38 protein-coding genes and 2 pseudogenes (1 of these 40 running past the window's edge) are annotated in these 57671 nt (G+C 63.9%); 18 read left to right on the top strand and 22 right to left on the bottom strand.

From position 1 onward, the window contains the following. Positions 1-10389 carry the 5' portion of an amino acid adenylation domain-containing protein gene (locus ACFWPK_RS28665; RefSeq protein WP_378920973.1) on the bottom strand. Its footprint begins 2817 nt before the window's first position, so 10389 of the gene's 13206 nt are visible here — the first part of the coding sequence; it begins with the start codon at positions 10387-10389; its stop codon lies off the left edge, out of view. Between the two features lie 1013 nt (positions 10390-11402). Here ACFWPK_RS28665 and ACFWPK_RS28660 point away from each other — a divergent pair. After that, complete coding sequence (locus ACFWPK_RS28660) at positions 11403-11726, top strand: hypothetical protein (RefSeq protein ID WP_378920971.1); 324 nt, start codon at positions 11403-11405, stop codon at positions 11724-11726. A gap of 47 nt (positions 11727-11773) precedes the next feature. Here ACFWPK_RS28660 and ACFWPK_RS28655 read toward each other — a convergent pair whose 3' ends face one another. Then, a complete protein-coding gene (locus ACFWPK_RS28655) occupies positions 11774-11890 on the bottom strand; it encodes a site-specific integrase (protein ID WP_378920969.1) in 117 nt (38 codons plus the stop codon). Positions 11891-12286: 396 nt separating this feature from the next. Here ACFWPK_RS28655 and ACFWPK_RS28650 point away from each other — a divergent pair, with 396 nt between their 5' ends. Further along, complete coding sequence (locus ACFWPK_RS28650; protein ID WP_378920967.1) at positions 12287-12550, top strand: hypothetical protein; 264 nt, start codon at positions 12287-12289, stop codon at positions 12548-12550. Here ACFWPK_RS28650 and ACFWPK_RS28645 read toward each other — a convergent pair. From ACFWPK_RS28645 to ACFWPK_RS28635, 3 genes and pseudogenes are all read right to left on the bottom strand, one after another. Then, entirely contained in the window at positions 12496-12780 is a 285-nt protein-coding gene (locus ACFWPK_RS28645; protein WP_378920995.1) for a DUF4190 domain-containing protein, read from the bottom strand. The two genes, ACFWPK_RS28650 and ACFWPK_RS28645, sit on opposite strands and share 55 nt — an antisense overlap. 110 nt (positions 12781-12890) lie before the next feature. Then, a pseudogene (locus tag ACFWPK_RS28640) lies at positions 12891-13199 on the bottom strand (dihydrolipoyl dehydrogenase); the annotation flags it as partial. A 20-nt stretch (positions 13200-13219) separates the two neighbouring features. Beyond that, positions 13220-13564: a hypothetical protein gene (locus tag ACFWPK_RS28635; RefSeq protein ID WP_378920965.1), complete on the bottom strand. Its 345-nt coding sequence runs from the start codon at positions 13562-13564 to the stop codon at positions 13220-13222. 633 nt (positions 13565-14197) lie between these two features. Between ACFWPK_RS28635 and ACFWPK_RS28630 the strand changes: the two genes are divergently transcribed. After that, on the top strand, positions 14198-14512 hold the full coding sequence (locus ACFWPK_RS28630; protein WP_378920964.1) for a hypothetical protein: 315 nt from the start codon (positions 14198-14200) through the stop codon (positions 14510-14512). 106 nt (positions 14513-14618) lie between these two features. On the opposite strand, the gene ACFWPK_RS28625 is transcribed toward ACFWPK_RS28630, so the two are convergent. Continuing rightward, entirely contained in the window at positions 14619-18425 is a 3807-nt protein-coding gene (locus tag ACFWPK_RS28625) for a PQQ-binding-like beta-propeller repeat protein (protein ID WP_378920962.1), read from the bottom strand. 161 nt (positions 18426-18586) lie between these two features. Between ACFWPK_RS28625 and ACFWPK_RS28620 the strand changes: the two genes are divergently transcribed. The 3 genes from ACFWPK_RS28620 to ACFWPK_RS28610 all read left to right on the top strand — a co-directional run bounded on the left by ACFWPK_RS28620 (position 18587) and on the right by ACFWPK_RS28610 (position 22507). After that, a complete protein-coding gene (locus ACFWPK_RS28620; RefSeq protein WP_378920960.1) occupies positions 18587-19591 on the top strand; it encodes a PASTA domain-containing protein in 1005 nt (334 codons plus the stop codon). Between the two features lie 2 nt (positions 19592-19593). Continuing rightward, complete coding sequence (locus ACFWPK_RS28615) at positions 19594-22062, top strand: VWA domain-containing protein (RefSeq protein ID WP_378920958.1); 2469 nt, start codon at positions 19594-19596, stop codon at positions 22060-22062. A gap of 154 nt (positions 22063-22216) precedes the next feature. After that, entirely contained in the window at positions 22217-22507 is a 291-nt protein-coding gene (locus tag ACFWPK_RS28610; protein ID WP_378920957.1) for a helix-turn-helix transcriptional regulator, read from the top strand. Positions 22508-22522: 15 nt separating this feature from the next. Here ACFWPK_RS28610 and ACFWPK_RS28605 read toward each other — a convergent pair whose 3' ends face one another. The 4 genes from ACFWPK_RS28605 to ACFWPK_RS28590 all read right to left on the bottom strand — a co-directional run bounded on the left by ACFWPK_RS28605 (position 22523) and on the right by ACFWPK_RS28590 (position 25660). After that, a complete protein-coding gene (locus ACFWPK_RS28605; protein WP_378920955.1) occupies positions 22523-22720 on the bottom strand; it encodes a hypothetical protein in 198 nt (65 codons plus the stop codon). 83 nt (positions 22721-22803) lie between these two features. Then, on the bottom strand, positions 22804-23841 hold the full coding sequence (locus ACFWPK_RS28600) for a hypothetical protein (RefSeq protein WP_378920953.1): 1038 nt from the start codon (positions 23839-23841) through the stop codon (positions 22804-22806). After that, on the bottom strand, positions 23838-24989 hold the full coding sequence (locus tag ACFWPK_RS28595; RefSeq protein WP_378920952.1) for a sensor histidine kinase: 1152 nt from the start codon (positions 24987-24989) through the stop codon (positions 23838-23840). Before ACFWPK_RS28595 ends, ACFWPK_RS28600 begins: the two co-directional genes overlap by 4 nt. Positions 24990-24994: 5 nt before the next feature. Then, complete coding sequence (locus tag ACFWPK_RS28590) at positions 24995-25660, bottom strand: DNA-binding response regulator (RefSeq protein WP_378920950.1); 666 nt, start codon at positions 25658-25660, stop codon at positions 24995-24997. Between the two features lie 266 nt (positions 25661-25926). On the opposite strand from ACFWPK_RS28590, the gene ACFWPK_RS28585 reads away from it, so the two are divergent. The 3 genes from ACFWPK_RS28585 (at position 25927) to ACFWPK_RS28575 (ending at position 27487) form a co-directional block, all read left to right on the top strand. Next, complete coding sequence (locus ACFWPK_RS28585) at positions 25927-26214, top strand: hypothetical protein (protein ID WP_378920948.1); 288 nt, start codon at positions 25927-25929, stop codon at positions 26212-26214. Further along, the gene (locus ACFWPK_RS28580; protein WP_378920947.1) at positions 26211-26903 is read left to right on the top strand and encodes a hypothetical protein; all 693 of its coding nucleotides are present in this window, start codon (positions 26211-26213) and stop codon (positions 26901-26903) included. The genes ACFWPK_RS28585 and ACFWPK_RS28580 overlap by 4 nt, the downstream gene beginning before the upstream one ends. 101 nt (positions 26904-27004) lie before the next feature. Next, positions 27005-27487, top strand: a complete 483-nt coding sequence (locus ACFWPK_RS28575; RefSeq protein WP_378920945.1) for a hypothetical protein — start codon at positions 27005-27007, stop codon at positions 27485-27487. Between the two features lie 825 nt (positions 27488-28312). Here the strand turns inward: ACFWPK_RS28575 and ACFWPK_RS28570 are convergent. Beyond that, complete coding sequence (locus ACFWPK_RS28570) at positions 28313-29416, bottom strand: hypothetical protein (protein ID WP_378920943.1); 1104 nt, start codon at positions 29414-29416, stop codon at positions 28313-28315. 323 nt (positions 29417-29739) lie between these two features. Further along, entirely contained in the window at positions 29740-30855 is a 1116-nt protein-coding gene (locus ACFWPK_RS28565) for a hypothetical protein (protein ID WP_378920941.1), read from the bottom strand. A 258-nt stretch (positions 30856-31113) separates the two neighbouring features. Between ACFWPK_RS28565 and ACFWPK_RS28560 the strand changes: the two genes are divergently transcribed. The 6 genes from ACFWPK_RS28560 to ACFWPK_RS28535 all read left to right on the top strand — a co-directional run bounded on the left by ACFWPK_RS28560 (position 31114) and on the right by ACFWPK_RS28535 (position 36787). After that, positions 31114-31905, top strand: coding sequence for a hypothetical protein (locus ACFWPK_RS28560; RefSeq protein ID WP_378920939.1), 792 nt, complete (start codon positions 31114-31116; stop codon positions 31903-31905). Positions 31906-31959: 54 nt separating this feature from the next. Then, complete coding sequence (locus tag ACFWPK_RS28555) at positions 31960-32637, top strand: DUF6308 family protein (protein ID WP_378920937.1); 678 nt, start codon at positions 31960-31962, stop codon at positions 32635-32637. Between the two features lie 84 nt (positions 32638-32721). Continuing rightward, the gene (locus ACFWPK_RS28550; protein WP_378920935.1) at positions 32722-33138 is read left to right on the top strand and encodes a hypothetical protein; all 417 of its coding nucleotides are present in this window, start codon (positions 32722-32724) and stop codon (positions 33136-33138) included. 160 nt (positions 33139-33298) lie between these two features. Then, positions 33299-35488 carry a sensor histidine kinase gene (locus tag ACFWPK_RS28545; protein ID WP_378920994.1) on the top strand — a complete coding sequence of 730 codons (2190 nt, stop codon included), beginning with the start codon at positions 33299-33301 and terminating at the stop codon, positions 35486-35488. Positions 35489-35554: 66 nt separating this feature from the next. Next, on the top strand, positions 35555-36217 hold the full coding sequence (locus ACFWPK_RS28540) for a LuxR C-terminal-related transcriptional regulator (protein ID WP_378920992.1): 663 nt from the start codon (positions 35555-35557) through the stop codon (positions 36215-36217). 192 nt (positions 36218-36409) lie between these two features. Continuing rightward, positions 36410-36787, top strand: a complete 378-nt coding sequence (locus ACFWPK_RS28535; protein WP_378920933.1) for a hypothetical protein — start codon at positions 36410-36412, stop codon at positions 36785-36787. 89 nt (positions 36788-36876) lie between these two features. On the opposite strand, the gene ACFWPK_RS28530 is transcribed toward ACFWPK_RS28535, so the two are convergent. Then, complete coding sequence (locus ACFWPK_RS28530) at positions 36877-37551, bottom strand: hypothetical protein (RefSeq protein WP_378920931.1); 675 nt, start codon at positions 37549-37551, stop codon at positions 36877-36879. A gap of 6 nt (positions 37552-37557) precedes the next feature. Next, entirely contained in the window at positions 37558-37713 is a 156-nt protein-coding gene (locus tag ACFWPK_RS28525; RefSeq protein WP_378920929.1) for a hypothetical protein, read from the bottom strand. A 154-nt stretch (positions 37714-37867) separates the two neighbouring features. Between ACFWPK_RS28525 and ACFWPK_RS28520 the strand changes: the two genes are divergently transcribed. Next, on the top strand, positions 37868-38521 hold the full coding sequence (locus tag ACFWPK_RS28520; RefSeq protein WP_378920927.1) for a sigma factor-like helix-turn-helix DNA-binding protein: 654 nt from the start codon (positions 37868-37870) through the stop codon (positions 38519-38521). Then, a complete protein-coding gene (locus tag ACFWPK_RS28515) occupies positions 38521-40680 on the top strand; it encodes an ATP-binding protein (protein ID WP_378920925.1) in 2160 nt (719 codons plus the stop codon). The genes ACFWPK_RS28520 and ACFWPK_RS28515 overlap by 1 nt, the downstream gene beginning before the upstream one ends. Positions 40681-41791: 1111 nt before the next feature. Here the strand turns inward: ACFWPK_RS28515 and ACFWPK_RS28510 are convergent. From ACFWPK_RS28510 to ACFWPK_RS28495, 4 genes and pseudogenes are all read right to left on the bottom strand, one after another. Beyond that, positions 41792-43119, bottom strand: a pseudogene (locus ACFWPK_RS28510) (IS630 family transposase). Positions 43120-43164: 45 nt separating this feature from the next. Next, positions 43165-43998, bottom strand: coding sequence for a class I SAM-dependent methyltransferase (locus ACFWPK_RS28505; protein WP_378920923.1), 834 nt, complete (start codon positions 43996-43998; stop codon positions 43165-43167). A 437-nt stretch (positions 43999-44435) separates the two neighbouring features. After that, the gene (locus tag ACFWPK_RS28500; protein ID WP_378920921.1) at positions 44436-45563 is read right to left on the bottom strand and encodes a hypothetical protein; all 1128 of its coding nucleotides are present in this window, start codon (positions 45561-45563) and stop codon (positions 44436-44438) included. A gap of 148 nt (positions 45564-45711) precedes the next feature. Then, positions 45712-46569, bottom strand: coding sequence for an alpha/beta fold hydrolase (locus tag ACFWPK_RS28495; protein WP_378920919.1), 858 nt, complete (start codon positions 46567-46569; stop codon positions 45712-45714). Between the two features lie 966 nt (positions 46570-47535). Between ACFWPK_RS28495 and ACFWPK_RS28490 the strand changes: the two genes are divergently transcribed. Beyond that, on the top strand, positions 47536-48492 hold the full coding sequence (locus tag ACFWPK_RS28490; protein ID WP_378920917.1) for a hypothetical protein: 957 nt from the start codon (positions 47536-47538) through the stop codon (positions 48490-48492). A 152-nt stretch (positions 48493-48644) separates the two neighbouring features. Here the strand turns inward: ACFWPK_RS28490 and ACFWPK_RS28485 are convergent, their stop codons facing one another. From ACFWPK_RS28485 to ACFWPK_RS28470, 4 genes are all read right to left on the bottom strand, one after another. Then, the gene (locus ACFWPK_RS28485) at positions 48645-52331 is read right to left on the bottom strand and encodes an AAA family ATPase (RefSeq protein ID WP_378920915.1); all 3687 of its coding nucleotides are present in this window, start codon (positions 52329-52331) and stop codon (positions 48645-48647) included. A gap of 1475 nt (positions 52332-53806) precedes the next feature. Next, positions 53807-55144, bottom strand: a complete 1338-nt coding sequence (locus tag ACFWPK_RS28480; RefSeq protein ID WP_378920913.1) for a WD40 repeat domain-containing protein — start codon at positions 55142-55144, stop codon at positions 53807-53809. A 13-nt stretch (positions 55145-55157) separates the two neighbouring features. After that, complete coding sequence (locus ACFWPK_RS28475) at positions 55158-55454, bottom strand: DDE-type integrase/transposase/recombinase (protein ID WP_378920911.1); 297 nt, start codon at positions 55452-55454, stop codon at positions 55158-55160. Between the two features lie 436 nt (positions 55455-55890). Next, entirely contained in the window at positions 55891-56454 is a 564-nt protein-coding gene (locus ACFWPK_RS28470) for a hypothetical protein (RefSeq protein WP_378920909.1), read from the bottom strand. Positions 56455-57671 lie beyond the last annotated feature (1217 nt).

Here is a 57671-nt window from a genome sequence, read left to right as displayed (position 1 = left end):
GCCGAGCTCGATACGTTGTCCGCGCACCTTGACCTGGAAGTCGGTGCGGCCGATGTACTCCAGCTCCACGTTCGCCGCGCGACGCGTCCAGCGCACCAGATCGCCGGTGCGCAACATCCGTTCTCCCGCTGCGCCGAAGGGATTCGCGAGGAAGCGGGCGGCGGTCAGGCTCGGCCGGGCGTGGTAACCGCGGGCCAGGGCGGGTCCGGCGAGGTACAGCTCACCCGCGACGCCGACCGGAACCGGGCGCAGCCGATTGTCGAGGACAAGCACGGCCGCGCCCTGTATCGGCGTACCGAGGCAGACCGGCGCGCCGACGGCTAGGGGAGCGGAAGCCGTTGTCCAGATGGTGGATTCGCTCAGTCCGTACAGGTCGACCATCGTGCGGTCCGCCGCCCAGCGATCGACGAGTTCGGCTCCGACAGCCTCACCGGCGACCGCGAGCACCCGCACGCTCGGCACCTCGGCGGGATCGAGGGTGGCCAGCGCCGACGGCGTGATCACCATGTGGGTCACCCGTTCGGCCTCGATCAGCTCGGCGAGTGCGCTGCCGCCGAACACATCCGGCGGCGACACCACCGCTGTGCCGCCGGTACCGAACGCCATGACGGCCTCGAATACCGATGCGTCGAAACTCGGTGAGGCGACCTGCAGGACCCGCGAGTGTTCGTCGAGGCCGAGCACTTCGCGCTGCGCCGCGACCATGTCGGCGATGCCTTGATGGGGGACCGAGACGCCCTTGGGTGTTCCGGTCGAGCCGGAGGTGTAGATCAGCCACGCCGGATTGTCCGGCCGGATCGGTGTGGGCAGTTCGCTGTCGCGCACGGCGGTGCCGCGCGCACGGGACCAGCGCTCCACCACCTCGAGGTCGTCGAGCACGAGCCAGTTCGTGCTGTCCGGCAGCATCGACCGGCAGGCGGCGACGGTGAGACCGACTCGGGCGCCGGAATCTGTCAGCATGTGATCGATCCGTTCCGCCGGGTACTTCGGGTCGACCGGCAGGAAGGCCGCCCCGATCTTCGCGGCCGCCCACACACCGGTGAGTAGTTCGGCCGAACGGGGGAGACCGAGCGCCACCACGGTTTCCGGGCCTGCGTCCGCTTCCAGCAACAGCCGCGCCAGCCGGTTGGTGTGCGCGTCCACCTCCCGGTACGTCGTTGTATGTCCGGCGACGACCAGGGCAGGACGCTCCGGGAACTGCGCGACGGAGGCGGCGAGCAGCTGCGGAAGTGTTGCCGTCCCGGAACTTTCGGGTCCGCGCACCGGCACCAGAGTGCTGCGCTCGGTGTCGTCGAGGATGTCGACATCGGCGATGCGCACCCCCGGCTGCGCGAGGACGGTGGCGAGCACGCGGCGCCACCGGGTGACGAGCGCCGCCACCGTCGCCGGATCGAACAGGTCAGTCGCGTAGGTCAGGACGCAGTCAAGGCCGACCGGTCCCGTCTCCCCGAAGGGCACGCGCAGGACGAGCGTCAGGTCGAACTGCGAGGAAGTTCGGTCGAAATCCTCCACCTCGAACCGCAGGCCGGGTAGTTCGAGTGCGGGCTCGACGAAGTTCTGCAGGTTCAGCAACACCTGGAACAGCGGATGGTGCGCGGTCGACCGGCTCGGGTTCAGCACCTGGACCAGCCGCTCGAACGGCACGTCGGCATGGGCGAACGCGTCCAGATCGACCGCCCGGACCGCGGTGAGGAACTCGGTGAACCGGGCGCTCGGGTCGACCGGAGTGCGCAGTGCCAGCGTGTTGACGAACATGCCGACGAGCTCGTCCAGCGCCCGTTCGCCGCGGCCGGCGATCGCGGTGCCGATCACCACGTCGTCGGTGCCGCCGAGCCGGGCCAACAGGACCGCCAGCGTGGCGTGGGCGACCATGAACAGGGTGACGTTGTGCGCGGCCGCGAATTCCACCAGGGCGGCGTGCAGTTCGGCGTCGATGGTGAAGGGGTAGTCGGCGCTGCGCATCGACTGCACTGCGGGTCGTGGGCGGTCGGCGGGCAGCTCGAGCTGGTCCGGCGCGCCGGTGAGGATGTCGGTCCAGTATCGGATCTGCTGCGCGGCAGTCGATTCCGGATCGGACTCGCTGCCGAGCAACTCGCGATGCCAGAGTGTGAAGTCGGCGTACTGGACGGCAAGCGGCACCCGAGTGTGGTCGGCTCCCGCCGTCCGCGCCGCGTAGGCGGCGACCACGTCGGTGGCGAGAGGCGCCATCGACGCGCCGTCGGCGCTGATGTGATGCACCACCAGGACGACCACGTGGACCGGCGCGGAACTCGCGGTGTCCTCAGCGCCGCTCATGGAGGGACCAGGTGCGGTGACGCGGAAGATGCTTACGCGCAGCGGTGGTTCCTCGGCGAGATCGAATCCCTTGTCCGCCACTGTGTTGATCCGATCGCGTAGCGGTGCGCCATCTTCGGTGTCGAGCACCGTGATGTCCGGCGCGGCGACCTCGGCGGTGATCACCACCTGGTGTGGTCCGTCCTCGTCGGCGGGGTAGATGGTGCGCAGAGTCTCGTGCCTGCCGATGACATCGGCGAGCGAGCGCCGCATGGCATCCACGTCCAGTTCGCCGGTGAGCCGGAGCGCGACCGCGATGTTGTACGCGGGCGACGTCGGATCCATGCGGTTGAGCACCCACATGCGCTGTTGCGCCGGCGACAGCGGGATCCGGGCAGGATGGATCCGCGGGGTGAGGGCGATGGGTTCGGGCTTGCCGTCGGTGGCCGGGACGACCCGGGCCGACAGTTGCCCTACGGTGGGCGCGTCGAACAGATCACGCAGGGTGACGGCGGACCCGAGCGCCGAATTCAGCCGGGCGACAACCTGGGTCGCGCTCAGCGAGTCGCCGCCGAGCTCGAAGAACGACCGGTCGACGCTCACCTGTTCGGTGCCGAGCACATCGGCGAACACTCCGGCGACGGTTTCTTCCAGCGGGGTGCGCGGCGCCAGATACGGATGTTGTGTGTCCGAGAAGTCGGGTACCGGAAGGGCTTCGCGGTCCAGCTTGCCGACCGGGGTGAGCGGAATCGAATCCAGCACAACGACGTAGCCGGGCACCATATATCCGGGCAGTTCCGTGGCCAGCTGCGCACGCAGCCGCGCGGTATCCAACTCCACCCCCTGCGCGGGCAGCACATATGACACCAGTGCGGTCGCCCCCGCCGGGCCCGCGCGTCCGATCGTCACCGCGTACCCGACCTGTTCGTCGCGCGACAGCGCCGCGTCGATCTCGCCCAGCTCGATCCGAATGCCGCGGATCTTGACCTGGAAGTCGCTGCGGCCCAGATACTCCAGCTCGAGGGCGCCGTTGCCGGTGATCCAGCGCACCATGTCGCCGGTCCGATACATCCGCTCGCCCGGCTCTCCGCACGGGTTGGCGACGAAGCGTTCCGCGGTCATCGCGAACCGGTTGAAGTACCCGCGGGCGAGCGCCGGACCGGCCAGGTACAGCTCACCGGCGATGCCAACCGGAACCGGGCGAAGGCAGGCGTCGAGCACCATGGTGGCGGCACCGCGGATCGGCCCGCCGATCGTGATCGGCTCGCCCGCGACGAGTTCGGCGGACCAGGTCGCCGAGATACTGAATTCGGTGGGGCCGTACAGGTTCGCCATTCGCCTGCCCACCGACCATCGCTCGATCAGTTCCGGTGTCGCGGCCTCACCGGCGACCGAGACCACGCGCAGGTGGTCCATACCGCTGGGGTCCATCGTGGCCAGCACTGATGGCGTGACGACCGCGTGTGTCACCCGTTCGGCGCGCAGCAGCCGGTCCAGCTCGGCGCCACCGTAGACATCCGGCGGCGAGACCACGAGCCTGCCGCCCGCCGCGTGCGCGGTCAGCAGCTCGGAAATAGATCCGTCGAAGCTCGGTGAGGACAGCAGTAGCGGGCTTGCCGTCGAACCCAGCTCGAACGACTCCTGTTGGGCCGCGACCAGATTCGCGACGCCGCGATGGCTGAGCAGCACAGCTTTCGGCTTGCCGGTGGATCCCGAGGTGTAGATCAGGTAGGCCGTCTGATCGATATCGATGGGGCCGCCGCGCTCCTCGTCGGTGATGGGAGCGTCGGAGACCGTCATCGCCGAGCGTGGGTCGTCGAGCAGCAGCCAGTCGACGGTGCCCGGCAGCGTTTCGTGGATCGCGGTCACCGTCACACCGATCGACGCCTTCGAGTCGGTGATCATGCGCTCGATCCGATCCACCGGATAGCCGGGATCCACCGGTGCGAAGGCCGCGCCCGTCTTGGCCAGCGCCCATATCGCGATCACCGATTCCAGCGATCGGGTGAGGGCGAGCACGACGAACACCTCAGGGCCGATGCCCTGGCGGAGCAGTATCCGGGCGAGGCGATTGGAGCGTGCGTCGAGTTCGCCGTAGGACATGGTGCGCGCGCCCGCGCTGACCGCGATGGCGTCGCTGTCGACGCGCGCGCCGTCGGCGAGGATATCGGGCAGGGTCCGCACCGGTACCGACTCCGGTCCGCGGACCGGCAACAGCGCGGCGCGTTCCGCGTCGTCGCAGTACTGCAGCTGTGCGACCAGGGTGCGTGGGTTCTCGGCGAGCTGGGTCAGCAGCCGGACGAAGCGATTCAGCAGTGGCCGTGCCGCCAGGGGACCGGGTTGTTCGGCCATGCACTGCACAGTGATTCGCAGGGTGTCGTGTCCCTCGCTGCCGCGCAGCGGAATGACCATGAGGCTCAACGGGTAAGGCGCCACGTCGGTGCCTTCGACGTCGAGCACCCGCATCCCCGCGATGTCGAGCGTCTGCGACAGCAGCGTTTCCCGGTCGATCGGAAAGGATTCGAAAACGACCAACGTGTCGAACAATTCGGTAAGGCCGGTCGCCTGGTGGATGGCCGCGAGCCCGACCTGCTGGTGGTCCATCAACCGGGCCTGTTCGGCCTGCAGCCGGGCCAGCAGCTCGGCCACGCGCTCCGCGGGATCGAGTCGCACGCGTACCGGCAGCGTATTGATGAAGAGGCCGACCATTTCCTCGACGCCCGCCAGCTCCGGTGGCCTGCCGGAAACCGTCGCGCCGAACACGACATCGGCCCGGCCGGTCAGCATGGCCAGCACCATCGCCCAGCCGGCCTGCACCAGGGTGTTCACCGTTGCGCCGGATTCGCTTGCGGCCGTCGCCAACCGAGTGACCGTGCCGTGGGACAGATCGATGGTGGCCGTCCCGGTCTCGGTGGACTCGACCCCGACCAGGGCCGGGACCGCGCGGGTCGGCGTATCCACCCCCGCCAGCGATTGCGCCCATGCGGCGACGGATGCCGCGCTGTCCTGTGTGCGCAGCCAGGTCAGGAACTCCCGGTAGGAGTGTGCGGGCGGCAGTGCGGCGGCCTCGCCCGAGGTGAGGTAGAGCGTCAGCAACTCGCGGACGAGCAGCGGCCCCGACCAACCGTCCAGCACGAGGTGATGATTGGTCACCACGAGGCGGTAGATGTCGCCGGCGGTCCGGATGAGCAGGAAGCGCAACAGCGGTGGCCGGGTGAGATCGAATCGGGTGCGCGCATCCACGGCGATCACTCGATCCAGCTCCTGTTGCCGCAGATCGTCGTCCGCGATGTCGGTGAGATCCAGATCCTGCCAGCGGAGTTCGGCATCGGCGAGAACGAGCTGGCGCGGGCCCTCGCCGGTTTCCACGAACGCGACCCGCAGGATGTCGTGCCGCGCCACCAATGCCTGCGCGGCGGTACGCAAGCGGGACGCATCCACCGCGCCCGCCAGGGTGAGGATCGACTGCACCGTGTAGCTGTCGGCGGTGTTCGGGTCGTACAGCGAGTGGAACAGCATGCCCTCCTGCAGTGGCGAGAGCGGCCACACGTCGGCGATATTCGGATAGCTGTGTTCCCACCCGTCGATCTGCTGCTGGGTCACCGGCACGAGGTCGAAATCGGACGGTGTGTGACCACCAGGACTCGCGGACCCGGCATGGTCGGCGAGTGCCCGCACTGCGTCGGTCCACAGTCCGGCGAGCTCGTCCACGTCGGCGGCGTCGAGCAATCGAGAGGCGTAGATCCAGGTCATTTCCAGGCCGGTGTCGGTCAGGACGGCGCTGACATCGACAACGACGGCCGACGGCATCCGGTCGTCTCGAGTTTCCGCGAAGCGTTGCGGGAGAAAGGCTCCCGGCCCGCCGTCGGTCATCGCCCGGCCCAGGTAGTCGAAGCTGATCTGCGGGGTGGGTGCGCCCGCGAGCGTGTCGGCGTTCAGATAGCGCAACATGCCGAAGCCGATACCCTTGCCGGGCAACGCGCGCAACTGCTCCTTGGTGGCCTTGATCGCGGCGCCTGCCGCGGCGCCGCCCGCGAACGCGTCGGTCAGGTCGATACCGGTCAGGTCGACGGCCACCGGGTACTCGCTGGTGAAACAGCCCACCGTGCGCGCGACTCGGTCGCCGGGCTCGATATCCTCTACACGGCCGTCGCTCTTCAGCGTGAACAGTGCGGAGGTCCGGTCGCGCCACCGACCCAGTGCCATCATGAGTGCGGTGAGCAGCACATCGTCAGCGCTGCAATGGAATCGGTCGGCCGCGGTGGTGAGCACGGTATGCGCGATATCCGGTGCGATGGCGCTTTGGCGATGCGCCAGGGTGGCGACCACATCGACCGCGGGATCCAGGGTGCCGGAGCCGAGTGCCGGATCGGGTGTCGCCAGAACGCGCTGCCAGATCGGAAGTTCGTCGACGCGCCCGCCCGCGTGCTCGACCAGACCGTGCGCCCAGCGCCGGAACGAGGTGCCGACCGGGGCCAGGTCGCCGCCCAGCGCCGCTGTGGCCAGATCCGGCAGCAGAATTCGCCAGGAGACCTCGTCGATGACGAGACGGTGCACGACCAGCCAACACAGGGGATCGGCGTCCGCCCGCTCGATCAGGACACACCGCGTGACGACGCCGGACGCGGGGTCGAGCAGGTCGGCAGCGCGCTGCAATGCGCGTTCGCAGGTCTCCTCGATGTCCGGACCCGCCGCCACGACCTCCAGTAGCGCCTCGGCATCGACCGAACCGCGGTCGGCGACAACCCATTCCCAGCCTTCATCGGTGCGACGCAAGGAGGAACGCAGTACGTCGTGGTGGTCGATGAGCGCCTGCAGGGCCACGCCGAGTCGCGCCCGCTCGATACCCGTCGGCAGGCCGATCAATACCGCCTGGCCGGCCCGGCGCCACGTATCCCCGTGGTCCAGCATCGCGTGCACGATCGGTGTGAGCTCGACAGGGCCGGCGCCGCCACCCGGCAGTTCGTACACCTGCGCCTGTACGTCGGTGGCGACAGCGGCCAGCGCGGCAACAGTCTTGCGCTCGAAGACATCCCGGGCACCGAACCCGAGCCCGGCTGCCTTCGCCCGGGACACCAGCTGGATCGATCCGATGCTGTCCCCGCCGAGCGCGAAGAAGCTGTCGTCGACACCCACCGCCTCCCGCCCGAGCACCTCGGCGAACAGCGCGGCGAGTGTCTCCTCGCGCGGAGTCGACGGCGCGCGGCCGACGGTCGCATGCACGCTGGTCTCCGGTGCGGGCAAAGCCTTGCGATCTATCGTGCCGAGCGGAGTGAGCGGAATGCTGTCCAGCACCACGACGTACGCGGGCACCATATAGTGCGGAAGTGATTCACCGGCAGCCGCTTTCAGTGCCTCCGGATCCACCTCGGCTCCCGGTCTGGGGAGCACATAGGACACCAGCGCGGTAGTGCCGGAACCGGTTTCGGTTCCGAGGGTGATCGTGAAGTCGATGTCCGGATGCCGTTGCAGCACCGCGTCGATCTCGCCCAGCTCGATACGGAAGCCACGCACCTTCACCTGGAAGTCGCTGCGGCCATGGTATTCCAGCTCCAGCCTGCCCTCCCGCGTGCTCCAGCGCACCAGATCGCCGGTCCGGTACATCCGCGCGCCCGGCGCGTACGGGTTCGCGACGAATCGGCCGGCCGTCAGTCCGGTGCGCTGGTGGTAGCCGCGCGCCACTGCCGGTCCTGCGATGTACAGCTCACCGGTCGTCTTCGGGGGAACAGGTCGCAGCCATGGGTCGAGCACAACGGCGGAGACCCCGCACCGGAGGCTGCCGATGGTGATCGGTGCGGCGGGTGTGAGAGCCTCGCTCACGCTCACGGTCACGGTGGTTTCGGTCGGGCCGTACCCGTTCAGCAGGGTCCGCCCGGACCACTTCGCCGGTAGCTCGGGCGGGCAGACCTCACCACCGACAACCACCGTGTGCAGGTCGGGCAGCGTCGCCGGATCCAGTGACGCCGCAACCGCGGGCGTGACATCGAGATGGGTGACGCGGTGTGCGCGCAGGATGTCAGCCAGCTCCTCGCCCGCAGCGGCCGACGGCGGCACGACGACCAAGGTGGCGCCTGCGGCGAGGGTCACCAGGATCTCCTCGATCGAGATATCGAAACTCGGCGAGATAGCATGGGCCACAACGGAATTGGAATCAACTCCGAAACAACTGCCGGAACTCGCGACCAGATCGGCCAAGCCCCGGTGCGTGACCAGCACACCCTTGGGCAACCCGGTCGATCCGGAGGTGTAGATGATGTACGCGGCCTGGTCCAGGTGCACGGGGGCGCGGCGCTCGGCGTCGGTGATCGCCGCCGCGTCCTGCTCGGCCACGCCGAGCCGAGTTGTCTCGTCGTCGAGTATCAGCCAGTTCACCCGGTCCGGCAGCGACTGCCGGGCAGCCGCGACGGTCACGCCCGACACGACACCGCTGTCGCCGACCATGTGCTCGATCCGGTCGGTGGGATAGGTCGGATCGATCGGCACGAAGGCCGCGCCGGTCTTGGCCACCGCGATCATCGCCGACACCGACTCCGCCGAACGCGGAATCGAGATCGCCACGGGGCGTTCCGGTCCGGCGCCTGCGGCGATCAGCAGCCGGGCCAGCCGATTCGTGTACTCGTCGACCTGGCGGTAGGACAGCGTGGTCTCGCCGCTGCGGATCGCCACCGCATCCGGATCGAGTGCCGCACCGGCAGCGAGGATTTCGGGCAGCGAACGGGGTGCCACACCTTCCGGCCCGTGGACGGGGACGAGTTCGGCACGCTCGTCGTCGGACACCATCTGCACCGTCGAGAGCGCCGCGTCCGGCCCTGCGGCGAGGAACCGGTGCAGGAACAGCAGGAACCGGTGGTGCTGCGTCGCCAATTCGGCGTCGCTGTAGAGGTTTCTGTTCGCCTGGAAGTCGATGTGGGTGCTCTCACCGCCCACCCCGGGATACAGGTTGACGAACAGATCGTCGATCAGCCCGGAGGTCAGCACGTGCAACCGTCCGGTGACCTCGCCGAGCTGAATCCGGGAGTCCACCACCATCAGGTTCACCGACGGCCCGAACGACGCGGGTTCGTCCAACGGCCAGCCGAGATCGCGAAAGATGTCCTCCTGGCGGTACCGCTGCCGCCGCAACGCGCCGGTGAGCTCGGCCTGCGCGGCGCGGATCACGTCGCCGACAGTGGTGGTCGGCGACAGGCTGAGCCGCAGCGGGACGACATTGGCGACCATGCCACCGGAATGTCGCAGGCTCGCCGTGGTGCGCGCCGAGACGGGAAGGCTCAACACAACCTCTCCGGCTCCGGTCATGGCGGCGAGATACGCGCCGAACGCGGCGACGACGGTCGGCGCGACGCCCGAGGAGGCAGCCTTCGCGACCGAGTCCAGCGCCGCCGCCATGTCGCTGGACAGCGCGCCCGCGACGCGGCTCGGCTGCGCGTCGACATCGGCGATGCGCCCGGCAAGGCTCACGGGGTCGGCCATCCCGTCGAGATGCTCGAGCCAATACTCCCGGTCGGCCACGAACCGATCCGAGCGGCGGTAGGCCACATCGGCGTCGACGATCTTGCGGAGATCCTCGGCCTTGGCCGCAGGTGGTTCCTTGCCATCGACCGCCGCGTTGTAGAGCTCGCCGGTGCGTTGCACCATGGCCACCGCACCCATGCCGTCCAGCACGATGTGGTGGATCCGCGTGTAGCAGAACCAGCGGTCGTCGGCGATCCGCAGCATGGCGCCACAGACCAGGCGATCGACGGTCAGGTTCAGCGGCGCCGCGTACTCTGAGCGCATCCACGCCTGGGCGGCGGCCACCGGATCGGGATCGCCACGGAAATCCAGGACGACCGGGTCATCGTCGAGCGTGGTGTCGACCAACTGGAAGGGAAACCCGTCGACCTCGATCAGCCGCAGATACCCGGTGCCGAACTCGCGACCGGCCTGGCGCGACGCCTGCGTCAGCAGCTCAGGGTCTACCGGACCGCCGAGGTCGATGTACTGCGCCATGGAGATGGGGATGTCGCCCGCGATGTGCTGGGCGAACCAGATGCCGCGTTGAGCCGCCGACAGCGGGAATGCACCCTCGGGTAAATCGGGGCCGGTCTCGGTGGGCGATGGGAAAATTTGTTGCATGAAGGCTCCTACGTAGGAACCACCGGGTAGTGACCGCCCGTAGCTACCGCGGTAGTAGCGGTACTTGCGCCGCACAGCAAGCGGCTAGTTAATTCTGGACCTTCCCGGTGCGCAGCGAAAGGGTATTGCAGACGCTGCGCGACCAGGACTGTTGAGTTCGGGTCACGAGGCCGGCCCGGGCGTGGTCAGGCCGACTAACCCAGATGGAGACGCCGTAGGCGTGGATGCGGGGCGCGACGAGGGGTGCGAAGCTGCTGGGGGCCAGGTTGGCGTTTGCGCGGTTGCGGTCGTCCTGCCACTGAATCGTCTAGGGTCGACCTTGCGCCGGCGACGTGGCGGCGGCGCAAGGTTCACGGGGAAGGACTCGCCTCGACCGGCCGGCCCGATTGAGGCGAGCTGGATCGGGTGTTCGGCGACATCGATTGTCGGTGAATCTGCGATGGTGATGTGAGTCGGTCGGATTCCCTATTCGGCTAATCTTGCCCGGGACTTGCTTGAGGTCCGCGCGCACGTCCTTGTTGTCGAACGGGGCTCTCGGCATACCGGGTCAGCAGCACGCCCGCCATGGACGGCATCCGCTGTTGGTGTGCCGCGCGGGCGAGAGAACCACTCGGAAACCTTGCCCGTGAGGCACAGCTTTTTTGCGCCGCCAGATCGATATCGGCCCAGAGCCTTCCCAACATCTGGGATCGACGTAGTCCGGTGGCGGCGTAGATGCAGATGGTGACGATGTCGGCGAGGTCAGCGCCTTCGCAGTATTCGGCGACGGTGGGTGGGGTGTAGGCCTTGACCGGTGTGCCACGCTGACGTTCGGCTTTCGAGAGTTGCGTGGGCACGGGAGCTGCGAGGTCCGCATGGCGCCGAGGATGAAGCGGAGTTGGTCGATGGTCAGGCTACCCGCGCCGGCGGTGTGGCCTTTGGGCGCGATGGTTCGGGCCGGCTTCGTCTCGCGGACCGGGTTGGTCTGCATCGGTGTCCGGCGGACGGCGAACCCGAGCATTCCGGAGAGCACGATGCGTTCCATCCTCATGGTCGAGGGCCCTTTGGCGTGGCCGACATTGGTGAGGAAGGCCTCCACGACCGAAGTGGAGACTTCGAACAGTCGCCGCCGACAATGCGGTGTCGAACATCTCGGCGACCTCGGCGACCTCGGCGACCTCGGCGTAGCGGATAAGCGTGCCGTCGGTTCTGCCCAGCGAGATGAGGTGGTCGGGATAGTGCCCAACGCGAACAGTCCCGATACCGCCACCAGCCGCCGGTTCACCGTCGCTGCCCGCGTATCCGTCCAACCGGTGACCCGTCAGATCCACCACGTTCGGGCCCGGCCGTCCTGGTAGCCGCGCCGTCCGGCACGCAGTCAGAAATCGCAGCAGTACCGGCGTGGTCACATCCTCGATGCCGAGCCCTTCGCCCACCGGACGAACATCACAAGGTCGAAACCGTAGGCCCGCACCGTCTTCGGTGAGTAGTTTCGATCAGCCAGATAACCCCAGATAATCATCGATCAGTCGCAGTCCGTCGGCACCCGGACCCGCCAGACTCCACCGCTCACCCATTAGCCACAGCCGAACGCTATCGTCCCTGCTCAGGACCCATAGATTCCTCCACGTGGGCCTGCTCGCTACCGGTGAACCTCCGGACATCCCCATGCCCTCTTGATCAGGGCTATCGATGAACATTAGCCGGATAAGAGGCACGCGCCGACGCGGCCCATCGATCCGACGATCGAGTGTTTGTTCAAGGTCTGCACGAACTTTCGAGATCGAAATTGCGACCCATGATCGCTGTGGACAACACAGCCTGCGACGTGGCCACCGACCGCGCCGCGTCGAGCACACCACGCTATTAGACGCAACCGACTTTTTCAGCGCGAGCATCCCGACCCGCATGAGAACATATGGCCGAACTCGAAGCGGTCCGGTTGGGTGCTGCTCGGATTACGGTCCCGCTCCAGCGCACCTACTCCCTGGCCCGCGACCTGCCGCTGGCTTTCGGACAGCTCAAGAAGGTCGGCAAGTGCACGTTCGCGCTGAACGATGACGGCTTGACCACCAGCCATCCAGCCACATTCGCAAACCGCATTCGGGCGGTCGACTCGCAAAGCTATCAGGCGGATGCGATCAGGATCACCGCAGCCGTGATGGTGGTCAGACTGAGGTAGCCCAGCACAAGCCCTGCAAGCGCAATGCCTCTGCCCTGCTCACCCGTACGCCTGATCTGCGCGCGGGCCAGATGACCAAACGGGATGGCCAACGGCCCTGCCACGAGTCCCAGCACCAACGCGGTGATGGATAAGGGATTCGTGCGAGGGTTGGCCGGACCGGCGTTGATCGTTCGATCCGCACGCAGCGATCGCCGCACTAGCCACCAAGACAGCGCTACAACGAGCATGACGACCAGTACCGCAAGAAATATGATGTCCATGCTGCCCCATCGGTTCTTGGCCGCGTATGCGGTTGTGCGCCAACGATCTCACAGCTTGTGCGTCGGTTGCCCCGAATTCACAGATTGATCATGTGGCCGGCGAGGCCGTGTATTGCGTCTTGGACGGCCTCGCCGTAGGTCGGGTGGGGCGTGGATGTTTCGGAGGATGTCGATGACCGTGAGGTCCCATTGTTGGGCGAGTGTCAACTCGGGGAGGAGTTCGGCAACGTCGGGTCCGATGAGGTGTGCGCCGAGAAGTTTGCCGCGGTCGGCGATGAGCTTGAAGAATCCGGCTGTTCACCGGTGCCCGGCGCTTTGCCATTGGCGCTGAAGGGGAATCTCGCGATGGTGCGGTGGTCGCGGTGCTTGAGGCGGGCTTGTTCTTCGGCCTCCAGTCGACCACGACTCACCAGCGTCGACCGTCGACCGAACGGGCTACTTCGACGGTGACCTTCGTGCCGTGATCAGTGATGCTATGCACCGTGACGCCGGCGGAAATGGGTGATGCCGGGTCGTCGAAAGTGGCCTCTCGCTTGGGCCCTCGGCCCGATGCTCGGTGCCCGACGCCGCCGATATTCGGGTCCTGGTCTGACTCACCACACGCGCTGCGTGGCTGATTACGCTGCTGCCGAGCAGCAACGCCGCGATTGTTTCGAATCCCGTCGCCAGAATCGACGACAATAAGGTGGCGTTTCAACACTCGGATCGCGGCGCCAAGGCAATATATCGTCAATTCGAACGGTGAAACCATGCCGGTAGGGTTTGATATTAAGGGTGTTGACCTCAGTGTGATCTCACTGGTTGGGTGGGTATGACGCAAGGCTTAGAGTTTCGAGTGTCGGTCGTTCGGATGATTGAGGACTCCTAAGTAGTTGCATAGCGTCAGTTCTTGTTTCGCGATCTGAAAGAAGAACTATGACGAAAATTTCCGGATTGCGCCGCGCCGCTGCGCTCGGAGTGGGACTGCTCGCAATCGGGTCGGAACGGTCGTTGTGTCACCTTCCGCGGCGGCTGACAGTATCAGCCCATATCAGGGTCTGGGGACCACGTTGGCGCGGATTTCGACCTCCCCCGGCGGATTCATCGACTTCACAATCCTGATGCCGGGGGCAGGCAATGGGACCTGCACGCTCCTCGCGATCCCGATAGACGTCACTGGTGCTACAGCGCCGAACTCGGTGGAAAACTATCGGACCGAGACTCCGATGATCGTCGGGTTCGCGTCCGGTCGGATCGGCCCGCTTGCGAACGGGTCCTACGACATCGGCGCCGGTACTGGTTGCCAAACCAATAACGGTGGGGTCGGGTCGTAGGCAGTACTCAGGCGCGGGAAAGTTCGGAGCGATGGGTTCAGGTCATCGCAACGCTCGACGGTGGTTCGCAGGTGCAAGCCGATCCTCTGCCGCCGTCGACCAAACAGCAGACCGAGCCATCGAAATCGCCGAAGACACTGTCGGAGAGTTGCAGTGCCGTCGTCGAAGGCATCACTGGCGCCTACGTCGTCATCCCCGGCGTAGACCAGATTCCCGACGCTGCGGGAATAACCATTCGATACTTCTGCGGTCTCGCCGGCGATCAGGCAACACGGTCCGAGCAGTGGTGCCGTGCGGTCGAAGATTTCTTGTGGGGTTTCGTCCCGTCGATCAACCTCCAACGGCTGGACCATGACTTCGGAAACCCTGAGACGTACTGTCGGTAAAGCCGTTTCGCTCTGATCCGGCCCAAATCTTGGATCCTTTCTCAGTACCGACCCGACGCTGATCCGGTCGGTACTGAGTGAAGGTTGGTCCCGTGCGACTGAGGGGCTATCGCGTTCGATACTGGGTTGTCCCCTTCGGTTCCCGGTTGCTGCTGACCAATTTCGCGAAGCACTCATCGATCGTGATGTTGCGCGCATCGCACCAGTTGTTGGCGAGACCGGGCTCGGTGAAGGTGGCGCCCGCGATGGTTACCCACCAGCCGCGTAGGTCGAACGTACGCCACTCGTCGCTCCAGAGCAGCCGAACCTCGGGGTATTTGACTCGCAGCCGGAGGTGTTGGTTGAGGATCTCGGTTGCCGACCATGTCACGATCCGTCCGTCAGTGTCCGGTGCGACCAGGCCGATTTGCTTGGACGAGAGCTGGGGGAGCCATCGGTCGGCCAGGCTGTGTTGGATCGACGGTCGGTCGGCATCGGCTTGGGCGCGCAACGCGTCGAGCGCGAAACGCTCCTGATCAGCAGCCGGTACGGAACCCGTGGCCACCGAAGTCGCCGCAGTTCCGGTGCGGGACTGTCCCTCTCGAGGTCCGGTGCTCGTTCCGATGTCTACGCATTCGACCGTCTGGTTGTGCACGCTGTCGATCCGTTGCACCCCCGGATCGCCGCCCGAGGCAAGGGAATTGGGCAGGCGCCAGAATGCTCCGAACGGGAACTTGAACTCGTGCGGCACGGTGGTTGCGCTGTTTCCGGAGGGTGGGAGGTAGAGCGGGTTGCGTGAGAAGTCGAAGGTGCCGGTCGCCACTGACTGGCCGGCCTGTGTGATCGAGACCCGCAGTCCGTCGGTGGAGATGATGTCGCCGCCCGCACATGCGGCCCGCAGTTCCATGCGGACGACCAGGCCGTCGGTGTCGGTGCGGTATTGCACGGGAATGAGTTGAGGCGGTTTTCCGCATCGGGTGACGAGTTGTGTCGGTGCGGCGTCCGGGGTGGGAGCGGTCGCGCCCGTAGCGGGTCCGCCGGTGGGCCCGTAGAAGGTGAGGAGGTTGCGGTCGGCGATCGCGAAGCCGTTCCCGGCGCGTTGCGGGTTGCCTTCGAAGTGGGGAAGCGACCAGGCAGTCGTGCCGGTGCGAAGGTCGATCGCTTGTAGCGCATCATCTTTGGCGAAGAGGATGTGCTCACGATCGGTGAGCCACAGGAACGGGACGGTGTAGGACTCGACCACGTTGAAGGGCTGGGTCCAGCGGGTCGCACCGGTTCGGAAGTCGATGGCCGACAACGTGTCTTCGCCGACAAGGACGACCGTGTCGTCGATGATGTCGGTAACACCGCGCCCAGCCGACCAACGCTGGTTGCCGTCGGCGAAGTTGTAGGCGGTTCCATCGATCAGATAGCTGCCGGGCGAGTCCGCCACGATGAGCGGGGCGGCGTATCCGCCCTGCCCGTCATGGGTGCGGAGCATGTTTCCGTCGCTGTCGAGGACAACGGTGCTGCGCTGGGTCTTCGAGCCGCCAGGGCAGGTCACTGCGACGAGTCCCTGTCCGCGATAGGTGGCGATCGAGATCGCGTTGGCGGCGATCACCTGTTTGCCGTCGCTCGCGCGCAAGACGGTGCTGCCGGTGTCGTTGCCGAAGTAGACGAATTCATCTGTCGCGCCGAAGTATTGCTGATCCCCGGAGCCCGGACAGGCCTGTGTCGGCTTGCGATCGACGTTCCAGTCGGCCGTCAGGTCATCGATACTGCCGCGCGAGATTCGGTCGTAGCCCGCGGTGATGATGTCGTCGCCGACTACCGCGATTCGGGAGATCTTGGTCGCGGCGAGACGATGATCGAGCGAACCGTCCGACATGCGGTAGAACGCGACGCCTTCGAAATAGTCCGGCCCCATACCGGTTCGGCCGAAGCAGGGCAGCAGGCCGTCGATCGTCCGGTTCGCGCACGAGGCGCTGAAACCGACGGTGGTGGTCCACCGGATTTCGCCGGTGGCGGCGTCGATGGCGACGAGGTCGGGTTGGTAATCAGAGTTCGGGAGGTAGGCGGTGGTGATGACGGTGTCGCCGAGGTCGAGGAACCCGGGCTTGGGCATGCCGGTCGGAGTCGGTATCGGTGCCGCGAACTGTGCGCGGGCGAACACGCGCGAAGCAGCGAGAGTCCAAGTGGCGCTGGGAGCCTCCGGGAATGTATGGCGAAGTTGTCCCTCGGACTGGACCGCGATGGGCTCGGAGGTGGGCGAGCGGTGCGTGAACCACCAGGTGATACCGCCTGCGGCGACGAGTAGTGCGACAACGCCCAGGGCGGCCGGCGCCAGCGGGTTCCGGCGGCGGGCAGGTGCGGTGCCGGTTGCGGCTGAGGGCGCGAATGGATCGGCTGGTTGCGTACCGATGGGCACCAGGGGTTCGCGTGGGGGAGTCGTCGCGCTGGTCGACGTGTTCTTGACGAGGCTGACGGTGGGCCGATCGGACTGCGGCACTGCCGGATACGGGGTGGCTTGTTGCCTTTGCGACGGTTTGGTCAGGTCGATGACGGTCTCGTCAGATCGCTGAACCTGAACAGGGTTGTTCGTCGAACGCGCGTCGGCGGGCTGGACGGGCAGGGAGGGCACCGGAGGCGGTGCGACAACCGGTCGCTTTGTCAGGGAGACGGCCGGGGAGGACGGCGAGGGCAACGGTATATCAGCAGAATGCGGCGACGAATCACTGTTCGGGTCCGCCAGCTGCAGCGAGACGAGGACGTCGTGGACCTGTGGCGGCCACGGAACCGACTTGGTCCGGGTGTGCCACTCCCCGAACGCGCACCCCGCCGCGATGATGAACCACGCGATCCCTGGCAGATCGGAAATCGCCAGCACCAAGGCCACCGCACCCGCGACACGTGCCACATGAAAGGGCCTCACATCGAAAATCGCTGCACCGACGGTAGTGGCGCGGCCCACCGGACGAACGGGGCGGGTGCTGGTCGCCGCGGCGGCGTTGGCGGTCAGATCACGCAGCAAGTCCTGCCCATAGGTGCCCTCGCGGATCAGCAGATCGGTGTAGATCAGCGTCTGCGCCGTACGGAACAGGGGCAGGGCCACCGACACGTAGGCGATCAGATACAGCGGAAACGCGACGGTACTCTGCCCGAACACCGCGAGGACGAGGCCGAACGGGCAATAGGTCATCATCAAGACAACGACCACCATCACCAGCCACGCGAGGTGCAGTCCGAGCAGCCGCCAGAATGACGGCTTCGCCATGGCCGCAGAGCGTTTCAGCGACGCGACGACGCCCTTGTTCTCGAGAACGAGAACGATCGGTGCCAAGCTGAACAAGATGCCGAGCGCGAATTCGGCTACTAGCAGAACCGGCATCGTGACGATCAGCGCGGGCAGTCCGCCCACCACCAGCGACAGCGACGGCAGCAACCAACCGGGCAGAACCAACAGGAGGTAGAACACCATCATCAGCCGGCACAGCGGCCAAAAGCATTGCCGCGTGCGAGCGAACACGTCGGTAAACTCCACCGGCGCGCCGCGGATGGCTCGGTCTGCCGCGAGAGTGACGACCCCGTTGATCGCGGCATCACACGGGATACCGATGGCGAAAAGCAACCCGAGGACCACAACCAGCGTTCCGGCCACGCCCACCATCAGCGACGTGAGCGGGTCGTCAGATTCGCCCAGTACCGACATAGCGACCTGGACCAGCACATAGCTCGACAACGCGAAGACCGCTACCGCGGTGACGACTGCGGCACACGTGAACCCGATCGAAACCTTCCAATGCCGCGCCACGGCCCGCGCCGACCCAACGATGATGTCGTTGAGCGTCAGAGGCCGTACCGGGATCACCGGTATCGCCGGATCGAGCAGTTGGCGCGTGATCTCGCGAGCTTGGCTGGGCCGGTCTGGGCGGCTCGGTCCGTTGTTGAATGCCATTGGCGCAGAATGCGCTCCAGAGCGGCGATCCGGTATCAGCTATCCGACCGACACCTACCGAGACAGTAGGGCGCGATGTCGTTCGTTCGGCTGACTGCGGTGTCGGGAGGACGGCGCTAGGTTCGGCATCACGGACACGAGTGATGAGGTACAGACCGCTGATGCAGAATGCAGGAATTCCTCGGCCACAACGGATTCGGCGCGCCGCCCTCGGTGCGGTCCTCACCGCCTCGATCGGACTCTTCGGCGCCGGTGTCGCAACTGGATTCTGGGTCAACAACAATCGGATCGCGAACACGCAGACCGATTCCGGTGCAGAGTCGGCCGCGCGGCCGGGCGGGACGGTCGCGGGCAGCAATTCGGTGGTGCCCGATGTGCGTGGACTTACCGAGTCCGTCGCGGTGCAGGTGCTGGCCGACTCCGTCGGTGCAGGAAGCCGTGTCGAGATTCGCACGCGCCCCTATGCCGGGACGGTGGGCGTCGTCGTCGAGCAGGAGCCCGCGTTCGGCGTGGCCGCACCGCCGGTGGTCACGTTGACTGTGTCAACTCCGGCGGCGGTGCCGGTGGCGACCGGGACATCGGAATCGGACCTGCGGGCCCAATTATTGGAATTGGGAACACAAGTGGCGGTCGTACGTCGCTACGTGCCCGCGATCGCACCGGGCACGGTTCTCGATATTCAACCGCCGGCGGGCTCGGAGTTGCCGGAGAAGGTCACCGTCACCATCGCCGACGCACCTTCCACAGCGTATTTGTCCGGGGTCGAAGCGTCGAAGAACGGATGCAGCACCGGCTCCTACACACAAGCCGGCACCAAGCACGACAATGCGATGTCGTGTTCGGTGTCGAAACCGTCGAGCACTGATCCGAGCGGTCCGATGTGGGAATTCGCCGGCGCGGTCGAAGACATCGACCTCGCCTTCGGCCTACCGACCGACGCGAAGCCGGGTGGCTCGGTCCACCTCGAATTGTTCGCCGACGGACGCCGCATCGCGGAGACCGACGTCGCGTTCGGCGCGACTGCGAAACTGGCCGTGCCCATGCCGGGAGCGCTGCAGTTCATGATTGTCGCCACTGTCGTCGCTGGCGAGCCCGACCGGGTCACCGTGACCGGCACGGTCCGGGGCAGTCGCGACGCGATCGTCGCACTCACCGAGAAGAAGTAAGGGTGCGCGCCTTCGCGGCCGCGGCCGCACTGCTGATCGTGACCACCTGCGCGCTGTTTGGCGCGCCGTTGCCCGCGGTTTCCGCCGCGCCTCCGGAGGCGACCGCCGATGCACCTGTCCTCGTGCTGCTCGATACATCCGGCTCGATGGCGGACAGCGATTCCGCCGGAGTGCACAAGCTGGACAGCGCGAAGAGGTCGGTCCTGGGGATCGTGCAAGAGCTGTCCTCGAAGGCGACTGTCGGTGTGTGGACCTACCCCAGCAGCTCGTGCAATGGCGGTGGATATCTCCCGGGGCTGGACATGCGTCAGCTCGACGCCGGGCTACGAACCCGCCTCACCGCCGACGTACTCGCCTTGCGCGCCGACGGTTCGACACCGACCGGACCGGCGTTGCGCGCCGCCGCAGATGCGCTGAAGGGCAAGGGATTTCGTTCGGCGACGATCGTGTTGGTGTCCGATGGTGAATCCACCTGCGGTGGCGACCCCTGCAAGGTCGCAGAGCAGATCAAAGCCGAAGGATTCAACCTCACCGTGCAAGGCGTCGGATTCGAGCTCTCGGGCAAGGGCCGCGAAGAAATCGAGTGCATCGCCAAAACCACCAACGGTCGGTACTTCAGCGTGGCCAACGGCCAAGAGTTGATCGACACGCTCGCCACCATTGCCAAGCACGACCTGCACCTCACGGTGCAGGCACCCAAGAAGGTGATCGGGGGTGGCGTCGCGAACATCGAGGTGGTGGTGCGTAACGCCTCGCTCACCGAATCCGTTCGCGACGTGAGGATTTCGCTGGCGTTCACTCAGGGCGGGCAGATGTTTCCCAAGGTCGCGCCGCCGGTGCTGCGAATGGGAAACCTGCCGCCCGGAGGCAGCGCGAAATACACCTGGCATCTACCGGTCGCGACCGTCGCGACCCCCGGGCCTGCCCAGTATCGGATTGTGGCCGCGTCGACGTCTGGCGCCAACGGGCGCGCCACCGGTGAGGTGACCGTCGTGAAGTCGGACGCGTTCAAAGATGTCGTGGCAGGTCAACTCGGGTCGATTCTCAACGGCAACGGGAACATCGGCGTATTCGGCGACTCCTATGCCGCCGGTGAGGGCGCCGGGAACTACCTGCCGGGCACCGACTCCTTCCATCCTCGCTGCCACCGTTCCGATTTCACCCACGTGGCGCAACTGTTCGGCGCTGACCGCACCCGGAACTTCGCGTGTTCGGGCGCGGTGCAACACCACCTGTTCGCACCCTTCCCCGGACGAATGGAAACGACGTCGCAAGTCGAGGAGATGAGCCGCGCAGACGTGGCCTTGAACGCGGCCTTTCTCAGCATCGGCGGCAACGACATGGGGTTCGGCGATATCGTCACCCGCTGCCTGCTCCCCAATCGCATCCCGGAACCGTCCTTGCTGTCGATAGTGGTGGGCGCGCCCGTCTGGAAGATCGTCGACAACGAATGCGGCCACGAAGACGCCGACGCGCGAGGCGAACCCATCGGCGAGGATCTCGCGGACCGAGCGATCACCGAGCGATTGTCGGCCATTCGCGGCCAATTGCCGGGCACCTACACGTCGCTGTATGACGCGGTCAATGTCGGCCGGTACGTATCCGAGCGCGGCTACGAGGCGCCGTTGTTCGTGCTGGCCTATCCGAAAGTCTTTCCCGAGGTAGTCGGGATCGGCTGCGGAGAGTTCGCGCCGCGGGAGGTGACTTTCGCCAACAAGGTCGTCGCCGCGCTCAACAAGACCCTGGCCGAGTCCGTCGACGCTGCAACCGAGACCGGCGATCGCAAGATCTACTTCGTCGACGCGGTGGAGCAATCCATGCAGCCATCGAACACGTTGTGCGACGCACAGCGTTCCGGCATAGTCGGGGTCGGGCTGGCCGAAGGAGCCGGCAAGAAGTTCTTCGCTGACGAGCTCGCGCAGGAACTCGTCCACCCGAACAAGCACGGCTACGCCCGGATCGCGGGTGCTATCGCGTCCTGGTCGTCGGGGCCGACGGCGCCCGTCGCGGCAAGTGGACAGACCGCGCGGCAGTCTCCGCGTGTGGCCGACGCACAGACCTGCGATCCGGTGGTCCTGCCGACAGACCAGAACGTCGGCACCGACGCAGATGCATGCTTGACAGCGCAGGTGGACGTTTCCGAGCGCAGCACGTATAGGACCGAAATGCACAGTGTCCCGGTAGCACTCGGCGGCGGTGTCCTGGACGCGGGCACTCAGCAGATTCGCGTCGACCTGCCGACGTCGCTGCCCGCCGGTCGGCACACCCTGCAGGTGGCGATCGTGTCGGAAGCGGGCGTGGTCACCCATTACGCGGTGCAGCTGTCGGTGGCCGAGCCGTTGCCCTCGTGGTGGTGGCTGATCGCGGCGGGATCGGCGGCGCTCTTGGTCGCCGCGCTCGGGCTCACGATGCGCGCCGGCTTGCTCGCGCGGCGGGATCGGCGTTCGAGGGCGATCGACGACAAATCTTGACGGGAATTCGTAGAAATACCGTGCGGTCGCTATTTTCTATGCCAAACGAAAGGAGGCACCATTTTTGGGGCCCCGCAACTGCAACCTTCACAGGGGAGTCGCTCAACCTTTAATCTTGCGCACGAGGGTGTTGTGCGGATCGGAGGACGAGGCGATGTCGGTAGTTGGTGGGACAGCACCAGTTTCGGGTGAGTTCGAGCATGCCGCGCGGCGGTGGGCGGTGCCAGGGCTGAGCCCGCGCGAGCTCGAGGTGATGTTGGCGTGGATCCTCAGCGACTCGAAAAGTGAGGTGTGCCAGTCGCTGTATCTGGCGCCGGGCACGGTGAACACCCATTTGACGCGCATTCGCGAGAAGTACGGCAAGGTCGGCAGGCCCGCGCCTACAAAAGCGGCATTGTTGGCGAGGGCCCTGCAGGACGGACATCTCCAACTTGACGAGATCTGACTTGCCGAGGTTGTTCTAGCCGATAAAGAACATCCATCCCGTCGTCCAATAGAGAACGGCGAGTCCGATCGCGACAACGAGGAGAATTATTCCCGCGGCCGTGGGCATCAGAAATACTCCGAATGCGCCGATAGTAATGAGAAACGCGTGATAGAGAACGATGGTAAACGCGTCGATGGCGACACCCAAAGCTGTGGCAATTTTCTTCAACATGATGCAATTTTCGCGCGCATTTCGGTGGTAATTGAATAGGCCGAGCGACTGTCAGTCCTCCGGATGACAGTCGCACGCCGCGGTCAGTTCGCCGGCCCACCAACGGGATGTCCGGACTGATCGAACTCGGTGCGGCGGATCCCGGTACGAGGGTGGTTGGCCACGATGGTGGCCAAGATCGGCCGATGGGGCGGCAGGATACGAATGTGGATACTGCCGCTGTCGAAGGTATGGAGCGCGTCGTTGACCGCGGCGAGAAGCCGGCTGTGGATCACCGCGTCGGCGTGGTCGAGTCCTTGGTCGTCGACCAGGACCACGTCCACCCCGCGGCGGCGGGCTTCGCGCGCTGCGATGATGACCTCGCCGGTCGTGAGCGCCGGGGCTCGAAGGGTGTCGCGGAGGTAAGCCTCGACGAGTCCGCATTCCTCGGCCACGTCGGTCGTCACCGGTATGGGCCCGGCCAGGGCTTCCAGGAGTGGGCGGACCAGGTGGTCGAGGCGGTCTGCTTGGGCGAGACGCTCGGCGAGCAACGCCTCGGCGGCCGCTTCGGCGCCGGCTTGCTTGGTGGACTCGGCCCGCAGCTGAAAGATCGCGTGGGCCGCCGGGCGCAAGGTGTAGGCGAAGAACGTCGCCATCAGTAACGGACCCAGATTGATGATCGAGATAGAGATGCCGTGCCCGGCACCTTGTCCAGTGCCTGCCGCCCACACCGCCGTCGTGCCGATCGACGCCAGCATTCCACACCAGGCGGCGAGGGTGCGGCCACGCACGCACAGAAAGGTCGCGGTCACAGTCCCGGCGCCGAAAGTCCACAGTTGCGCCGAAGTGGCCTGCGGCAGTGGCATATTGGTCAACGTCAGGAATGTAATGAGGGGGATCGAGGCAGCGATCGCAATGGTCGTCAGCACAGGAATCGGGTCAGCGCGTACTCGCAGCAACGCCATCGTGACGGCACCGACAATCGCCAACGAGACCACGACCGGCCAGCGGTGCTCCATGTAGTTCCAAGCGGTCGCGGCCAGAGCCGATTCAGCGAGAAAGAAGAATCCGGCGAGGAACCACGCGGCGCGGGTATCCATCCCGAGCAGTGCGCGGATATCGCGCGAGGCGGTGGTGCTCACGCAGCAGGCTCTTTCCAGCCCAAACGAATGACCGTCCCCGCGCCTGGTTCGGTGTGGACCTCGACCGCGCCGCCCTGGAGGTGGCGGACTCGCTCGATGATGCTCACCGCCAAGCCGAGACGGTGTTCTGGAACCTGTGCCGGGACGAACCCGACACCGTCGTCGGCGCAGGTGATGTCGATGTTGTTGGCGGAGAAGGTGAGTTCGACAGTCCGTGTGGCATGCGGTCCGGCGTGGCGGACACTGTTGCGGACTGATTCGCTGACAGCGGCACCGAGGATCTGGACAGGATCGGCGGGCAGGACCGAGTCGTCGGGGGAGACCGTGATCGTCGGAACCAGAGCGTCATCGATATCGGCGATCGCCGCCCGGAAATAGGCAGCGGCAGAGGAGAGTCGGTATCCGACGTTGGTGTCGGGTCGGGTGTTGTCGAGTTTGCCCAGCGTGAGTTGGGCCTGGTATCGCACGTCCTCGCGCCGGGTGCCCCGCGCGGCCGCGAGCAGTGTCGACATCACCCAGTCGTGCAGCAACGCGTTGAATCGAACGCGTTGCACGGCACGAGCTTGCGTGGCGGCAGCGGTGGCAGCGGCAGTGTGGGCCTCGGCTCTGGTGCGATCGAGCAGCCGACCGGTGTGCAGGGCCATCAACGCGGCCGCCACATACAGCAGGCAGAAACTCAACGCGAACAGCAGATCAGGCAGGAATGGCGCATTGTGGTCCGGCGTGCGGCTGAATTGGTTGATCAACTGGACCGTGAACACCGAGGCGGTCAGCAATACGATCGTGCGAAACGGACCCCACGCCACTGCCGCGGACAGCCCGGCGAGTCCCGGTATTCCGGAGATCCACGCGTCCGCGGTCATCAAGTCGCCACGCCACGCCAACGGCCAGGCCAGCGCCGCAGCCAGATACGACAACGCGGTCACCGCCGCGACCCGACGGCTCCAGTGCAAGTCCAGGTGAAACGACACCGCGCCCATCAGCATCGGCGGTCCGAAGACGGCGAGCACCGCGAAGACCGTCCACCACGGTTCCAGCACCGGGTACTGGTCGGCAATAGTGGGTATCAACAGCAGCAGGTAGAATAGGTAACCGGACGCGATGAACCGGGCGAACAAACGCGTGAGACGCGACTCGGTCGCTCCCACGCCGCTCAGGGTGCGCGCAGTCGACGCGGTATCGGTAGCCACCCATCCTCCAATGCGCGTTTGAACAACTCGGTCTTCGTGCGCGAAGGCCGCCCAGCCTCGGCGTACTTCAGCCGAATTCGCCCGAGATAGGCGTTGACCGTCTCCTCGGTGAGGTCGGTGAGCCGTGCCACGCGCGCCGCGGGCTCACCCGATGCGTACAGCGCGAGGACCTCCCGCTGGCGAGGACTGAGTTTGACGCCGGTGAAGTCGTCATCACCATCGATCGCGATCGCCCAGTCGATGGTCGGCACCTGCTTGCCCGCCGCAGCATCCCGCACCGCGACGGCAACCACCTCGTCGCGTTCGGATTTGCGGACCACGCCGAGCACTCCCGCCCGTGCTGCGGCCCGCACCAGATACGGCTCGTCCGCGGACGTGAACACCAGCGTCTCGATCCCGGCTGCCCGCAACTGTTCGATATTCTCCGCCGGAGTCGATCCATCGGGCAGCCGAAGATCGAGTACGACCAATACCAGGTCCGTGCTGATTGCCAGCAACTCTGGCACCGACGGTGCCGTGGCCACGATCTCGACGCTCGGCTCGCCGGCGAGGACTTGGCGAAGTCCGGTGATAGTGACCTGGTGGTCTTCGACCACTCCGATGCGGCGCACATCAGCTGATTCGGCCACTGTGCCCCCTGTGATCTGCTGGTTGATCGTGCCAATTGTGGTGCATCGATGAGGGTTTCACAACCTCGGGGCGATGGCGCGCTCTGCTGTTCCGGCGGGTCAACACACCCAGGATCGACTGGTGAGCCGCCCGGAGCGGGTGGCGTTGTCGGCTGATCGGCGGATACTCGCGCGCAGCCGCTCTTCCTAGACTCGACACCAGATGTTAGCTGGTGCTTGATGGATGGAGAATTCTCTTGTCGGCAAAAAGGATTCGATGGGTGTTGATGGTTGCGGCGGCCGGGGTAGCGGTGTCTGCGGCCAGTGGTTGCTCCCTGCTGGACACCGAGTTCAGTGTTGGTGACTGCGTTTCGGTGAAGTCCGGGTTCACCAACGACGGCATCGAAAAGGCGGACTGCTCCGACGGCGGCTCGGTGGACAGGTTCTCCGGTGATGGCTTCTACCGGGTGGTTTCGGTGGAGGACTACCTGTCGAATTGCAATCGCGGACAGATGGAGTTCAACCATGAGCCGCACGACAAAACCTACTGCTTGTCATCGCTGAGTGCGAGATGAACGTGGGTCATGGCTCTTTTCCGGCGATCCCGATTGCGAACAGAATGCGTATTCTGACGAGATCGATGATCCTCATGGTTGCTGCTGCGATATTCTCCCAGACGGCGTGTGGAATCTCGGACGACGGCAGATCGGTGGCCCAGACCGGGCAACCTTCGAAGACGGATTCAGAAGGTCCTTCTGGAGGTCCGGGTATTGCGCACCTGAGCTACAAACTGTTGCTTCCCGAGTCGGAATTTCCTAGTGGTGGCAAATTTCACCTGTCGCCAATAGCGGTGATCACAGGACTCGATACAGTCACCGACAGGTGCGATCCGAGCGGTTGGGTGAAGAAGGGTGACCAGGAGACGGCCGCAAATGTCACCTTCGACAGTAGTTCGCTCCGCTACAACGTGGAACTGTTTGCGGTGGGCAGTGACCCGGGATTGATCGAGTGGAGCGCCACTTGTTTGCCACGTACTGTCTCCGGGTCGCTGATGCGAGCCGCGAAGATGGAGGGAGTCCCGAAGTGGGCGGTTGCGATCGAGAATTCAAAGGGCGACAAGACGACTTTCTCGGTGTTCGGGTACTTTCGCGGCATTCTCGTGCATACGTACGTGAGCGGATCTCGGAGTGACGTCACGGCCGGCGTCCAGTCCATCGCGCCGCGCATGTTCAATATGCAAATCTCAAGGCTTGAATCTGAATAGGCTCGGCCGACAAATGCCTGACGGTAGTCATGGCCGGAATCGGTGCCGGGCGTGGGTAGTTTGGTGTCTCGGAGCGCCGGTCCAGGAATAGGTGTGATGCCATGAAGTACTTTCATCCGGCTGTCTGTGTGGTCGTGGTTCTCGTATTTCCGCTCGTTTCGTGCGGTGTGGAGACGACTTCGGGCAATGTCAGCGCCGGGACACCCGTATCGGAATCGCAAGCAGCGGACTCCGGTTGTCGATTCGCGACAATGAGTGAAATCTCCGAGCTCTCCGGTCTACGGATCATTTCCACAGAGGATCGCCGGGAATCAGGCTGCCTCTACGATGGCGAGGACAACAGCTACGTCAAGGTGGAGACGTTTCCGACGGCGACATACGAACAGCGTGTGCGAAGTCAACTCAATGGTCAACCTGGGACGCCTATCCCAGGACTTGGTATCGAGGCCGTCTTCGCGTCACCGGTCGTCATGGTCAAAGCCAGTTCGGATCGTTCGTTCAAGGTCTTGAAGGCTCCACAGAGCGGCCAACACCCCGGGATCGAAATTGCCGCCTTCCTCGCACCGCGAATCGCCGCGAGGTAGGGGTTGCGTCTGAGAGGCACCAGCTACCGCGGCCGCGGAGTCGGGCTCGCGTGCCGCGACGATGACCTCGCCGGGCGCGGGTCAATGTCGGTAACTGCATATCAGGGAAGTCGGGGTTCATCAGCGAAGGCGTCGAAAGTCGGCTACTCCGAGGGCGGCTCGTGGAGGACTACATGCCGAGTTGCAAACGCGGGCAGATGGAGTTCGACCATAAGCCTCGCGACAAGACCTACTGCTTGTCATCGCTGAACTTTCGCTGATCGACTCGGCCGCCCGGCAACTGTGCGCGGAGTGACCGATCAGCGACTGCAACCGCGCCGACAGATCCCGGTTCTCAGAAGGCCCACTCCCAGCCGCCGTCGGGAGCGGGGTTGTAGACGAGGATTCCTGTCGGAGTTGGGCTCTCGAACGTCAGACGGAACCTGTAGGTCGATGCGGGCCGCATGTCGGTTGGCCAGTCGGCTTGGTGGCAGCCGTACACAGCGTTGCTGTCGGCGTGCGGCAGTGTCGTTCCGCCGGCGTCGACCAGGCTCCAATCGTTGCCGGGATGGAAACCGGTGATGTTGACCCCCGATCGTCTTGATGAGATTGTCCCGGGGCGACGTCTCAGACTTGGGGATGGGGCCGCCCGGCGTGGCCGTAACCGTTGGCGCAGTTGTTGTCGGGGTCACGAACACAGTGACGGGCGTCGGTGCTGAGGTGCTGCCGGTGCACCCAGCAGCGAGCATCGACGCTGCGGCGACAGCGAAGACAGTGGCGCGCTTCATCAGTTCTCCCTGCGCTCAGCGGTGGATCCGCAGGTAACTCGCTTGGCAGTGTGCCACCTCAGTAGCTCGGACCAGGGAAATTTCCATCGACGTCCGGAACAAGGGTGAAGGTGGGGCAGTTGTAGACCGCCAACTTCGGGTCGCCGCGTCCGAACGCGGGGTCGACGCATCCCGCGTTGAGACCGTGGTCGCTCTCTGTCGCGACCACGGTGACTGCGCCGAGTTTGGCCACGGGGAATGATGTCCAGCCGGAGTGAACAGATTTGCCTGTCGTGATCTCGATTACCGGCGAATCATTGCCGTTCAGAATGTAGAGCTTCTCGTCCGCTATTCCGACAGCCGAGAGATTTATGCCTTTCGCTTTCGCGGCATCGATCTCCAACTTGGTTTCCCAGGTTGTCCGATCGACCACCTTGTAGGCGGTTTCCCCGCCGTCGTTGTAGGTGACGAGTGCGAGTTTGGATACCGGATCTGGCTGAAAGTTGGTTGCTTCATCCAGCGCGTTTCGTTGCTTGCCGACATCATTGCCATCTACCCAGACGATCCCGTCGACGACGTGATGCGAATTTGTCGAGTTGACGCCGTGCCAGGTGAAGGCGAACCCCTCGTCCGATGAGCTCAAAAACGATGTAGCTCGAACGATTACATCCGGCCGGCTACTCAATCCGATATCCAGCTGTCCTCCATCTGAGGCGGCATGCACTGAAAACCGTGGAGTACCGCCTCGGGAATCAGGAATCTCGACGGCGATCATTCCATCTGTGGCCGCCACGACATTCCCTTCAGCTTTCCAGGTCGGAGTCAACTGTGGGCCTGCGAAGTACTGCGTCTCGGATCTGTATACGTTGTTGTGCATGGAGTAGGAGACAGCAACGCCACCGGCGGTGCCGGCTATTCCTGTGAGTCTCATCGGCTGGCGATCGGCGACAAGGATTTTCGTTGCGAGCGGTGAAGTCGAATCCAGATCGTATGAGAAGAGTGTCAATTCATACGACTCTGTATCGAGTCCGGACGATTTCCTGTGGACGACGCCGCCGATGACAACGGTACTGGTCGCCCCGGAACTCATGGTGGCGCATTGGGCGTCGGCGGGTCGTTCGCTACCTGACGTCGGTATCGGGACGTCATGACGAACTGTTTCGGTCGGCAGCTGTACCTGCACCCTCTCCGGGTGCTTCTTCGCGAATGGTGCGCCGTTACACCCCCAAGCCAAGACACCGCGACGAACCGCGAGGGACTCCCGTCCGCCCGTGCCACTATTCGTGACTGTCACTGGTCGTGGCGGGGGAGGGGTGCTCGAGGTTGCCGATACGCTCGTCGTCACGGTCGTCTCCACGGAATGGCTTGCGGGCGTTTCGGAGCAGCCGACGAGCATCGAGATGGCCAACACGGCCACACCACCCAACATGGGCACGAAGGTGGTATTTGGACGTACCATCCGGCTCTCCTTCGATGACGATCGAATGTGCGTGGGCGGTACGTCGATCACAGAAGTGGCCGGTGACCACGTTGGATGTTGTCCAACATCGACACCACCCGATCGTGGCGATGAAGTAATTCACCATCGATGTGGCCGCGTTCGCGCTGATAGGTGGCGATGCTCGAATGCATGCCCGACAGTTCGGTGCTCAGGCTGGTCGACATCGTGGCGACACCTGTTCGGAGCTCGCCGATCTCGTTGGCCAGGCGCGAGCCCATCGTGTCGAGCGCCGAGGCCAACGTGCCGAATCCGGCGACGAGGATCGTGTTCGTCTTGCGCTGTTCGTAGATGCTGGCGAAGTGGAAGTCGCGCTGGGCAGGCCGGACGAGTTGGTGCAGTCGCGCGACGAGAACCTCGTGGGCTGTCAGGTATTCGAGGCTGGTGGTCTCGACGGGAAACGGCGGAGCGGCGCCCTCGTATTCCGCGGCGGCGGTGGCGTACTCGGTTGCGTACATGCGCAGTCGAACGAGGGTGGCGCTGAATCGGCCGAGGTGGGCGGTGCCGCCCTCGATCGCCGACCAAAATGGTGCGTAAGCGTTCTCGCGGAAGAGTTGTTCGGCTTGGTCGAGGGTGTCGCGTGCCGCGATCAGGTGTGCGGGCAGCTCTTCGAATGCGGTCAGCGCGTCGGCGGTGCACCGTTGCAGTGCATTGCCGAGGTCCCGCTGACGGCTGGCTCTGGTCTGCGCTTCTCGTTGGCGCTGTGCGTGCGTGGCCGCTCGATCTCGTTCCTCGCGTGCGTATGCGTCGAGTACCGCCGCAACCGAGTACGCCGCGGCCGCGATCATCGGCGCGCACCACCACTCGAGGACCGAAAATGCCTGCCCGCCGCCCCGATCGAGATTTGCCCAGGGAAACCCGAACAAGAAGATGACGACGCCGGCGGCGAATCCGATTCCGTACCAGCGTGGAGCCCGCTCGGATTTGCCGAGGAAGCGGTCGACGACGAGGGTGGCGCCGATCGACGCCGTCAACGACATGATCGTCGCGAGGTAGAGCCCGTCTGGAAAGTACGTCTCGTTGGGTCCGTGGTTGGACGCGGTCTTACCGGCGAAGATCGCGATGATCAGACAGGTGATTCCGGCGAGGATGACCGCGGGGAATATTCGAGATGGTATCCGCATTGTTGTGTTCCCTTCGGCCGCAGCGCTGTTGGCCTGGAGGTGGTCGGGCCTGGATCGACGATATGTCGGGTGCTCGGTCGCGTCTGTAGGGCGAACAGCGGACGCGGCCCTCACAAACCACGATGCGTCTCGTGAAGGACCCACTCTCGTCGAACCATCTGTGCATTTCGCCTGATTGATGTCGGTGTTCGTCGTTAGGATCCGTCCGAAGTGCTCCTCGCGCGCTGCCGGGTCGGGGCAGATGGAAAGGCGGCTGAGATGTCGGTTGACGACTGGTACGGGAATCGGGCGCATCGCCATGACCGGGATCCGGGTTATGACCCGGTGAACGACGACGTGCGCGATCCCTTCGAGTTCGGAGCTGTGCAGGAGATCCGTTCCCCTGCACGAGAACAGCGTCCCAATGCGAGCCGGACGACCGGTCGAGCTCAACCATCATCGACGGGTCTCGGCGCCCCTGCCAGGAGAAAAGGCTCGGGTAGGCGGCGCGGAAAGAGCCCCGAGCCCGTGCTGGACGCTCGAAAACAGAAGCGCTGGACAGCATTCGCGAACGCATGGTTCGCACGAAATCCTCAAGGGAAGGCCCAATTGTGTCGCGATGAGGCACAGGCAGCCGGACTGGGTTACGTCACTCTGCGAATGGCGTCGGAGCAGCGGCTGCGAGCAGCCCAGTCCAAGCGTCGGCGCCCCGTCGACCCTGCCCGCAAGGTGATGCGTTCGCCGGACCGGATCGTCGCCGACATCGCCAGTGTCGACCCGGACACGAGTCTCGAGGAATACCAGCAGGCGCTGCTCGCTGCCGGTCACCCGTTCCACGACCGCGCCGCCATTGCGGGAATCTTCCAACGACTGACAGGGAGAAAGCATCGACACACCCAACGTCGGCCGTCGCCGACGAAACGTATCGTGCCAGCGGTCACGAGCCGTCCTGTGCGGCAACCGATGCCGCAACGGGTGCTCAGGTCTGCGGTCGAGGTGACCGATAGCAGGCGGTGTCCGTCATGTGAAGTAGTGCCCGATTTAGTGACCGGGTCTTGTCGCTGCGGATAGTCACAACTCGTTCACAATGGTGCAGCTGCTCGCGATCCAGCAGGGAGTGATTCGATGAGACCGGTTGTGCGGTGGACTTTTCCCTCAGAGTTGGAACATGACCAGACGGCGGCCGCCGCGGCGCTGTTGCGGACCTACTTCTGCGACGTCGATGCCGATGGATCACCGAGGTATCCGGGGGCCGTGTTCGAGCGGCTCGGAGGTGGCGGCGACCGCTCGGAGATCGCGGACGTGTTCACCGCCGAGGATGTAGTGGCCGTGACCTTGTTGAGTGTGAGAGTCCCAGGCAGCGCGGCTATACGAATGCTGGAGCGCGATCATGACGGGCTGAACAGTTTGCTGGGTTTGATTCCTGCTGATGTCGACTTGGTGGATGCCGAGATCGACATTCTCGACGAGGGGTCGCCCGCCGATCGGCTGTGGCGTGCCTTGCGATCTGTTGGCGTGGGGCCGGTAACCACCAGCAAGTTGCTCGCGCGCAAGCGGCCAAAATTGTTGCCCGTGATCGACAGCGTGGTCAAGCAAGTCTTGGATCATCCTGACCGCCAAAGCTATTGGATGGCGCTTCGCTCGGCGCTGCGTGAGGATGAGCGTGCGCTCGTCGAAATCCTGGCCGCCGCCCGCACCGACGCCGGGTTGGGTGAGGACATCAGCCTGATCCGGTGTTTCGACGTCGTGGTGTGGATGGTTGGTCGCCGAGACGGTCAGCTTCGCCCCCGTGGTCGGTATTGATCAGCTCGATTCCTGCAATGGCATGTCCACTGTGGGTCGTCTGGCGGATATCCCGACCCGCCGAGATCGCGAACGATCAACAGCATGCGAAAAGCAACATTGATGTGTGGATTTATCCTCGGAGCCGTCGGTACCTCGATGATCACCGCGCCGGCAGCACACGCGGCGGTGCCGTTGAACACCGACACCACGACCAACAGCCTGACGTTCACCTTCGTCAACAACGACAACGACATCACCACCTGCGAGGCCTACGCGGCGGGCCCGGTGTCGTTCCGCACGCCCGCGACGCGAGTTCCCGCGCGCAGCCATGCCACGGTGGGATTCATCGACGTACCGGCGGGCAACTACGTGATCAACTGGGCGTGTAGAGGATTCGAGCAGGGCAAGCGGACGGTGACCGTGGGCGGGGATCCGTTGACGGGGGCTACGCCCCGCCAGGGTATTGCGCCCACCTCGCCCGGCAAGGGGTTGGCGACCGGTTCGGCTGGGTCATCCTGAACAGACGTTGGGCCGTGGGAGTCGGTGGTCAGGGCCGGTCCCACCCGGTATGCCGACGACAGCGCCCGCCTGATCGGACAATGTCTCCGGTCTGGGGGCCTGAAGTCGGGCATGAAGGTCGAATACTTTTGGCGCTCAACATACGTCACGCTTGTCGCGGGTGCGGATAATGTCGATCATGACCGAACCCTCGACCCTTGCCGCTGTTCGAGCACGCGTCGACCGGATCGCGTCAAACATGCTGTGGTGTGTCGAGATCCTGGTCGCGGTGGTGTATTTGGTCCAGCGCGGCGGGACGGCCATCGGTGTGGCGGTCGACGTCGCGTTGCTGGTGTGGGCGGCGAACAGCTTGCGGTGCGGGCAATGGCGGCCGGCGCGGGAGTCGGCGGTCGTCGGCGCCTACCTCCTATGCACTGCGTGGCTGGTGGATGGACCCGCGTTCACCGCCGCGGCGAGCCCGATGCTCGCGGTAGCCGGAACCGCGGTGGTGTCATTCGGGATGTCACGGTCGGCGCGCTGGTCCTTGCCTGCGACGGTCGCGGTCATGGGTGCCTGGGCGGTCGGGGCGACGTTCGTCGCCGGGGTCGAGCGCCCGTGGACGATTTTCAGCCTCGACTTCCTGATCGTCGAGTGGGCAGCGGCCGCGGCCCTGCGCCTGCTGGTGCTGCGATCGGCGTCGCTGACCGACGATGCCTTCGCGGAATTGGCAACGGCCAGGATCGACACCGAGGTCGCCGAGGCCCGCAGCCACGCCGAGATGGAACAGTGGGCGACGCTGCACGACACGGCTGCCTCGACGCTGGCGATGCTCGGACAAGGCGCGGTCATCGCACCTGATCGGCTCGCTACCCAGATCCGCCGCGACTTGCGAGCTGTCGAGCACAGCGCGAGCCTGCTGGGCCCGGATGATCTCGCCGGACAACTCCACGAGCACGCGAGATGGATCACGACACCCGTCCGGTTCACCGGTGGCGCGCCCGACACCGTCGACCAGGATGTGCGCAAGGCCGTGGTGGCCGCTGCGGGGGAGGCGTTGACCAACGTCGACCGGCACGCCCGGGCACAGAGCGTGACTGTCGAACTCGGCGAGGGTTTCGTGCGTATCCGCGATGATGGCGTCGGCTTCGACCCCCACGATGCGACCTTGCTGGAGAGGCGCTTCGGGGTGCGCCATTCGATCCAACGCCGCCTTACCCTGGTCGGCGCCACCGTCGAGATCCACTCTGCGCCAGGGGCTGGGACATCCGTCGACATCCGTTGGCCACGCGATGCTGTCGTACCGCCGAGCGGCGGTGTCGATCACGTCCGTGGGTTGCTGCGCGGATTGGGATTCGGTCTGGTGCTCCTCGCGGTCTTGGTGACCGGACTCCAAGGGCACAATGCGCTCGATGCTGCACATCCCGTCGCGCAGGCAGCGATCGTTGTCGTCGCGTTCGCGGCAGCATTGCTCGCGTTGGTCGAGATCCGAGTCGGATTGCCTACCGCGGTGTGGTGGAGTACCGCCGCCGTCGTCGTCACGTTGGGCCCGGTACAGGTATTGCTGCTCGATGTCGGTGACCTGGCGACGGGCCGGAACTGGGCGGTGGCCGCGCTGGGCTGGCAGATCGCCGCGCTCTCGGTCTCCCGCCGCAGCCGACGAGGTTTCGCGTTGCTCGGTGTCTTGTGGGTCGCCGGGATCGTGGTGACAGTGACGGTCTCGGGCACCTGGGCTGTCATGTCCTCGCTGGTCTACACCGTGATCAGCGTGACCGTCGTCCAGGCGGTCGCGATCGGATTCAGCGATTTCCTTCGCCACGCCGTCGCCCGTACTGAACAGATCAATGCCGAAATCACCGACCTACAGGTACGCACCGAGCTTGCCGACGCTCTACTCCAGGACCAGCGACACCGCTACGGCCGCCTCTCCATCGGTCTCGTGCCCTTGCTGAATCAGCTCGTCGAACACCCCGACACGGCGACCGACCCGAAAGTTCGTGCGAGTTGCCTGTTGGAATCGGTGCGGCTGCGTCGACTCTTCGGCACGGAATCAACCACCGACCCCTTCCTCGAAGAGCTCGCTCCGGCAGTCACCGCCGCAGAATCACGGGGCGTGGCAGTATCTGTGCACGTCCTCGGGCTGATTCCAGATCTTGACCCCGTAGAACGCACTCGAGCGCTGACCGTACCGATAATCTTGCTGACAGGTGCCCGCACCCGCGCCAAACTCGTTATCACTGCAGAACCTTCGCTGACGGTCAGCATCACCTGCGACTGTGACGAACACCTGCAACGCGCAGCAGAAGCTGTCGCGCCGGAGGGAACTGTTGTCACCTCCGGCTCGATGGTGTGGGCGACGATGCTGCTGTCCTGAGCCGAATCGGCCAGGCCAACGAATGCCGATGCGGAGGACGGGCTTGATCGAGGTGAAGGCGTGACCATGAGCTGCGAGCCGATGACGGTCGCCGTGGTAGACGACCATGCCGTCGTGCACGCCGGAATCGCCGGCTGGTGCGCCGCGGCGGATCCGCCGATCCGGCTGGTGGGCAATTATCAAACCCCGGCGACCTTCCTCGCTGATCCCACCGCGACCCCGGGGACGGTCTCGGCGGTGGTGCTGGATCTGCAGTTCGGTGCCCGGACCGCTGATTTGTCGGCGCCGACATTGCTGTGCGAGAGGGGATTCCGAGTGGTGATCTTCTCCCAGCACATCCGCAGCGACATCGTGCTGGACTGCCTAGACCTCGGCGCCGTCACCTACCTGTCGAAGCTCGAGGGCGAAGACCACCTCGTCGCGGCCCTGCATGCCGCCGGTGCTGACCGTCCCTACCTGAGCCCGACCATGGCGCAGGCGATGACAGAAGACGCCCGGCCCAGCCGACCTGTACTGTCGCCGCGGGAACGGGAAGTGTTGCTGGCGTGGTTTCAGACCGAGTCCAAAGCACTTGTCGGACAACGTCTCTTCATCACCGCAGGCACGGTCAACACGCACCTGGAGCGCATTCGGATGAAGTACGCCCAGGTCGGTCGACCCGCTTCGACGAAAGCAGCACTCGTTGCCAGGGCCATTCAGGACGGGTTGGTTGATCCGAACGACCTGTGATCCGGCCCCTACTAGTTGACCACGAGGGCGGCTGCCGAGGACCTCGACCAGCAAGCCAAGGTATCCGGAACCCGCATGTCCGTTATTCGACCGATTCGCACAGCGCCGCGCGGTTCCTAATCTCGTTGCATGCGAGCAACACATCGACTCTCCGACGCCAATGTCGAAGCGCGCGCGCAACTTCCACCGCGCGTGATCGCCGACACGGCGATTCGGGTTGCGGCCGAGGCAGTCGGCGGCCCGACCTTCCACCAAGTGGCGACCTACCGAGTCGCATTCGATGGAAACATTGGACCCATCTTCCACTTCTCGGTTCGCCGGTGGCTGGCTCTCCCGAAACGGATTTCCGAACCAATCCTGTCTTTCGAGCTCGCGATAGTCGCCGAACCGTGCCAGACACCGTGCCGGACAACGATAACCAGCTACACCGTCACACGGGACTCCTTTATGTTCATCCCGATCGCGCCCAAACAGATGCAGGGCTACCCCGGCTATCGAGCCTTCATCACCGGCTTCGCCGACGTGATCCGAAGCCAAGACCCGCACGCGACAGTCCTGATCACCGGGTGACCCTTGCGTTGTCGGACAAACGATCCGGGCGCTGCCGCGGTGAAACGTCCTGCACTACGAGCAGAATCGTCGCTACCCGGCAAAACCTGTTAGGAGCTTTTAGTACTTCCTCTGACGATCGCGTACACGAGCCCGGCGATCAGAACCAGCAGCGAGAGCAGGAACAAGCCGGACACCAGCCAGACGGTCACCGCCAGTGCAAAAGTGGCCACTATGATGAGCAGCGCTGTGCCACAACCGAATTGGGGGCTTGGCGCCGGTTCCGGTGCGGGCTTGGGCCGGGGGATCATGGACCGGCGGGGTTCTGTGGTGCGGACGGCGGCGAGTTGGTGCAGGTCGTCGAGAATCGTGCGGCCGAATTCCGTGCAATTGCAGACAGTTTCAGCGTGGTTTCGGTTGCGCTCCAGGGAGGACACGGCGTCTGTGGTGCCCACCCGCCCAAAGTCGACGAGTTCGTCCCGACCGATCTGATAGGTCGTGAAGGTCTGCATCTCGTCCTCCCTGCGGGCGGTGTACAGGATTCCGTCCTGCCCGAGCACCGAGATGTGGCTCCATTCCCAGGTGGTCATGCCGTCTCGTTCGGTGCCTCGCATGATCCGATAGGACCGTAGGTACCAGCCGAGCGGCCCACCCTCGGGCAGCGTCACGTCGAAGGGGACAGCGCGTTGCAGCAGTGCCGGCGCCACCGTCGCGGCCAGGCGGGTGATCTCATCCAGGCGGTCGGCGGACACGGTGCGGTCGTACTCGTCCATCGAGAGAGCCATGCGGAATCAGCGGCCCTTGATCGCTTCGCGCGCGAGGTTCCCGAGCGCCCCTGCCTGCCGAGCAAAGTCGTTCACCACCTTCCAGTCGTCGGCGCTGGCGTTGGCGGGTGAGTTCTTCACGCGCGCGATCGCATTGCGGACGTCCTGCTCCGATTGGGCCATGTATACCTCCTGGTGAACGGGGTTGATACCGTTGAGATTATGGCGGCGGGCGGGTCGGGCACAGGTGTCTGTTTCGGGGGTATTCGTTAGCGGGAGAAGTGGTCGCGCGGCGATTCGGCATGGTCTATGATTTCGCCCGTCGAGGGGGTGCGGAATGCGGCGGATCGGTGTCGTCGACGATCAGCGGGACTTCACCGTTTCCGCGCTGCGCTCCTATCTCGCGCCGCATCCGGAGCTGGATATCACGGTAGCCGCAAGGACGGTGCCGGAGCTGCTGACGTTCGACCTCGCACTCGACCTGGTGGTGCTGGATCTGCTACTCGGGGACGGCTCGACGCCCTTCGACAATGTCACCGCGCTCGACGCGCGCGGTATCCCCACGCTGCTCTTCACCTCCGGCGAGGAACCGGAGCTTGTCCGGATGGCGGCGCGCGCTGGCGCGCGGGGAATGGCGAAGAAGTCGGACCCGCCGCCGGCGGTGGTCGACGCGATCCGCGCCGCCGCGAACGGCGAATCGGTGGTCTCGCCCGACCTGGCGACTGTGCTCGACGCCGATCCCGCCTTCGCTCCCAACCTCTCCCCGCAACTCCAGCGGGTACTGGCGCTCTACGCCGCTGGTGAATCCGAGCGCGACATCGCGGAACTCATGGAGCTTAAACCGAATACGGTGAAAGGGTATCTTGGCCGCATCCGCGCCCAGTACGCTGAACTCGGGCACGACGATCTGTCCCGCTCCGAGCTCAAGCGCGCAGCGCAGCTCGGTGGTTTCGTCCGGCGGCCGTGGTTCCAGCCGCGCCGAGGGTCGTAGTGCGCAGAGCTGGCGCGGTCGAGACTCGGATTGTACGGCTGTACTGCCGCTTCATCGGCATCGGGTACGTCGCCTATCTCGGGATCGAGGCTCACCACATCCTCGCGGAGACGTTGGTAGTGGCGGCGTGGTGGACACCGCTGGCGGTCAGCGCGATCTTCCTACCCGGAATCGCCGTCGGCGCGGCCACTTTCAGCCGATGGCTGGGATCGGCGCGGGCGACGGCGACCGTCGCCGCGCTGAGTTTCCTGCTGCCCACGCTGACCTGGCTGCTCGCCTGGAACGGCCGGACACCGCCGACCAGCTACCTGTGGATCTCGGCTATCCCCGGGCTCGCCGGGCTCTGCGCGGCCGCGTGCTGGCCGGCCCGCGCCGCGCTCGGATACACCACGCTGCTGGTGACGCTGACCCAGCTCCTCAACCACATCTCCGGTGCCGCGACCGCCTACCTGATCCCCGATCTGATCACTAACATCAGCTACTGCCTACTGCTGACTGGCGCGGGCTGTATCGCGGTACGCACCGGTCGCGTGCTGGACGAAACCCGCAGCCGGGAGGGCACACAGGCCGCCGCCGAGGCTGCGCGGACCGCGAAACTCACCGAACGCCGCCTGTTCCTGGACCTCATCCATACCTGGGTGATGGCGACGCTGCTCGCCGCCGCGCGCGACACGCTCTCCGCCGGGGAGCTGAGGCGCCATGCCGGGATCACGCTCGCCAAGCTCGCGTGCCTCGACAGGCTGCCGCCCTCTGCGGAGCCGGTGCCGCTGCCGGAGGTGGCGGGGCGGATCGTGGCGGCGGTGCGTGAGGTCGATATGGGTGCGCCGATCCGGGTAATCGTCGATCCCGGGGTAGCCGAGCATCCGGCCGTGGTCGCGGAGGTCTTCGCGGTTGCGGCTGCCGAGGCGATGCGGAACAGCTGTCGGCATGCGGGTTCGGGCGCGGTCGCGCTGGAGGTGGACGGAAATCGCATCCGGGTGCGGGTCGCGGACAAGGGGCCCGGTTTTGATCGCGCCGCGGTCGGCGCGGAGCGGCTGGGGCTGCGGGCGATCGAGGAGCGTGTCGGGCAGTTGCCCGGCGGTTCAGTCTCCATCGCGACAGGTCTGGGCCGGGGCACTGCCGTGACCCTGGAGTGGCGGGCGCCGAGAACCGAGGGCGACGATGTCCGCACCCTGCTCGGGATGCGGCAGCCGGTGGCGTGGATCGCGGTGGGCGGGTTCCTGCTCGGGATGGGGCTGCAGGCGGCGACGGCGCGGGTAGGGATCACCACGTGGTGGCCGGTGGGCGTGGCGCTGCTGGTGTTGATGGCCGCCGCGGCCGCGCTGCTGATCGTGCCCGGCGACCCGCTGCCGGTAGGGGTCGCGCTTGGGGTGACGGTGGCGGGGCCGATCGCGATGGCGCTGGTCTGCTCGGTGCTGCCGGTCCCGGTGAGCTCCGGGACCCAGCTGTGGCCGCTGTTTCTGGCGACGACGACGTATGCGTTCCTGTGTGTGCGCGGCCGGACCGGCTTCGGTTGGGCCGGTTCGGCATTGATCGCCGCGGTGGCTATCGCCTGGGCCGTCGAGACCGGGCAAGGGCTCGGCTTCGGCTTCGGCATCACCTCCATCGACCTTGCGCCCATGACCATGGCGACCGCCATCGCCCTCACCGTGCGTCCCGCGGCACGCGACATCTACCGGGTTCGGGCTGCGGCCCTGCGCCGCGCCGCGACGACCGCGCACCTCGAGGCCGCGACCGTCGAACGCAGCACGCAGCTCACCGCCCTCGATCCCGAACTCTTCGCGCTGCTCGAACGTATCCAAGCCGAGGGCAGGCTCGCCGAAGCCGACGCCGCGACCGCCGGGCTCTTCGAAGCTCACCTGCGCAGCATCGCCCGCGCCCCGGGCCTCGCGCAGCCCCTCGTCGGCCGTGCCGCGTGGCAGGCGCGACGGCAGGGGATCGAGGTCCGTCTCTTCGACGACGGCGACGGGCGCGTCGACGATCTCGACGATACCCAGCGTGCACACTTAGCCGCCTGGGTCGCCAGCGAACTCGATGCCTGTGCACCAGCTTCCGTCGTCACCATTCGGATCAACCCACCCCGCCGCCGAGCCCTGGCCACCCTCGTCGCCCGGGAAGCGGAAGTCACGCGGCGCCGCTCGTACGAGTCTGAGAGCTGACTACCACTCGTGTGGTCGGGCCTTGACGTTGGAGACTGGACACGGGGTTGGGACTACGCAGCGTGAGCCATGCTATCGGGCTAGTGAGCGGTTTCGTAGTCGGCCAGGCTGAGGTAGCCGCAGTAGGGGTGCCTTCGTCGGGTGTTTTAGCGGGTGATCCACCGGAACACCGCTAACCGTGCCCACGATGGGACTGCCGCATGGGCAGCTCACGCTGTCACCGGATCGTGCAGCAGTCCCGTGGTATGTCGCTCGCAACCGCTTCGGCTGACGCTGCGGAAACCAACCGCGACCAGCACGAGGTTGCAGGTTCAACGGCCCGAACTCATCGACACAGACCACCCGCCCGTCCGCGGGTCGATGGTCATACAGGTCCAGGATCCGGTTCATCTTCGTGGCGAACTCGGGATCGGTGCCGGCCTTCCAGGTCTTGACCGCTTGCCACGACACACCCTCGGCCTTCGAGATCTTGCGCAGAGTCTCACGACTGATCTCGGCGATCTTGTTGATAGACAGCGCTTCTCGCAGCTACGACAAGCTCCACACTGAGAACGGCCAGCCGAGGTCTCGCGGGCAGCACCGGGCGATACAGGCAATGCGTTCACGCGTTGCCCAGTCCACCTTCCTCGGTCTGCCCGCGCTCCTTTTGGGTCCAATGCCTCGAACCCCCCTCGCTGAAGTGCGGCGTGCGATCGTGGTGATGGCCTCGGCGCAACATCAGCCCGTCCCCGCGATCGCCCGGTTGATGCAGGTCAGCGAAGCCTATGTGCGGCAAGTGATCCACGGGGCACTAGGCAGGTGTTTGTCGTCTCCTCGGTGAGGTCGGTCAACGGGGCCACGCGGTGTGGGGCTTACCCGACGCGCAGGGACGAGCACTTCGCGTTGGCGTGGACTGAGATTGACTCGATGAAGTCGAGGTCACCGTCGATCGCGATAGCCCAATCGGTAGTTGGCGCCAGCCGCGGTGTCTCGCACCGCTGCCATCGATAGCGGCTCGTGCCCGCGTGGACCGGATCCAGGCTCGGTCACCGTCACACAACACCAGCGGGGTAGCTCGCACAAACCGACTCAATCAGATCGGTTACTGCCCAACAACTTTGGAATCAGACCGCTATTGTGTCACGTCTGAGATTCGTTGAAGATATTTAGCGAGTGATTCCAGGATCTCCTCCGCGGTTTTGCGCCAGACGAAGGGTTTCGGGTCGCCGTTCCACTGCTCGATCCACGCGGTGATGTCTTTATCCAGTGCCGCAACACTTTTGTGGACACCACGGCGCAGGAGTTGGTCGGTGAGGAACCCGAACCACCGCTCGACCTGATTGAGCCACGAGGCGCTGGTCGGGGTGAAATGCCTATGGAAGCGAGGATGTTCGGCCAGCCAGGTGTTGATCGCCGGCGTCTTGTGAGTAGACAAGTTGTCACAGACCAGATGGACATCGAGTTCCGCGGGCACGCCTTGTCGATCGCGATGAGGAACTTCTTGAACTCCTGTGCACGGCGGCGCTGGTAAAGCTTGGAGATCACGACCCCGTCGGCGACGTCGAACGCCGCGAACAAGCTGGTCACGGCGTGGCGAACATAGTCGTGAGAGTACCGCTCGGGCATGCTTGGCATCATCGGCAACACGGGCTGCGAACGGTCCAGCGCCTGGATCCCGGACTTCCCATCCACACACAGCACGACCGCCTTCTCCGGCGGATTGTGATACAGCCCGACCACATCGACAACCTTGTCCACGAACAACGGATCGGTCGAGAGTTTGAAACCGTCGGCCACGTGCGGCCTCAGCTCGAACTTGCTCCAGATCCGCCCGATCGTCGAGGGCGACAAGCCACTTCGATTTGCCATCGAAGACCGCGACCAATGCGTCGCGTCCACCGGCTTCTGCTCCAAAGTCATCGTGAGGACTTCTTCGACCTTGTCCAGCAGGATCGAGGGCCGACGCCCCGGCCGCGGTTCGTCGGACAACCCCTCGAGACGTTTCTGCGCGAAACGAGCCCGCCACTTACCCACTGTCTGGGCCGTGATACCCAACTCGCCCGCTACAGCCTGGTTGGATTTGCCTGCCGCGCAACCTAATACGATCCGGCAACGCTCCGCAAGCGCCTGCGAGGACTTGGCTCGACGCGCCCACCGCTGCAACATTTCATACTCATCACCGGTCAACACGATCTCGGCCACCGGCCGCCCACCACGATCGCGATCGCCCAGCCCCTCCAAGCCCTCGGCTGCGAACTGCCTACGCCATCTCGCCGCCGACCCCACCGAGACACCGACTTCCCGCGCAGCACCCGCATTCGACATACCCTCAGCGCAAGCCAGCACGATCGCGGCCCGTTGCGCCTCACGCCGATCCGACGAGCCCGCCCGACGCACCAGCTCCGCACGCTCGGCGTCGGACACGACGATCTCAACAGCAGCAGGCCCACGATTCGACACACAAACAGGCTAACAATTTAGCTGACTTATTTCAGGCGCGACACACTAGACTCGGCGAAGCGCCCATTGAACACAACCAATTTCTTGTGCCCGAAAGCCCGCCTCGCACATCCTAAAATAGAAAATCCAACGGCGAAAATCGTGCCTTTTCATTCCACCGCTACACAGATGACCCTCGGCGGCTTGGAGGCGATCGCCCCACAGCTTGAGCGTCCGAGCATAGTCGTGGCCCAATTCCATTGAGTATTCAAGCCTGAAACCTGCGCTCGCTGCAGCCGAATTCACTATTTGCTTAGATAGGATCTGACCTCCGGGGAATATGTTTCGTCGAATCCATGTGTCACGCCGACCGGACAGAACCATCCGGGCATGGCTTGAGTATATGAATTGCAAAAAGAACACACCATTCGACTTGAGTCGATCCGATGCTGATTCGAAGAATTCGCCTATATTGCCAGCGCCGACAGCCTCTATCATCTCGATGCTAACTATTCCATCGTAGATGCCCGTAGCGTTACGGTAGTCACACTCCAAAAATTCAACATGCAACCCCTCGTCGGCCGCGCGCTTGCGGGAAAAATCGATCTGGTTTTTGGCCGGGCTCACCGCTACCACATTAATACCACGCCGTGCCGCCGCCAGGCTGCAAGCTCCCCAGCCGCTCCCAATCTCAAGGAGTGTGCCTCCCTGCGGAACGGCAGTTTTATCGATAGCTGTGGCAATCTTGCGGGCTTGTGCTGCGCTCAAAGACTCATCGTTCGAGGCAAACATAGCTGAACTATACGTGAACGACTCGTCAAGTATGTGAGCGAAAAATTCGGCAGGAACATTATAGTGAAAAGACGCGTTGCCTTTCGCCTGCTCTACGCTGTTTTTCATAAACCTACCGCGACCTTCAAGGATTCGAGCGGCAACGTGACCCAGAACTGAGCACGACAGTCTTTGTAGGAGTGCTGCGTACGGCACTAGAGCTGTCGCAAGGTCGTCACTATCCCACTCGCCAGCGACGTATGCGTCTGCTGCGCCTCGGAGTCCATTTTTTGCCAAGCGGCGAGAGAATTCCTTTCTATCCAAGATGCGAATGGTAGGTCGACTAGTTTCGCTTGAGTTGTCGCCCAGAAGGCTTCGATCTACACCCTGGACCACAACGTCCAAGTGGCGACAGAGTCGGAGAAATGCGGATTCAGCAATACAGTCAGCTAGCTGGCTATACCAACTCGAAGAACTCAATGCCGGGTTACGCACCGAGAGGCTGTTACCAGTGTTTTCCATAAGCCGCTCTCCTAGCGAACTATTTCATTGGCATTCGATGTGAATCACTTGGTTCCTGCGAGGGAAAAATAGATTTGGAGGCCAGTGAGGATGACAGGAAGAATAACAGCGACAAAGAAGGCGGGCAGCTCGATACGATTGATCACCCTGAGCGGTCGGACTTCGACTGTCCTGACTTCCTGTATTATTTTCCGCAACTCCTCGCCCTGGATTGCTGTCAGCGGTCCGGTTGTTGTCGCGGCCGCCAGGAGCTCGGAGATGCGCCGTTCCTGTGCCGCATCAGACATGCCACGAAGCGCGTACATAGGGCCGAGCGTGACAGTCGGCAACATGATTGACCAGATAACGAGCACCGTAATAACCCAAGGAACGTTCTCTATCCCGAATGCCAGTAGAGTTATCGACATTGCTATGCCATGCATTGAAAGTGACATGAATATGGTTCTATAAACGTCCGTCACGCCACGCCAACCGTACGCACCGTCTCGATCGATCCAATCGATGTCGAGATCCGCTACGGCAGTAAATCCGTAGAATGTCCAGACGGCAACCAGCCCTACAAGATTCTGAACAAGGACGAGAAACATCCCGATGCCCATCAAAGCGAGATAAATGAGCATTCCACCTGGATGATCGATACTCGCCCACCAGGACTCATACGAGCGCTCGACCCAAGTCGAAAGTTCGGCCGCAGGCACATCGCCAGAGTAGGCCTTGAAGATGCCATTCTGGTTCGCACCGACAACGAGGAATACGGCAACGAAAAAGGATCCCACTGTTATCAGCCAAAGTCCCCAGTGGCCAGCGCGTGTCATTCCAGCATTCGCGCTTTCAATCAGCGCGTGAAGGCGAGTTGCAGCCGTTGGTCTGCTATTCACGCAGCGTTCGATGAGTAGCATCTTGTGCAAACGACTGTAAATAGGAATTGACTTCGGCTTGAGTGCGCCGCTATCAACGAGCGCTGGGACCGAAAGCGCTAGCAGACGCCACTGCTTATGAACTACCGGAATTGTCAGACAAATGACTGATATGAGAATGATATGTGTAAAGTCGCGCAAGAAGGGGAAACGAGGTGAAGACTTGGTTGATTGACCAAGATTTAGGCTCGCTTTTGTATCCCGATAGATCTGGAAGTCACTAATACTGCCAAACGTCCCTTGCTGTAGGGTCACACTTACAAGTATGCAATAGACCACTGGTAGGACAAGAAGAAGGGGCCACGATGGCCAAGTTGACGTTTTCTTTAAGGGCGGTACTGTCAAAAACGGATCAAAAATAGCTGGGGGAGTTCCGGGTGGCGTCATCGATAAACTTTCTCAACTATTCAGCGATAGAGAGGATCGAGCTAGCGAGGTCACTCGGTCGCTCAAGCATTGGCATGTGCGAACACCGTTCGAGCACGATCTCGTTTTTTATGTTCATAGTTTTACGCAGTCTGACATAGTCCGCGTCGGTTGACATCCGATCGGCCTCACCACGAATAATTACCGTCGGAGTACCGACCTGTTTGGCCAGATTTTCGAGATCGACCGAATGTGCTGCAAGAAGAACCCTCAGCAGACGCAAGGTATTCCTGAATCCGCCCACATAGGAAATGGCGTCTTGCAGCGCTATTACGTCGAGGGCGACTGGATCGGTGGCGTACATGCCCATCGCTTGCTTTCGAATTCGTGGTGATCGCAAAAGTCGCCGAGAAATGGAACTCGGGATCATCGCCCCCGCGAACAGTGCCAGTGTTGTTCCTAGCAGGGCGGGATTCCGAAGGCCAGCTTGCGGGCTTGTTAGTACTGCCTCGACGTCAAACAATACCGGATCAATCAATATCAGAGTTTGAACAAGGTCTGGACGCTTCGCTGCCATTTGCAAAGTGACGAGCGCGCCCAATGAATGACCAATCAGCACTGTTCCACTAACCCGAATTCGATCGAGAAAGTCGATAGTCGCGTCCGTGACAGACTCGAGGTCGTACGATCCGCGCGGCAATAAGCTTTCTCCGGAACCCGGTAGATCCAACGCTATGGTCCTCCGATTTTCCGCGAGTATCGGCGCAACAGAATTCCAAAAGTCTAACGATGTTCCGACACCGTGAATAAGGACTATCTCCGAAGTATCACTTGGGCCGTCCGGTAGGTTATCGTAATAGCGTATTCCGTACATGACTTTGGTTGGAAGTCGCACGCTTGTTCCTTCTTGCGGTCGTAAAGGTGCATCATCAGTCGGTAATCGTTTTGCGTATGCGACTTAAAGGGGCAGGCCCGTCAATAGTCACGCCGTCTCAGATTCGGGTAAGTCTTTGATGGTCAAGAACTGCGAAGAGTTTATGTTGCGGTCGATGAAAACTCTATCGGCTGGCCTTTCGGAGGATCGAAGCCCGCAGCCTAACTGGCTTCGTCCGCCTGTATTGCGACTGACTGCCGTGAAAACTCGCTGCTAGTGCCATGTCCAACCGTTCCATTGTTACCGCTACTTTCCAAAGCGAACAGCTTGCCCCGCCATTGGAACCTTGCAGCGGCAGTTTGTTAGTCGACTTATCCGAAATTCCTTTCCCCACTACTCGAATCCGCTTCTGACCTGGTCCGGGTTCCAGCTCAGATTGACGACCCATGCTAACCATCAGATCGCGTGAGCGCAGCCGGAATCGGAGCATGTCATTCGAATGGTGTACATGCGCAGTCAGATTCAGTTGTTCCCGAAGCGCACCGGGTGATGTAAACGGTGACCAGGGTCACGGCGTTCTTGTCTGACATCAGCTGACCCTGCGGTTACAGCACGAGCGACAAGCCGATCCGAATGCGGGCGGGCACAGGCACCTTCAGATCTCGATGAAGGTTCCTACACCCAGAATCGCTCCCGGAGCGCCCGTGCCGCCCACACAGTTTCTCTGACATCCCAGATCCCCGACCTCCATCGACACATCGGTCGCCGGAGACACCCATTGCGAGTCCAAAGCCGTTGTGGCGTAGCCGAACCGAGGTGGCCTGCGCTAGAACATCGAGCATCGTTCTGGCGCGGTAGGCCTCTACTGTCGCGCGCAATGCGGTCGGCCACCTGGCGCAGTGACACGCGGTTGTTGCCGAATCGTCAGCCGAGATACGGCGCGCTTTGCTCCTCCAGGTAGTGGGCCAGCCTGAGTCGCTGCGTGTGGTGCATATCGAGGCCGTGGGGCTGCTGCAAGGTCAGGTGACTGTGTCACCTACACCTGCAGCGGCCCCAAGCGCCGTGAATGTCGTTCGACAGGAACAGTTTTCGGTGTCGGGCTCGGCGGCGCTGTCGGTCGAACGACTGATTTCGCGACCACTGCGTAGATGCAACTATCGAGGCGTGATAACGAGGAGTATGTTTCGCGCAGTAGCTGTTTCGACTTCGGCGGTGGCAATGGCGATGTTGTGGCAGGTGCCTGCAGCCAACGCTGACGTGGTGCCGCAGCACGCGGCGCCGCCCTATGAGGGGTCGGTTCGGATATCGACCGTCGCCGGCGGTTTCGTCGATGTTCAGATCACCGGGCGCGGTCGTGGCTGGGCCTACGATCAGCATCGGCCCCAGTATTGTCAGGTGTCGGTCGGGGAAGAAGGTCGGATGATCCCGATCGATTCCGCCGGCAACGGGTCAGCTCGTCTCGGTCCGCTGAAGAACGGAACGTACTCGGTTTCGGGGCGTTGCGTTGACCAGGAACACATGACCGGTTCGAACCTGTTGAACCGCAACATCGACATCGTGCTCGATGGCCAGCCGACCGGTGCCGGATCAGGCGGATCGACACCCATTCCCGCACAACGGTCGCCGCTGGCTCAATCGCTGAGCAGCTACTGCGATTCGACCGCCGACGCGATCAACGCGATCGGGATGGCCGGCTTCCTTTTCACCCCGGCGGTCGGTGCGGCTACCTCGCTCGCGGCGTTGGGCGCCTCGGCTGCGGTGCGCCTGGAATGCCAGGCGCAGGCGGCGGCGCTCGGTGACCAGAGCACTGCTACCGACCAAGGGTGTCGCAACCTCGAAGACTTCGCTTACGCGGTCGTCGAAAGCGTTGTCGGGAACAGATTCCCACTGTTGGGCGGGCTGCCCCTTCAACAGTTCATGCCCTCGGCCTGTTCGCTCGTCTGATTGGCACGTGACAGTAAGGGACGTCCTGGCATTCCCACCGCTGGAGCCGAATCCTCTGGCTCCAGCGGCGAGGGCATCCGCAAAGTGTCACGATCGCACTGCCGTTGGTCGAGCACGATCGGACCGTGCAGAGCACGGAGTTGCAGCAGTGGCTATTTCTGCTTTCTCGGTGCCGCCTTTTTCGCAGTCCTCCGTTTCGGGGGCGAGGTATCGGCTCCGAGAACGCGTTCGGCGAGGTCGCGCCAAGCCGGTTCGTTGACGCCGTGCCGGTCGTCGGTCCACATCAGCAGGCCACGCGGACCCGCCACGTTGTCCTCATCGTAGGGCCGGAATCCCTGATCGATGTACCACCGCTTTTTCTGCTCCCATTCGCGCTCGTAGCGCGGGTTGTGCATCAGACCGAGATGTTCCCAGATCACCTGTTCACCTGTCAGGGTGTCGATGGTGAAGTCGGGGTATTTTGTGGTTCCCGAACTGTCGCGGAGCGCCCGCTCGTACTGCCAGCGGCCCGGCGCCAGTTGCTCCAGGATGCTCGCGACGATGACTTCGTTCTTGCTGCGGACGAGTACATCGCCAGGAGCCACATGGATCAGGTTGGCGTCGTAGCGGCGAAAGCCGTCACGAACAGCCACGTCGCGCGGCATAGGCGGAACAAAGAGATCGGTGAGGCGCCGGGCGGTCTCGGACTCGGCGGGTGATGTCAGCGCCATGAGATCGTCGACATCCCCCTCGTGCATGATGACCATTCGCTTGGTCTGTCGGGTCAGGGCGGTGTACAGCAGTTCACGACTGACCCTCGCCCTGGCAGGCAGCACGAGGAGCGTGGTGCCGAACTCCGAGCCCTGGGACTTGTGGACGGTGACGGCCCAGGCCAGCTCGAGCCATGGGTCCTCGGCATCGGTTGGCCGGTAGCCGTAGGTGAACCCCGGTTGCGAGGAGAACTCCACGTTGGCGTACTTCGGGGACGGTCCGACCCGGCTCACGACGACCCCGATCTCACCGTTCGCCACATAGTTCAACGGATCACCTTCCCGCGGGTACGCCTGTATCTTGTTGCGGTTACGGGTCTGCATCACCTTGTCGCCGTAGACGATTTGCTCGGGCCCGATCGGTTTCGGTGGCCGGTTTCCCCACCGGTTCGACGCCCATTGCAGGTCGCCTCGACGGTATGTCCGCTTGATCAGGCGGTTCAGCTCCACAGTGCCGAACTCGCGAGACCTGGTGGGCGACAGGATCTGCCAATCCTCGCAATGGACTCCTGCTCCATCATCGCCGGTGGGCCAGTCGATGTACTCGCCGTTCGCGGATGGTTTGGCGCCGTAGGTGAGTTTGAAGGCGCGTTCCTTGTTGGTCTTATCGGTGAGGTGCAACTCCTGCTCGAGCACCTCCATCAGCGTTGTGGCGATCTGTCCCTCGCGCCAGGACCGGTACGAGAGCGTCGCGTCGGCGGTGCCGGCTCGCAGCTTCTGCCAGACAGCCTCGGCTGCACCGGGAAGATCGTCGCCACCGAACCATCGTGCCAGCGCCAGGTCGTCACGTTCCCCCTCGCCCGACTGTCGCTGGCGGCGGGTCACGGTAAGTTCGACGTACCCCGGTTTCACACGCAGGCCGTTGTCGAACGACGGAGGACGCAGCCATTCGATGAGGTCGACGAAGGGGCGGCCCGGTCCTAGAGGAGGCAGCTGCCGTGGATCGCCCACCAGGACGAGGCGTTTGATGCTGCGAAACGCGCTCAGGGTCGCCCACAGCATCTCCTCGGTCAGCATGGAAGCCTCGTCGATAACGACCAGGCCGGCATCGACGCGGTGCTTCTGGTCGACCTCGACGTACCGATGTGAACTCGGATCGAACCCCTTCTTCGGCACCAGGAAACTTGCGAGCGTCTTGGCTGGCCGTTTCACCTTGGTCTGCAGCTGCACCCGGGCCTTGCCGGTCGGAGCCAGCAGCAGCACGCCGTCATTGTGCACCTCTGGGATGTCGGCTAGTGCGCGCAACAGGGTGGTCTTGCCGGTGCCCGCCGAACCCACCAACACGCTGAGCCGAGCGCTGAACAATTCGGCCAACCCAGCAGCCTTCTCGCTGCGGGCCAACTCCTCCTCGCCATCGACCACTACCGATCGATCCGCGTTGTCGAGCACGGCGTCGATGGCTGCCCGTGGGTCGAATGAAACGCTGAATCGGGTTGCCTTGCGCCGTATTTCGAAGTGATGGCGCAGCTGGTCCCGGGTGTCGGCAAGATGGATCAGCTTGTAGGCGGGACTGCCGTCCCCGAGCTCGGCGGGCGCTAGGGCGCTCCATTCGTCGGAATCCTCTAGCGATCGCGCGTCGAGTCCGTACGAGTTCACGAGTGGCATCGACACCGCGCAGGAACGCGTCACCGGGATCTCGGCGGCGAGAGCGATGACCTGGTCTTGCCCGGCTATGGTGTCGCCGTCTTTGGCGAGGCTCTCAAGGACATCGACCATCAGCGCCTCGACGCGCCGACGGTCGCCAGGATCGGCGAGTGCGGTGCGCGCGGCGATCAGATTGGGCCACAGCACGTGTGGCGACGGAAAACAGGCGCGATCGACGGTTGCGAAGGTGATGTGCTCCGGGCTGCGGTAGGTGCAGGTGGCCGCGAAGTACGGGTTTTCGAGCAGTTCCTCCGGGGTGACGGGGACCGGGCTGTAGCCCTCCATCACATTCTCGACCTGTATCCGCGTGACCTCCATGGCGGACAGGATCACCAGCGCGTCGCGCGTCGTTTCATCCAACCCGCGCCATGTGCGCCCGACCGAAGGGGGCATATCCTCAGACAAGGATCGGCCGAGCGTCGTTGTCGCGTCGAAGGCCACCACTAGGGTCTTCCACGGGTCGTCGGTCTCCGATGTCTCGGCCAGTATTGTCCGCGCGACGCGGTGGGCATGCTCGACACCCAGGTAGCCAAGAACCGAGGCGAGACCAGGTGCGGGCCCGCGCAATCGCCACAACCGTTCGATCTGTCCGTCCAGCCAGTTCAGGCTGGACTCCTTGATCGTCAGCCCGAGTTGACGTGCGCCGTCGGCGGCGGAGCGCAAGTTGGCCAGGGCTGCGATGGCCGTGTCGTCGGAAACATGCTCAGTGACATACGAGAACTGGACATCGACATCCGCAGGGGCCCACGCCAGTGCCGCCGAGACGTCTGCCCCAGCATCGAGCAGCCCCACCAGTTCTTGATACGGCATCAGAATGCCGTTGTCCTGAGCAGGTCGCAGGCTGTGCCGAACGATCGTTTCCCACATCGAGGAATCAAACGGCTGCTCGCCAGACTGGTTCCACATCGACGGCGCCTGCACGTCGGTGATCACGGCCGCTCCCACGAGGAGACGCTGGGTGCTCGCGTCCTGGAGTGGTGAGTGCTTCAGATAGATGAAGACCAAGCTTTGCTCGGCTACCACATCCTCGAAGAACTGGTTCATCACCGAGCGCTGGTTGCGGCTATCCATCATCCATCCGCTGGGGTAGCTCAACAGCTTCTCGACCCGATCCTCCAGAGCCGGATCGTACTCCGGGCACCGCTCCCACAGTTGCTCCTCGAAGGTGACCCGGCTCAGCCACCGGAACGGGACCGCCTCGAAGGCATAGCCGGGCACCGCCAGTGGCGTCGGTCGCAGATGCTTCTTCATCATCTTGTTAGCCGCATACGGATGCTGCTTGACCACCCGGTAGCCGTGTGGCGACATGAACGTCGACCGCTCACTCAGGCATGGCAGCCGGTTCTGGTCGACCTCGGCGAGCGGTAGACCAGCGACGTCGCGTTCGTACTCGTCGTCGCGCTTGTCACCAATATTCGTCAGGAGTAGGCATGAACCGTTGTCCATCGGACTTGAGCACACCTGATCGTTCCAGGGCTGATCTCGCCACGGCACACGCATCGAGAGATGCCGGACACTGCGGTGAGTCTGCGGAGTCACCCGGCAATAGTGTCACGAAAGTCCGACAGCGAGAACGCCGCAGCACGTGGAAGGGGCTGCTGCACGATCCGTACCAATGGCTGCTATTCGAAGCCCGGTCCGGCGGGTACGCGCCATGGCGCGCCAACCGCGATATCTTGGAGGCTCCTTAGCTGACGAGCATGGGCGTCGGAAGGCGCACCGCGCTGATCCGTGTTCGGTGTCCTCGGCAACCGGGTCCGTCGCGCTCGTGTGGCCAAGGACAAGAAGCCGATCGCCGACGGTGCCCGGACAGCGTCTGTCGGCCGGATACTGGAAGCTGAAAGCTGTGGGCAGCGCCCCACAGAAACCCCACACTTTTGACCGGAATCAATACGAATTTCTGGGAATCATCCGACGGTGACGCGGCGCTGGGGCGCTCTGTCGGCAGCTTCGCGCAGATGCCGAGCGATGCCTGGCGACGGCCCACTTCGAAGGGCGATGAGGTCGCCCGGAGGTGACAACGTGGGCCTGTCCGCACCGTGCACGCGGGAGAGTGTGACACGTTGGGCGACGGAGCCCCCTCCCGAATGTCTGTCACGTCGATGCTGGGCCTTCTTCGGTGGTCAGTTGTGCAGGCACGGCCGCACCTTCCTTCCTTGCGAGATGTGGATTAGCGCAAGCGGGCGGCACGCACTGTTCCTGTCGCCGGCGCGAGGCTGCTTGTGCCACTTGCTAATGCGGTCAGGAGTGCCTTCGTCTATCTGCTTGCTGTCTGGGCGTGGCTCCATGGGACGAGATCTGAAGCGCCTAGGGTGGATACCGCCCCGCGACGTGGCGGCGGCGCGTGGGTGCACCGGGGAAGGACTCGCCTCGACCGGAGACCGGTCGAGGCGAGTCGAATCGCTCCGCGGCCAGAGGATCGGTAGCCCCGCGTATCGACAGTTGTGTGATCAGGCGAGCGAACGTGGCTGGCCGCAGCCCGGAGAACAACTCCACCATCACCGGGTCAGCTGCCGAGAGCACCACCGGTGAGACGATACCTGCTGCTGCTCAACGACTTACGGGACATCCCTTAGAATCGTGCGTCTCTCGCTGACCGCGAGCGAGCGCAATGCCTGTTGGGTAGCCGTCGAAGCGCTGCACCTGCTGACCGACGTATTACGCACTTACGACGATTGGTCTGGGTCGCATCTCTCGGACCTGTTCAACGGCTGACCTTGAGGTCGAGATGCCCGCTTACCGGAGGTCGAGGAAGGATCGCTTCTCGACCTCGGTAACTAGGGTTCCGGTAGTAACGGCGCAGAAACAACGAAATTTGTATAGTTGCCGGCCGTACGGTTCGTGGTGCGAGGCAATGTGATTGGTGCCGCCACGCCAGCACATGACACGGTATGACCGATCATGGCTTGCTTCAAAGGCACCTAGGCCAGCCAGTCGCCGATGCCTGACCAGGCCATTTCCAGCTCTCGCGCCCTACCGGGTATAAGGCGTATTCGGCTTGCGACGGCGGCATGAACGGCTCGCATCAGGTTGATGCCGCCCTCCTCGTTCAACTGTTGGCCGATCTCCACGGCGCGAGCGCGATCGTCTCTGAGAAAGCTCCGCGTAGTGCCGATCGTGACCAGTTCCTGCACGACGGCGCTGTCGATCAAGCCAGCAGCGGCCTCGAGCACCGCTTCATGTGTGGTGCCGTCGTGGTACGGGATAACAATTGTGCGGCCGACACGTTGCTCGATGACGTGATCTCCGATTCGGTGGATTAGCGTGCCGTCAGCGAGATCCCACACTCGTATCTCATCGCCTACTAAGCCGCTGCCGGTGATTGCGACCGGTCGCCCGTCGATCTCGGTGCATGCCACCGCGGTCACCTCTTCGGTGTGGCCGCGCAGGGGTTTGCCGATCGCGGTGCCCGCGTCTAGATCCCAGAGCCGGACGGTCTTGTCGTTAGATCCGGTGACCGCGACCGGTCGCCCGTCGATCTCGGTGCATGCCACCGCGGTCACCTCTTCGGTGTGGCCGTGCAGGGGTGTGCCGATCGCGGTGCCCGCGTCCAGATCCCAGAGCCGGACGGTCTTGTCGTTAGATCCGGTGACCGCGACCGGTCGCCCATCGATCTCGGTGCATGCCACCACGTTCACGCGGAGGAGACCGTTCAGCCGCAGTCGCCGACCGATCGCATGCAAGCCCGTCGGCCGACAAACAATCTCCGAGACCTCGAGACCAGCAGCACGCCCACTCGGGACTTCATCGATCGCGTTGCAGGTGGCAAGGTCCCACACGCAGACCTTGTCAAACCCGCCCGTGATCGCAACCGGGCGCCCATCCAGCGCACCACACGCCACCGAAAAAACTAACTCGCTCTTGGCTTCAGGGGCTTCGCCGATCACGGTCCCGGTCTCTATATCCCACACGCGCAGCTCCGTGCAGCTGCCGACTGTGACTGCAACCGGTCGGCCGTGCACATCGATGCACGCCACCGAGTACACGGCATAAGTGTGCCCGCGCAAGGGTTCGCCGATCGGCGAACCGGTGGCTAGATCCCACACCTGCACGGTCTGGTCACTGCTGCCAGTGACCGCGATCTGCCGCCCGCCTAGCTCAGTGCACGCGACCGCGGTGACACCGCCAGAGTGGCCAACCAAGTGTTCACCGATCGGTGAGCCGGAGGCCACGTCCCAAATCCGCACGCCGGCCACGGTGCCGACCAACGCGACACTCCTGCCGTCGAGCACACTGCACGCCAGCGAATACAAGTACATGGCGCAAGCGTATTCATCCACTGCACTTCATACAGCTCAGAGCGTGGACGGCCAGGCGTGTTTTCATCCGCGAGTCTATCGAGTAGCCCACGATCCGGTTCGAGAGCACGTCCTTGATGGCGCACAGATAGAGCTTCCCTTCACCAGTGTGGTGTTCGGTAATATCGGTGAGCCACAACGCATTTGGTGCCTCAGGCGGTGAACTTTCGCCTGACGAGGTCGTAATGAACGGTGGACCCGACCGGCTGTTCTTCGTTGCGCATTTCTTGCCGAAACTGCTCCACCATTGTTGGTCGAGCAGATCCGCCACGCGGTCCGCGAGGCCATCGGCTGGCCCGCGTCGGCGGCCTCGTCAGCGAGGAATCGATACCCGAACTCAGAATCGTCGCGGTGAGCGTCGAACAACGCGTTGGCCCGATACGCGTGCGCGAGTTCGGCACTGGTGACCGGATCGGCGAGCCACCGGTTCTGGAAGCCCTAGGTGGCGCGCCCCCACAGAAACCCCACACCGGGAATCAATGCGAATTCATGCGAATCGATGAGAAGTGTCGCTTCGCGAAAGTGCGTGGTGCTGAGCACTATTGGGCGCTATTGGGTAGGGTCTGGACAACTGGAACCCTCGCCAGGTGGTCGCAGGTTCATGCAGTCAGCCCTGTCGGCAACTTGTGAAAACTGACCTCGGTACCTCGACGCTTTCTCGCTGCAGTCGATCCTGGTCCGCCAAAGCACAGCCGGACGTCAAATCATCACTCGGTGCCCCTTGATCCCCTGAACAACCCATCGTGATCGGTGTTGGGTGGCAGGACCATCACCGCTGTGGGTGCATCGACGACAGTCTCGGGTCCGCCGCCGCTGCACTGCGCGCACCGGTGCCACTCTGCTGCAATCTGGATTTGGTCGGGGCACTGCACTTGTTGGGTCGACGCTGCACGGTGACGGGCTTGCGTGACTGAGAGTTCGTTGAGGATGGTGGAGAGTTCCACGGACAGCTCCACGCCCTCGTTGATCAGTGCTGTGATCTCGTTGATCAGGGTCCGGATTCGTTGCTCGGATCTGTCGATGGGCTTGTTGTTGTGTTCGAAGATCGAGCTGGTGCCACAACCGATGCAGCGGTCACGTCCGATCGAGTGAACGATGGCGTTGCGCTGTTCCGCGATGGTTTTGACTCGCAGCAGCCACACTCGCATATCAGCGGGAAGCAGCGCTGGGTATCGGTTGTCCACGCCCAGTAGGTCGTTGGCGAGCTGGCCGGTCGTCGACCGTGTGGATGGCTCTATGACGGGTCCGTAGCGAGTGACGGCCTCGCGCATTTCGGCGAGCAGTACGCTCAGCGACGCGTCACAGAGACCAACTCGCCCACGAGTCCGCCCATGTCATCGGCTCTCACCATGTCCCTCACGGTAAGCGGGTGCAATGTGGGCACTTCGACCGGCATCGGTGGGACGGTCGACTGTTGTCGAGGGCCCAACCCGCTTGCATCGCCGACGGTTGTGGCTGACCTCGGAAGAGCCGTGTCGGTCGAGGCTGTCGCGGCGGGGATGTGTGCGGTAACGCGCAATTTCGCCGGGGCTCCGTTGCCTCTGGTCGTCGACTCTTCCCTGCTCGGGGTAGAGGCAGCTCGGTGGTGGCGGGCGATTTGAAGGAGGGCTCCCGGAGAAGTCATCCACTAGTGCTATGAAGGCTTTTGGATGTGGGGATCTCTAGTGTTTCCGGTTGGCGCCGTTCGCCGTGCAATATACGTGCAATAGTGCAGCCCAATGTTGCCTATCGGTGCGTACACCTGCGTGATCGCGATGGCGCGCAAAGTTCCTGGTAGATGCCGATTATTCGAGGTGGGGGCGGGTTTCGGTCTACTGGCGTCTGCCGGTTCGAAACCAGCTGGGACCACCATAAACTGCAGGTCAGAGCCTTTTTGGTTTCGGCCGTGCAATATACGTGCAATAGCGTTCAGTGTCGTGGGGCTTGCATGCTGACGTGCAGAGTTACCGTGTGTGCTCGAGAGTGCGCTGATGCGTGGTGCCCGTCACAATCGCTATCGACTGCCCGCTCCTCTCGGTGCGTTGATGCGGGGCAACTTCAGCCGGCGAACTGCCGTGGCTCGGCGCGAATGTGTGACGAATTGCGGTGTGTCCCAACATATTCCGTTGGATCGGTCGCATTGCTGCGTTTATGTCGTCGATCGCTATCTGGATCTGCTCTCGGAACCCTCCGTCGAGCGTCGGCACGTCGGCTCAACGTGCGGCCGCAGGCCTTCCGGCGGCATGCTGGCTTGAAACCAGCTGGGACTAAGCATTAGGGCCGGTCGGGCATGTTTTTCGTGGCGGCCAACCGTTTTCGTGCAATACGAGAAGGATCGCTGCCCGCGGACCCGTAGTGTCCAGAATTTGATAGGCGATATGGAACCGCACGGTATGTGATTGCAGCCATGCCACCTAGGTCATGTCTCCCAATAGCTTCAGCCATTCGACCGTGAGGGCCATGACGAACCCGGCCCGGTAAGTGCAGGCCAGCTTGTCATAGCGAGTTG

It is taken from the genome of Nocardia sp. NPDC058519, assembly GCF_042719755.1.
Lineage (GTDB): Bacteria > Actinomycetota > Actinomycetes > Mycobacteriales > Mycobacteriaceae > Nocardia.
This window is presented reverse-complemented; position numbering and strand designations above follow the sequence as displayed.

Bases quoted from the DNA above. Each gene is read 5' to 3' on its own strand.
- ACFWPK_RS28645 (WP_378920995.1), bottom strand. From the start codon at position 12,780: ATGCTCGTTGTAGCGCTGTCTTGGTGGCTAGTGCGGCGATCGCTGCGT.
- ACFWPK_RS28620 (WP_378920960.1), top strand. From the start codon at position 18,587: ATGCAGAATGCAGGAATTCCTCGGCCACAACGGATTCGGCGCGCCGCC.
- ACFWPK_RS28525 (WP_378920929.1), bottom strand. From the start codon at position 37,713: ATGGCCCAATCGGAGCAGGACGTCCGCAATGCGATCGCGCGCGTGAAG.
- ACFWPK_RS28610 (WP_378920957.1), top strand. From the start codon at position 22,217: ATGTCGGTAGTTGGTGGGACAGCACCAGTTTCGGGTGAGTTCGAGCAT.
- ACFWPK_RS28565 (WP_378920941.1), bottom strand. From the start codon at position 30,855: ATGCGGATACCATCTCGAATATTCCCCGCGGTCATCCTCGCCGGAATC.
- ACFWPK_RS28550 (WP_378920935.1), top strand. From the start codon at position 32,722: ATGCGAAAAGCAACATTGATGTGTGGATTTATCCTCGGAGCCGTCGGT.
- ACFWPK_RS28625 (WP_378920962.1), bottom strand. From the start codon at position 18,425: ATGGCATTCAACAACGGACCGAGCCGCCCAGACCGGCCCAGCCAAGCT.
- ACFWPK_RS28560 (WP_378920939.1), top strand. From the start codon at position 31,114: ATGTCGGTTGACGACTGGTACGGGAATCGGGCGCATCGCCATGACCGG.
- ACFWPK_RS28660 (WP_378920971.1), top strand. From the start codon at position 11,403: ATGCGTTCCATCCTCATGGTCGAGGGCCCTTTGGCGTGGCCGACATTG.
- ACFWPK_RS28555 (WP_378920937.1), top strand. From the start codon at position 31,960: ATGAGACCGGTTGTGCGGTGGACTTTTCCCTCAGAGTTGGAACATGAC.
- ACFWPK_RS28485 (WP_378920915.1), bottom strand. From the start codon at position 52,331: ATGGACAACGGTTCATGCCTACTCCTGACGAATATTGGTGACAAGCGC.
- ACFWPK_RS28470 (WP_378920909.1), bottom strand. From the start codon at position 56,454: ATGCGCGAGGCCGTCACTCGCTACGGACCCGTCATAGAGCCATCCACA.
- ACFWPK_RS28530 (WP_378920931.1), bottom strand. From the start codon at position 37,551: ATGGCTCTCTCGATGGACGAGTACGACCGCACCGTGTCCGCCGACCGC.
- ACFWPK_RS28585 (WP_378920948.1), top strand. From the start codon at position 25,927: ATGGTTGCGGCGGCCGGGGTAGCGGTGTCTGCGGCCAGTGGTTGCTCC.
- ACFWPK_RS28540 (WP_378920992.1), top strand. From the start codon at position 35,555: ATGAGCTGCGAGCCGATGACGGTCGCCGTGGTAGACGACCATGCCGTC.
- ACFWPK_RS28655 (WP_378920969.1), bottom strand. From the start codon at position 11,890: ATGATTATCTGGGGTTATCTGGCTGATCGAAACTACTCACCGAAGACG.
- ACFWPK_RS28505 (WP_378920923.1), bottom strand. From the start codon at position 43,998: ATGAAAAACAGCGTAGAGCAGGCGAAAGGCAACGCGTCTTTTCACTAT.
- ACFWPK_RS28605 (WP_378920955.1), bottom strand. From the start codon at position 22,720: ATGTTGAAGAAAATTGCCACAGCTTTGGGTGTCGCCATCGACGCGTTT.
- ACFWPK_RS28650 (WP_378920967.1), top strand. From the start codon at position 12,287: ATGGCCGAACTCGAAGCGGTCCGGTTGGGTGCTGCTCGGATTACGGTC.
- ACFWPK_RS28480 (WP_378920913.1), bottom strand. From the start codon at position 55,144: ATGTACTTGTATTCGCTGGCGTGCAGTGTGCTCGACGGCAGGAGTGTC.
- ACFWPK_RS28575 (WP_378920945.1), top strand. From the start codon at position 27,005: ATGAAGTACTTTCATCCGGCTGTCTGTGTGGTCGTGGTTCTCGTATTT.
- ACFWPK_RS28520 (WP_378920927.1), top strand. From the start codon at position 37,868: ATGCGGCGGATCGGTGTCGTCGACGATCAGCGGGACTTCACCGTTTCC.
- ACFWPK_RS28635 (WP_378920965.1), bottom strand. From the start codon at position 13,564: ATGGTTTCACCGTTCGAATTGACGATATATTGCCTTGGCGCCGCGATC.
- ACFWPK_RS28580 (WP_378920947.1), top strand. From the start codon at position 26,211: ATGAACGTGGGTCATGGCTCTTTTCCGGCGATCCCGATTGCGAACAGA.